A 57,671-nucleotide genomic window follows, 5' to 3' on the forward strand; every position below is an offset into this window, starting at 1 on the left:
GATCAGCTCCGGCAGGCCGTGTCGGGCGGATTCCTTCGCCGCGGGTGCTACCGCGTCCTCCAGATCGATGATGACGACGTCGGCGTCACCGGCTAGTGCCTTTCGCACCCGGTCCGGACGGTCCGCTGGTACGTACAGCTGCGTCAACACGATGCTCATGGTCCAAGTGTCCTGCACCGGTGACGTTCCATGGACGGCACCCCGACCTCTCGCGCTTGAGTCATGTATCTAGTGATTGACTTGGTTAGAGCGCATTATCTTGTTTTACGGCTCATTTACTGTCAGTATCTTCCGGTACGTTGGCCACCATGTCGACCCAACCCAGTCCCCACGACGCAGTGTTTCGCCGGGTTCTTGGCGACCCCGCCAACGCCGCGTCGCAGCTGCGCGCGGTCTTGCCGGCTCCCCTGCTCAGCAGGCTCGATCTCACCCGGCTGACTCCGGTTTCCGGCAGCTTCGTCGACACCACGCTGCGGTGGCGGCACTCGGACTTGCTCTTCACCGCGCCCCTAGAGGACCACCAGGCGTTCATCTACGTTCTTGTCGAACATCAAAGCGGCGGCGATCCCCTCATGCCGTTTCGGATGTTGCACTATGTGGTCCGGATCTGGGACCGCTATCTCAGCGAACGCCCCAAGACAACCCGCCTCCCCGCGGTCATTCCACTGGTGATGCATCACAACCGCGCGCCGTGGGCCGACCCGACTGACGTCATTGACCTCATCGACCTCGACCGTGACGTGCTCGATGCAGTTGAGAGTTACCTGCCTCGGTTCCGATTCCTGCTCGACGATCTGACCCGACTCGACGAACGGGCTCTGCGAACCCGGCCGCTCACCCCGCCCACCCGAATGACGCTCCTCCTCCTCAAGATCGCCGCAGGCAACCCCAGGCTGGCGGATGACCTACGGCAATGGACCGACGAGTTGGGCGCCGTCTTGCGGCAGCCCGGCGGCATCGACCACTTCATCACACTGTTGACGTACATTGGAGCTGTGGGCGAGGCGCCCGCCAGCGAGCTACACCGGCTGTTCGCCCAACTGGGGTCGGATGCAGAGGAGGCGTATGTGACCACCGCAGACATGCTCCGCGCCGAAGGCGAAGCCCGCGGCGAAGCCCGTGGAGAGGCTCGCGGCCACGCCCGAGCGCTGCTACAGCTTCTCACCCTGAAGTTCGGCCCACCGCCCGCCGCCGTTCACGCCGCCGTGCAGTCCGCGTCCACCGACCAACTCGAGACCTGGACCGCACGTGTCCTCACCGCCCACACGCTGGACGACGTCCTGCGCGCGTGACACGAGTGTGCCGCGCTATACGGCCGACATGAACGCTCCGGCGGCCCTTGTCGTCGATACGTCGGCCGCGGCACAAGGTCAGACGGTGCCGGCCTCGCGGAGTGAAAGTACGTCCTCGGCGTGGTAGCCGAGTTCACGCAGCACGTCATCGGTGTCCGCGCCGTGGGCCCGGCCGGTGAACCGCACCCGGCCGGGTGTCTCCGACAGCCGGAACAACACATTCTGCATGGCGATCTCGCCGAGGTCCGGATCATCCATCCGCACCACCGTGCCGAGCGCGGCGAATTGCGGGTCTTCGACGACGTCCGACGCGTCGTAGATGGGGGCGACGGCGGCCTCCGCCTTCTCGAACTCGTCGATCACCTCGCCCCGAGGGCGTTGCCCCACCCACGCCGCCACCGCGATGTCGAGTTCGTCGGCGTGCTCCACCCGCCCCGCACCGGTGGCGAACCAGGGCTGGTCTATGACGTCGGGGCGCCCGACCAGGCGCATCACCCGTTCGGCGATGTTCTGGGAACTCGTGGAGATCGCCACCCAGCGGCCGTCGGCGCACTCATATGTGTTGCGCGGTGCGTTGTTCACCGACCGGTTGCCCGTGCGCGGTTGCACCGTGCCGAGCTGATCCCACTGGCTGATCTGTGGACCGAGCATCGCCAGCATCGGTTCGACGATGGCCAGATCGACCACCTGTCCACGGCCCGTCGCCTGCCGGGTGTGCAGCGCCGTCATGATGGCGTACGCGGCGGCCAGGGAGGCGATCCCGTCGGCCAGCCCGAACGGCGGCAGCGTCGGCGGGCCATCTGGTTCGCCGGTCATCGCGGCGAACCCACTCATCGCCTCGGCCAGTGTTCCGAACCCGGGCCGGCGCCGGTACGGACCGATCTGGCCGAACCCGGTCAGCCGGGCCAGCACCAGGCCGGAGTTGTGCGCGGACAGCCGGTCGTATCCCAGATTCCACCGCTCCAGCGTGTCCGGCCGAAAGTTCTCGACGACGACGTCGGCCCCTGCCGCAAGCCGGGTGAACACCTCTTGCCCGGCCGGCCGCGAAAGATCCACCGTGACCGCTCGCTTGTTCCGGCCCAGTGTTTTGGACCAGAGATTGTGCCCGGCCTTGGCGGCGCCGTGGCCCCGGGCGGGATCGGGTCGCCGTGGGTGCTCGACCTTGATGACCTCGGCCCCCATGTCACCCAGGTGCATCGCCGTCAGCGGCCCCGCGAACAGCGTCGACGCATCGACCACCCGCAGCCCGGCCAGTGGCCCGTCGTTCATCGTCATCCTTTCGTCGGTCAGGTATCCCGGTCGGCGAGGAAACGATCGATTTCCCGGCGGCTGGGCATCGAGGTGGACGCCCCGAAACGCTGCACGGCCAGTGCGGCGGCAGCCGAGGCGCGGCGCAGCGCGGCCGCCGTCTCCAGCCCGTCGACCAGGCCGGCGGCCAGCACTCCCACGAAGGTGTCCCCAGCCGCGGTGGTGTCGACGGCGTCGACGGTGAAGGCGGGTACCCGTAGCGGGTCGGCGCCGGTGGCCGCATGCACCGCACCCTGCTCCCCCAGCGTCACCACCACCTCGCGGACCCGCTTCGCCACGACGGCCGCGACCTCGCTGGCCTGGTCCGCCGATGTGACGCCTCCGGTCCGGCCGGCCACCACCCCGGCCTCGTGCTCATTGGCGACCAGCACGTCGACGTTGTCCAGCAGCCCGTCGGGCAACGGCACGACCGGCGCCGGGGTCAGCACCGTGCGCACCCCGGCCCACCGGGCGAACGCCGCGGCCTGAGCCACGAGCTTCAACGGTAGTTCCAGTTGCAGTAGCAGCATCGTGGCGCCGGAGATGATCCCGCGGTGCTCGTCGGTGAGGGTTGTCACCGTGCCGTTGGCTCCCGGCACCACGATGATCGAGTTGCTACCGGCGCCGTCGACGGTGATGTGCGCGGTTCCGGTCGGCTCGGGGGCGTCGACGAGGCCACTGATCTCGACGCCCTCGGCGGCCAGCAGTTGGCGGATCCGGTGGCCGTATTCGTCAGCGCCGACGGCACCGAGGAATTGGACGTTGGCGCCCGCGCGGGCGGCGGCGAGGGCCTGGTTGGCGCCCTTACCACCGGGCACGGTGCGGAAGGTGCGTCCGGTAACGGTTTCTCCCAGCTGTGGTGCCCGGTCGGCGCTCACCACCAGGTCCATGTTCGCGCTACCTAAGACGACGATGGATGTCTCGCTCATGTCACTCCTATCCGCCCGGACACGGCGAGGGTGCGCCGGGCGAGCCTGTCGAAACCGATGCCGTCGTAACCGGGCAACGACGAGGCCACCCGGTTGCGCATCGGCGCGACCCAGTATTCCGGCAAGGAGGACAACCCCGACAGTCCACCAAGGAGTGAACCTACGGTCGCGCCGTTGGAGTCGGTGTCCCACCCGCCACTGACGGCTAACGTCACCGACCGCCCGAAGTCTCCTTCCCCGAACACGAGGGCGGTAACCATCAGCGCGGTGTTATTCAGCACGTGAACCCAATGCAGGTGCCCGTAGCGCTGCTCGATCAGGTCCACCGCCGCCTCGAAGTCGGCGCATATCGCGGGCAGCGAGCGGGCGAAGCGGACCGCGGCGGCGTACCGCGACGCCGGCGGCACCACCGACAAGCCAGCATCGAGGATGTCATCGACAGTGCTCCCGACCAGCGACGCCGCGCACGCAGCGGCGACGAACATCTCGCCGTACACGCCGTTGCGGGTGTGGCTGAGCACCGCGTCGCGCCACGCCAGCTCAGCCGCCCGGGCCGGCTCCCCCGGAAAGACCCAGCCGAACACGTCACCCCGGATCTGCGCGCCGATCCAATCCTGGAACGGGTTACGCACCCGCGCCGTGGCAGGTGGATCGATCCCCAGGAGCAGGTTGCGGTACGCCACCCGCTCGGCGGTGAACACTCGGCCGGCCGGCAGTTCAGCCAACCATCCCTGTGCGACGTCAGAGGTGTCCAGCGCCGCACCATGGCGTTCCAAGAGGGAAAGGTTGAGCATGGGGAAGTTGAGGTCGTCGTCCTCGGGCATCCCGTCGATGTTCTCGGCCAGGCTGGTCGGGGCGCTGCGCCGGTTCCACGGCCACCGGGCGGCGACCTCCGGCGACAACCCCTCGGCGGTAAACCACCCGGTGAGCGGCCAGCGCCCGGTGGACTCCAGGATCTCCCGAATCCCCCGGCGCGGGATCTTCTCCACTGGTTTGCCGAGCAGACAACCGGCCGCTCGGCCGGTCCATGCGCCATGGATCCGGTCGAGCAGGCCTGCCGAGCCGAGCTGGTTGACCGAGCCGAGCTGGTTGACCGAGCCGAGTTGGCTGGCCGAGCCGAGCTGGTTGGCCGGGCCGGCGGGCCGCACACCGAACGCGGGTGCCACGGCCCGAATGGCGTCCAGGTCGGTCGGCTCGGTGGTCTCGATCGGTGCCGGCCGCTGATCGATCTCGTCGAGTATCTCTACCGCCACCTCCCGTTGCTCCGCCGTGCCTGGTGTACTGGACGCACCGGAGTGCAGGGGTTCCGGATGACCGCCGACCGCCAGCCACCGGTCACGCAGGTCGGCGACGTCGACACCGTCGTCAACAGCCCGGTGCAGCGCATGCCCCACCAGGTCCTCCGGTTGTACCCAGGTCAGTCGCATCGGCTACGTCAACCGTCCGAACGCTTCGTCCGCGGCGGCCCGGCGGGTCGTATCGCCGGCTCGGATCTCCAGTGTGATCTCCGCGAGCTGCCGGCCGGGCGTCTCGAGGTCGATCCGGCTGGCCGTGGCCACCTGTTCGGCCCACTCGGTGGGAACCACGGCCAGCCCACCCAACGTTCCCGCGATCGCGCCGGCCATCGAGGCGATCGAGTCGGAGTCGCGACCGTAGTTCACGCCACCGAGCACCGAGTCTCGCCAGTCGCCACCGCTGATTACCAGCATCGCCAGCGCCACCGGTAGTTCCTCGATGCTGTGCAGCCGGCTGGGGCGGCGTGCGCCGAGGCCTTGGTCGCGATAGTCCTCACCGACGGTGTCGTACCCCCGCACGGCCTTGCGCAGCTGGCCGGACTCGACCGCCTCCGTCCAGTGCCGCGCGCCTGATGCCGCATCGATGACCGCCTCGATCGCCGCCCGAGTCCCGTCTTTGGCCAATCGCAACGCCGTCGCCACCACGTCGTCGACGGTTGCCCCCGGGCGCGCCGCCGCCGCGATACAGGCCGCCATGACCCCGGCCGCCTCCCGGCCGAACGACGTTTGGTGCGCTCCGGCCAGATCGATCGCCTCCGCATAAGCCGCATCCGGGTCCGCGGCGTTGACGATCCCCACGGGAGCGATGTACATCGCAGCGCCGCAGTTCACCGCGTTGCCGACACCGCCCTCCCGCGGGTCGGCATGGGCCCAGTGCAATCGCAGTGCCATATGTTTCTCGGCCAGGAACACCCGCTGCAGGGGTAACGCCTCGGCCTCCAACTCCGGAATCCAGCGTTTCTCGCCGATCATCAACGGCACCAGGTGATCAGCCACGTCGTACGCCGTGAGATGCCGCCGGACGCGTCCGTAGACCTCGACCAGCAAGTGAGTCATCAGGGTGTCGTCGGTGATATGCCCGTCACCCTTGTGGTACGGCGCGATCGGCCGTGCGTTGCGCCAGTCCTCGTAGTACGGGCCGACAACACCTTCGACCCAGCCGCCCCACCGCTGGCGGATCTGCTCGGGCGACCACCCTTCGGTCGGGCCGCCGAGGGCGTCCCCGACCGCCGCGCCGAGCAGGCAACCAACCGCCCGGTCGGCCAGCGGCGTCGGAGTAGAAAGCGGGCTCTCAGGGCCTGTCACAGATGTTTCCCTTCCTTCACGACTGGACCCGTCGCACGATCGAGCAGGTCCATGATGTCCACGCCGGCCAGATCCGGTGCACAGCACCCAGCCAGCACCCGGCAGCGCCCGACCCAGCTCACCGGAAACTCCCCGGCTCCCCGCGCGGCCCCGACGAGCGCCCCGGTAAGGGCGGGCGCGCTGTCCGCCAGCGACGGCAGACACGCCGCCGCCGTGATCGCGTCGATGGGTGGGGTGCCGTGCCGCAGCGTTATGTCGGTGAGGGCGACCGCGATCGCCGCGGTCTGCGCCGCCGCGGTGCCATAGGAGTAGACCCGGTCGACCACCTCGTCGAGCAGCGGGATCGCCTCCGCGGGCGACGCTGCCTCCGCGGTCGCCTCGACGGCGCGCCGCACGGTGCGCCCCAGCAAGGTGCCCTCCGGCACCGCGCTATCGGCGTCTTCCTGGCCTGACATCGCGGATCCGAGCCGATCCAGCCCGCCATCCGTCATCTGGTGCCAGGAAGTACCACCCGCCACCGCGGCGGCGACGAAGCGGGCCACGAACCGAGCCGCGTCGACGCCGTCGCCGGCGTTGGTGACCTCGGCGTCCCATCCGGCGACCTCGGCGGCTCGGTCGGGGTCGCCGACGGCCGCACCGACGGCCACCGCCCGTACCGCCGCGGCGTCGTCGAAATGATGGGGGTTGTGCCGTCCGGTGTGCGGTGGCTCGACGCCACCCTGTAACCCGTCGACGGCGGTTGCGACGCTGATCCGGCCGCGCGGCACGGTTCCCGACGTAGCGGCCACCCGCCATACCTCGTGGACGGCCTCCCGAGTGACGTCCCCCATGGTGCTGAGCCAGGTCAGCGTCCAGGCTGCCCACTCGGCATCGTCGCTGGGTCCCAGCCGCAACGGTGTGGGGTCTTGGTTCAGCGCGAACGGCACTGGCAACGACGTGACGTCCTGCGTCTCGGCGAAGGTGTCCAGCTCACGCCGGAGCCGGCGGGTCCACGGCGGAAGCAGCCGAGAACGGTGCTGCCGGGCCGGCCAGCCCGCCGCGTCCCCGATCGCCAGTCCGATCAGCGCGCCGTGCCGCACATCGCGTCCTGCCGCGCGAGCGCTGGAAGCCTCGGGAGGCAGGACGTTGGGCGAGGGATCGGTCACGACGTCGCTCCTACAAGGTGGTCGGCCAGATCCGCCAAGTGCAGACCGGCCACCACGTCGCCGAGGCAGCGGCCGGTCACCGGGCCGATGTCTACCCACGCAGGGGGGATCGCGGAGTAGCCACCCATGGCGCCGGCCAACGCGCCGGCGATGGCGGCGGTGGTATCCGCATCGCGGCCCATCGACACTGCCCGTGGCACGGCCACACTGAACTCACCCCCGGCAGCGATGAACGCACCGAACGCGAGCCCGACAGCCTCCGGCCCGAGGTCGGTCCAGGGGTATCGCGGCGTCACCAGGGTGTCCAGCAGCTTCTCGGCGATTACGGACCAGGCTTGGGATTCACCGGTGTTGCCATGGGCGTGTTCACGGGCTGTCGCCAAGGCCATCCCGGTCCAGCTGTCGCCCGGCACCGACGCGATCGCGGCGGCGACGACGTCGTCGAGCACGCCACCGGACATCGCCACCGCGACCCCGGCGGCCACCGCCTGACCGGCGTAGATGCCCTCACCAGCGTGGCTGACGGCACCGTCGACGGCGGCCAGGCGGGCCGCCTCGACTGGGTCACCGGCGGCGAACACCCCGTGGACGGCCGCCCGCATGGCCAACCCGTCGCTCCACGAGTGCAGGTGGTCACCGCTTGCGGGCGGCCGCAGCCCGGCGCGCAGGTTCTCGATAGTGCCAAGTTCGCTGAATCCGGCACCGGGGAATCCCCCGGTGCGCCCGGCGAGATGCTCGATCCACGCGTCGGCCACCGCGGCACTGGTCAGCTGGGAGCCGTGGTCGATGAGCAACAATGCGCTGAACGCGGCGTACTCGGTGTCGTCGGTGCCCGCCGGGGTGTCGGTGAGAAAACCGGTCACCTCTCCCCAGCGCTCGGCGATGGCCCCGGCGGTCATGTTCTCCGCCGGGGCGCCCATCGCGTCGCCGACCGCCAAGCCGACCAGGCAGCCCCGCGCCCGTTCCGGAAGGTTCACCGGTGGTACCGCTCCAGAATGTTGTTGCCCTCGTCGGTCAGCTTACGGCCCAGCTCTTCGAGCGAGATCTGATCGGCGAAGAACTCCTGCAGTGCCGGGTTGGCCACCTTGTCCTTCCACTCCTCGAACCCCTTGACGAGCTGGAACGGTGCGATTTCCAGATCGGTCGCCGTCGCGACGGCGACGTCCCAACCGGTTTCGGGGTCGTTGAGCTCCGGCGCGGTGGCCGCCTCCTGACTGGTCGGCAGCAGCCAGTCGCCGGCGGCCAGCTCAACCTGGTTCTCCGGGTTGAGGAAGTACTCGATGAACGCCACCGCCTGCTCCGGGTGCTCGGCGTCGGCGGAGACCGAGATGGTTTGCGCAACCGCACCTTGAGCCGAGCTGTCGCCCACCAACGCGGGCAGCGTCACCCACTCGAAATCGTCCGGCCCCTGCTCGATCAGCTGCTGGCGCAGCCAGATCGCCCCGGCCAGCATCGCGTACTGCCCGTCGAAGAACGCCGGCAACGAGTCCGACGCGGACATGCCGAGCCCGTCGGGTGCGGCCGACTCGTCGACGTAAAACATGTCGTGGATCCGCTGCAGAACCTCCCCCTCGGCCGGACCGAAGACGGCGGTGGCAGCGCCGTCGGGGTCGGTGAAGAAGTCACCACCGAAGTTGCGGGACAGGTTGAGGATCCGGTTGGCCGGCGAACGCAGCGGGTAGACCACGCCGTACCGGTCGTCGGTAGTCAGGTCCTGAGCCACGGCAGCGAATTCGTCCCACGTCCACGGGTTGTCGACGGTGGGCAACTCGACCCCCTCGGCGTCGAGGATCTCGGCGTTGGCGAAGATCACCTGCGACTCTTGGAGGAACGGAACACCATAGACGCCGTCGCCGTAGGTCACGGTGTCCCATGCGCCATCGCGGATATCGGCGACGATGTCGTCGGACAGGTACGGCGCGAGGTCGAGAACGTTTCCGCGGTCGGCGAACTCTTGCAGCGTGGTCGACTCGTAGTGGAACACGTCCGGCGCGGTGCCGCCCTCGAACGCGGTGAGCAACTGGTCGTTGACGTTGTTCCAATCGCCCTGGAGCAGTTCGACCTGGACATTCGGGTTCGCTTCGTTCCACGCGTCGACGATCGCCTCGTTCGCCTCGACCGACGCGGTCTGCCAGGCGAGGGTCTGGAATGTGAGGGTGATCGGCTCCGCCGGCTCCTCCACGTCGCCGGCGTCGTCGCCGTCATCGCCATTGGCCTGAGCAGCGTCCGGCTCGTCGGAACTCCCGGCGTCGTCGCTGCCGCAGCCGGCCAGCAGCAATGCCGTGGCGGCGGTGCCGGTCGCGGCGAGTCTCCACCAGCTCCTGATGGTCATGCTCGTCCTCCTTCGTTGTGGGTTTACGACTTGACGGCTCCGCCCAGCAGACCGCCGGTGAGCCGGCGCTGCATGAAGGCGAAGAAGATCAGGCTGGGAATCGTCGCGACGAGTGATGCGGCGGCGAGTGGCCCGAGCCGGGCCACCCCTTCCGCACCGATGAACTTCACCAGCGTCAGCGACAACGTCTGCAAGTCCGGGTCGCGGATCAGGACGAGAGCGAACAGGAACTCGTTCCAGGCGGACACGAACGCGAACAGGCCGGCGGCCACCACACCGGGCGCCAGCAGGGGCGCCACGATCTCCCGCAACGTCCGCGCCTTGCTGGCGCCGTCCATCGCGGCCGCCTCCTCCAGCTCGAACGGGATACTGGCGACGTAGCTACGGAGCATCCACAACGCGAACGGCATACTCCACACCACGTAGACGATGATCAGTCCGAGGTGGCTGTCGTAGAGGCCGAAGTCCCGGAGCAGCAGGAACAGTGGGATGATCACCAGCACCCAGGGGAAGATCTGGCTCAGCAGTACCCAGACGATGGTCGCCCGGCTGACCACGGACCGGTAGCGGGCCATGACATACCCGGCCGGGATGGAGAGCAGAACGGTCAGCAACGCCGAGACGCTGGACACGAACGCGGTGTTGAGGATCGACCGGGCGATCGGCTGTTCCCGGAAGGCCGCCCGAAAATTGTCGAACGTCGGGTTCTCCGGGATGATCGTCGGCTCGATGTACGCGAGTTCCTGGGGGGTCTTCAGCGACGTCGAAATCAGCCAGAACAGCGGGAAGGCCAGGAATATCAGGTAGGCCAGCAAAGCCACGTACCTGAGGGTGCTGGCCACGGGGCGGGACCGGTCCATCTACGTCGCCTCCCGCATCCGCCGGATCAGGTACACGGCGACGAACACCGAGATGACCAGCACCATCGCGTTGCCGAGCGCCGCCGCGTACCCGTAGTTGCCGTAGCGGAAGGCTTCCTCGTACGCGAACAGCAGCGGCAGCCGGGTCGCACCGCCGGGGCCACCTTCGGTCAACACGTACACCAGGCCGAACGAGTTGAAGTTCCAGATGAAATCCAGCGTCGTCATGGCCGTGACCACGGGCGCGATGGCCGGCCAGGTGACGTTGCGGAACCGCTGCCACGTGCCGGCACCGTCCATCGACGCGGCTTCGTGCAGCTCTCTGGACACACTCTGCAGGCCGGCCAGCAGCACCACGGTGGTCTGCGGCATCCCGGCCCACACCCCGACGAGGATCACGGCGGGCAGAGCGTACGAGAACGACGAGAGCCAGTCGATGTTCTGGTCGATGATGCCGGCGTCCTTGAGCACACTGTTGGCCAGCCCCGCGTTGGGGTGATACACGAGACGCCACATGATGCCGATGACCACCGGCGGCATCGCCCAGGGCACCAGGGCCAGCGTGCGGGCCAACCAGCGCAGCCGCATCTTCTGGTTGAGCAACAGCGCGAGGCCGAGGCTGGCGAAGAACTGCAGGATGGTGACCGAGAACGCCCAGATGAGTCCGACCCGGAAGGAGTCCCAGAAGTAGGTGTCACCCAGCAGTTGCCGATAGTTGTCGAACCCGGTGAACGTGGTTTCGGTGTTGCGGCCGGCCTGGGCGTCGGTGAAGCCGAGGTAGATACCCCGCAGCAGCGGATAGACACTGAACAGGACGACGGGGATCAGCGCCGGCACGGCCAACAGGAGACCGTCGCGGTCCAGGCCGAGGTAGGTGCGGCGCGGACGCGGCTGTTGTTGGACCCGTGGCCCCCGGGGTGGTGCGAGCAGCTTCATGCGGCCACTCCCCGAGTGCTCTCCCGCACGGTGAGCGCTGGTGGCACGGTTTCGCGGCGGGCCGCACCGGGTTCGCCTCGTAGTCGCGCCAGCAACATGTCCGCTGCCAACCCGCCCCGCTCGCGCGAGCCCAAGGACACACTCGTCAGCGGCGGGAAGCTGGTGGCCGCGAGGATGGTGTCGTCCATCCCCACCACCTGGACGTCGTCCGGGACCGAACGCCCGGCCGAGCGCAACGCATGCATCGCGCCGATGGCGATGAGGTCGTTCGCGCCGAAGATCGCGTCGACATCGGCCCGGTCCAGCAGCCGGGCGGCGGCTTCCCGGCCGGCGTCGACCTGGAAGTCGGCGAACTCGACCAGCGTCTCGTCTACGGGGAGGTCACACGCGGCCAGCCCCTCCAGATATCCGGCGTGCCGGGCCTGACCGGGCACGGTGTCCGCCGGGCCGTTGACAAGCGCGATGCGCCGCGCACCAGCGGCATACAGGTGTTCCACGGCCAGCCGGGCGCCGAGCCGAGAGTCCGTGCGGACGTTGTCGACGTCGACCCCTGCCGGCAACTGTCCGATAACCACGACGGGGACGGCTGGTGCACGCAGCGCGGCGATATGTCGCTCGGTGATCCGGATCGGGCACAAGACGAGACCGTCGACGTATTTCTGCGCCAGGCTTTCGAGCACCTCGATCTCGTCCTGGACGTCGGCCCCGGTGGCGTGCAGGAGCAGGCGGTATCCGTCCTCACGCAGCCGTGGCTGGATCTCGCGGACCATGGCGAGGTAGGCGGCGTTGCCGATGTCTTCCATGGCGAAGGCGATCTGACCCGTCTGCTGGGTTTTCAACGACTGCGCCACCGCACTCGGTACGTAGCCGACCTCGTCGACCGCAGCCTTGACGCGGGCGACCATCTCTGGATTCGACGTCTGACCGTTCAGCGCCCTCGACACCGATGAGATCGACACCCCGGCCGCACGGGCGACCTCGTGAATCGTCGGTCTGGGTGCCGCCATGGGTCAACTCCTCGGAATCGTTTCCGACACGGGCCTGAAGAGTCCGGAAGGAAACGTTTCCGGATGCGCACCATTCAAGGATGCGCGACATACAACTGTCAACCCACCGTCATCGAACCGTCATCTGGCCGAGCCGCACCGGCCAGCCCCCTCGGCCACCCGTCAGGAGCTGGCCGCCCCGCCCCGACCAGCAAAAAGACCCGCGAACCCAGCCACGTATTGGTCCGCCGAGACGTCACCGACGATGTGCCGTTCCTGGACGTAACCGGCCAGCAAGCCGTACATGACCCGGGCGACGTCGTCGGGCGCCACCTGTGCCGGGATATACCCCGCGGCCCGCCACCGCGTGGCCACCGCCGTCCAACGCTGCCGCAACCGCCCGGCCAACTCCCGGACGGCCGAGCCGATGGTGGGGTCGCGCAGCGCCTCCGACCAGATGTGAATGGCGATCCGGCTATGGTCAGCCGCACCGATCACCGTGGAGTTCATGATGCCGTCCACAACCATCCGGAACGCGACGTCGGGCGGCGGCACGGGTTCGGCGGCGTCAACCGCGTCGAACGTCTGGCTGACACCACCCAGGACCGTCTCCGCGGTGGCCTTCACGAGGTCGATCTTGCCCGGAAAGTATCGGTAGACCGCGCCGGCCGACAGCCCCGACTCCTCGAAGATGTCCTGCATGGTGGTGCCATGGAAGCCGTCGCGGGCGAAGCACCGCCACGACGCCTCCAAGATCTGCTGGCGGCGGGCAGCGAGGTGTGCTTCAGACACGCGCGGCATGGAAGCCACCATAGCGACGATGCCGGCTCCTGGCGCGCCGGACAGCCACGCCGGGAGACACCTCCGCCCGGCTCACACGTAACCACGCAGGCGCACCGCCCGGGCGACACGCTCGAGTGCGATCGCATAGGACGCCCGCCGGTAGGTGCACAGGTGCCGCTCCACGTAGTCGGTCACCTCGTCGAACACCCGCGTCAGCCGCTCTCGTAGTTCGGCGTTGAACCGCGTCTCCGCCCAGGTGAACTGCTGGATGTTCTGCGCCCACTCGAAGTACGAGCCGGTTACACCACCACCGTTAGCGAGAATGTCCGGGATCACGGGGATGCCGCGCTCGGCTAGGACCGCGTCGGCCTGTGGGGTCACGGGATGGTTCGCACCTTCGAGGATCAGCGCGGCGCGCACGCGGTCGACGTTGGCCTTCGTGATGCACTGACCCAGCGCCGCCGGGATCAAGACGTCACACTCCAAGGTCAGCAACTCATCCTGCGCCAGGGAGACGTAAGAGACGTCGGCGTCGACCACCGATCCGCCAGCCTCCACGGTCCGCACCAACTCGGCGACGTCGAGGCCGCCGTCGTTGAACATCGCACCCTTGACATCACTTACCCCGACCACTCGGGCCCCCAAGGCGTCGAGTTCACGGGCCACCCACGAGCCGACGTTGCCGAAGCCCTGAACCACCACCCGAGCCTCCTCGAGGTCCCAGCCGTACCGGCGGGCGAACGCCTCCAGGATGTAGACCAGGCCCCGCCCGGTGGCCGGCTCCCGACCGGGTGCGCCACCCAGGTCGATCGGTTTACCGGTCACCGCGGCTGGCGAGTATCCGTGCCGGCTGCTGTAGGCGTCCATGAACCAGGCCATCACCTGGGCATTGGTGCCCACATCCGGCGCCGGGATATCGCGGTACACCCCGAGCACGTGGCTCAGGGACACCGCGAACCGCCGGGTGAGTGCCTGGAGCTCACGGGCGGACAGCTCGGTCGGGTCCACCTGGAGGCCACCCTTGGCCCCTCCGAACGGTAGGTCCAGAAGTGCCGTCTTCCATGTCATCAGTGCCGCCAGCGCACGAACTTCGGAGAGGTCCGCGTCCGGGTGGTAGCGCAGACCACCTTTGTAGGGGCCACGGGCGCCGTTGTGCTGAACCCGGTACCCGTGCGCGACGAGGAGGCTGCCATCGTCCCGCCGCAACGGCACCTGCACGGTGATCTCGCGGTAGCTGGAATCGAGTACCCGCGACACGTCGGGTGCCAGACCTGCCGCCTCAGCCGCTTCCTCCGCATATTGCCGCACCGCTTCGTCGGCCGTCATCTCCGCTACTCGGTCGGCTAGAACATCGACCATCGGATCCTCCTTGAAAACGAATGTCCGTTCTTTTATATTAGAAGCCGCACAGGACAGCACTGTCAATGCCAGGTGTCAATAAAAGAACGGACATCCCCTTTTGGAGGAATCGTGAACCACCAACTCACTAGCTGGCACCACGTCATCCGGGCCGGCATCGGACTGTCCTTGCTGGTCGGTCTGCTCGTGACCGCCTTCGGCTGGCCGGCCGCCAACTCGGAACCACGCGATGTACCACTCGCGGTCGCCGGCCCACCGGCCGCCGTCGAACAGGTCGCGGGGCAGCTCGAGTCCGTCCGCCCCGGCTGGTTCGATGTCGAACCAGCCGCCGACGCCGACGAGGCCCTGGCACTTATCGCCGACCGCGAGGTGTACGGGGCCGTCATCCTCGCGCCAGACGGGCCGCCTCAGGTCCTGACCGCCTCCGCCGCCAGCCGGGTGGTGGCCGATGTTCTCGAGGCACTCGCCGGACAGCTCGGTGGTGATGGCCCGCCCGCCACCGGTGTCCAGGACGTCGTCCCCCTGCCCGACGACGACCCCCGCGGTGCCGGATTTACCGCGTCAGCGCTTCCGATCGTCCTGGGCGGGCTGATCGTCGGCGTCGCCCTGTCGCTCGCCGTGACCGGCGTGGGACGGCGCACCGTCAGCGCCCTCATCGCGGCATCCGCGGCCGGCCTGGTGGTGGCGCTCGTCACCCAGCCGTGGCTAGGCGTCCTCGAGGGCAACTACCTAGCCAACGCCGGGATCATCGCCCTGACCATCGCGGCGATCTCGCTGACCATCGTCGGGCTGAACGCCACCCTTGGCCTGCCCGGCATCGCCCTCGGCGGCCTGACCATGCTGCTCCTCGGCAACCCGCTGTCCGGAGTGACCTCCGCCCCGGAGATGCTCCCGAGCGGCTGGGGTGCCCTAGGTCAGCTACTGCCGCCCGGCGCTGGCGCCAACCTGCTCCGTTCGGCGGCGTTCTTCGACGGCGCCGCGGTCGCCGGGCCGCTCCTGGTGCTGACCGGCTGGCTGGCCGTCGCGGCGATCTTGCTGGTCATTGGCGCCAAGCTGCGCCGCGTTCCGGGTGCAGGCCCAGAAGGCCCGCTGGCTCGCGGCGAAGCAACGGCCCCCGCCACACCAGCCGCTCGATAACCCACGCCGGCTCCCCTCCCCCAGTACCGAGTCGCGTGATCGTCAGCAGATTTCCGCCCTCCCCACCGGTGATCGTCGCCGGATTCGCGTCGCCATAGCGACCGGATTCCGCTGACGATCACCGGGGCTGGGGGCGGAAATCTGCTGACGATCACCGGACCCGGCAACGATCAGTAGGCGGCGATACGAGAGCATCGCAGCAGGTGAGGCGGTGCGACGTCATTCGCTGCCGCTAGCCCTCCGGTATTTCGACGTCGAACTCCACCCACCGATCACTCGTCACGACGGCTGCCATCTCGTCGGCAGAGAGCGGTGGCTCCGGCCGCGAGACCTCGGAGTCCTTCTCGGTCGGCGCGTTGACCTGCCCCAGGACAACCACCAGCCCGTTCGGCAGGCTCGCGGTCGCATTCCAGAGCAGGCGGTCCGGTTCGATCTCTGGCTTGGGGTAGTACTCACCAGCCGTCACCAACAGTTCGGTGCCGTCGTCAAGCACGTCCTTCTCACAGCTGGCGGTGTCTGCGCCACCCTCATCGCCACCCGCTTCCTCGCCGGCCGCCGGGGTATCGGTGACATCCGGATCGTCGGTGACCTCCGACTCGTCGACATCTCCAGAGGCATCGATGTCGCTGCCGCCGGCGTTCGTCGGTGGGCACTCGAGCTGGGCGTCGTCGCGGTGCGCGACGCTGCCCTGGAGGAAGCCCGCTCCGGCGCCGTCATCAAAGGTGAACTCGAACCAGATCACGGTGCCGGCCTCGACACCCGGCCCCGACTCGGTGCCGCTGCGCACATCCACCACCTCACCTTCCGGCAACAGCTCACGCACGGTCGCCACGACCGAGTCCTCGGTCAGGAGTGCGCCCGGTGGAGCCGACATGACCCCTGGAGACCGCGTCGTGTCGTCATCGCCACCGCCCAACAGCGGTGGCGCGATCAGCGCCGCACCGCCGGTCGCCGCCCCTAGTGCGGCCACGCCACCGGCCATCCTCCATCGGTGCCGGCGACGCATCCGGACACCTCGGGCGATTCCGCCGGACACAAGTTCATCGATATGCGGCGGGCTCGGCGCCGCTGCCTTGCGCATGGCCTGCGCCAGCCGTTCATCAAAGTCACTCATCGTCTTCCTCTTCCTCGTCGAGACGGTCGGTGTGGTGGACCGCTCATTGGAGCGCGGAAAGGTCACCTAGGTCGGCGCGCAGAAGCTCACGTAGCCGCTGCAATGCCCGGAAGCTGCGAGACTTCACCGCACCTGCCGAAATGCCGAGTACGGTGGCCGTGTCATCGACGCTGCGGTCTTCCCAGTAGCGCAGCACCAGAACGGCCCGGTCTCTGGGATGTAACTGATTCAGCCCGGCCATCAGCGTCATCCGGAGCGTGACGTCGCCGTCGTCGATGGGACTGTCTGGCATGTTCCCGGCCGGCGACTCCGCCGAGCTTCGCCGTCGCCGATGCGCCAAGTACGTCCGAACCAGCACGGTGTGGGCATAGGCCATAGGGTTGTCCACACTCTCCGGCCCCCGCCACCGTCGGTACATCTTTCCCAACGTTTCTTGCACCAGGTCTTCGGCCAGATGCCAGTCTCCGGTCAGCCACCAAGCCGAGCGGAACAGTGGCCCGCCACAGGCAACCGCGAAGTCTCTGAAGCCGTCCTCCACTTGTGCCACGTGTCCCCTCCGTTTAACGCTCGTACTCATCAGAGTCGGCGGGGGTGCCCTCAGGTTTCACCCGAGTTCACGCGCGGGATCACCACCGGCGATGCTGCGACTGGCCACAAGGACGCTTACTGCGACGACTGCGTTGCCACAAGGAGCCTTACTGCTGCCATAGCAACAACGAGGAGGCTTACTGCAACGCGCAGCTGGCCACAAGGAGGCTTACTGCAGACGTGGGGGTGGGGCCGGTTAACGACGGGTCCACGAATCCGGCCGCACCAGCAACTCGGTGACCTGCGGCGGCAGCTCCCCGCTGAGAATGTCGGCGACCGTGGTGGTCTCCAGAACATCGCGCAGGCTCGCGCGCAGCGCCACCCACACCTGGGTCAGCGGTGCAGCGGGCCCGGGATACAAGGTGTCTTCCGGCGGCAGCCCGCGCACCGCCGCCAACGGCCCCTCGGTGGCCCGCACGATCTCGGCGAGGGTGATGTCCTTCGGATCGCGAGCCAGCCGGTATCCGCCGGACGCACCTCTCTGGGCATCGATGAGCCGGGACCGGCGGAGGTCTCCAAGAATGGCCTCTAGAAATTTGCCGGGTATGTCCTGGGCGTCGGCAAGGCGCTGGCGGGTGGCCGAAGCCGGGCGGATCGAGGCGAGCTCGATGACGGCCCGGACGGCGTAGTCGGCGCGTGCGGTCACATGCACGCTCATCATCTTGCCATTCGTCGACGCCGTGCATGGCGGAACCAAAGCTGGCATACTTACTAGGACGTCCAACAATCGGACGTCCTAGTAAATGGTGGGCGATCCCCAACCGGAGGAAGTTGTGCAGGCACACGAGATCGAGGCCGGCCGCCGTCGTTGGCAAGAACGTATGCGCGCTGCCGAGGAGGCCGGGCGGATACGCGACGCCGACTTCACCACCCTGTCCGGGCTGGACGTGGATCCCGTCTACGGCCCCGACGAGGGTGTCGACGACCCCCGATTCGAGCGCATCGGCTGGCCGGGCGAGTTCCCGTACACCCGCGGCCTTTACCCCACCGGCTACCGCGGGCGCGCGTGGACCATCCGCCAGTTCGCCGGGTTCGGCAACGCACAGCAGACCAACGAGCGGTACAAGATGATCCTCCGGTCCGGCGGAGGCGGCCTGTCCGTCGCGTTCGACATGCCCACGCTGATGGGCCGCGACTCCGACGATGCCCGTAGCCTCGGCGAGGTCGGGCACTGTGGTGTCGCCATCGACTCCGCTTCCGACATGGAGGTGTTGTTCGACGGCATCCCGCTGGGCGAGGTCACCACGTCGATGACCATCAGCGGACCGGCCGTCCCCATCTTCTGCATGTACGTGGTGGCCGCCGAGCGCCAGGGAGTCGATCCGTCGATCCTCAACGGCACCCTGCAAACCGACATCTTCAAGGAGTACATCGCCCAGAAGGAATGGCTGTTCGGCCCCGAACCACACCTGAGGCTGATCGGCGACCTCATGGAGTACTGCGTCGACGGCATTCCGGCCTACAAGCCGTTGTCGGTGTCCGGCTACCACATCCGCGAGGCCGGAGCCACGGCCGCGCAGGAGCTCGCTTTCACCCTCGCCGACGGGTTCGGCTACGTCGAGCTGGGCAAATCTCGCGGCCTCGACGTGAACGTCTTCGCCCCCGGCCTGTCGTTCTTCTTCGACGCTCACATCGACTTCTTCGAGGAGATCGCCAAGTTCCGTGCCGCCCGCCGGATCTGGGCCCGCTGGATGCGCGACGTCTACGGCGCTACCAGTGAGAAGGCGCAGTGGCTGCGGTTCCACACGCAGACCGCGGGGGTGTCGCTCACCGGCCAGCAGCCGTACAACAACGTCGTTCGTACGGCTGTCGAGGCACTCGCCGCAGTGCTGGGTGGTACCAACTCGCTGCACACCAACGCACTCGACGAGGTCCTGGCCCTGCCCACCGAACATGCCGCCGAGATCGCCCTGCGCACCCAGCAGGTGCTCGCCGACGAAACCGGCGTGGCCAACGTCGCCGACCCGCTGGGCGGCTCGTGGTATGTCGAGGCGCTCACCGACCGGATCGAGGCCGAAGCCGAGTCGATCTTCGCCCGGATCCGCTCCATCGGCGAGAACGACACCCGCTGGCAACGCGAGTATGGCCCGATGACCGCGGGCATCCTGCGTGGCATCGAAGACGGCTGGTTCATGTCCGAGATCGCCGACTCGGCCTTCGAGTACCAGCAGAAGTTGGAGAAGGGCGAGAAGAAGGTGGTGGGCGTCAACACCTACCACGACACCGTTTCCGGTGATCTCGACATCCTGCGGGTCTCCCACGAGGTCGAGGAGGAGCAGCGCCGGGCGCTCACTCAACGGCGTGCCGACCGCGACGACGCCGCCGTGCGGGCCGCCCTCTCCACCATGGTGGAGCTGGCCAGGAGCAGCGGAAACATCATTCCCGCGATGCTGGAGGCGGCGCGCGCCGAAGCCACGCTGGGCGAGATTTGCGACGCGCTCCGCGACGAGTGGGGCTCTTACACCGAGCAGGCCCGATTCTGACTGGCGGGGCGCCGGCCACCCCTAGTGGCAACCGGCACCGCGACCAGTGGAGGATAGGGCTATGAACTCGAAGGGTTTCAGCCGTCCGGGCGCTGTCGACCTCTCCGCGTTGCAGGCACGTCGCCCGGCAGCGCCGGCCGGCGGCCAGGGCGCGGGAGCGAACTCCGGTGGAACGGGTGGCGGGTTCGTCGTGGACGTGACCGAGGCGACGTTCCAGGCCGAGGTCATCAACCGCTCCGCCACCGTCCCGGTAGTAATCGACTTCTGGGCCACCTGGTGCCAGCCGTGTAAACAACTGTCTCCGATCCTCGAGGGCCTGGCCGCCGAGTATGGCGGGCGGTTCGTCCTCGCCAAGATCGACGTCGATGCCAACCAACAGATCGCCGCGTCGGCCCAGGTGCAGAGCATTCCCACGGTATTGGCCGTGATCGGCGGCCAGGCTGTTCCGCTGTTCCAGGGTGCACTGCCGGAGGCCGACGTACGCCGGGTGCTCGAGGAGATGCTCAAGGTCGCCGCGCAGAACGGCATCAACGGAGTGGCCGAGCCTACGGGCGGCGCCCCGGCCGGGGAGGAATCCGCCGAACCTGCCTCCGATCCCCGCTTCGACGCTGCCTACGATGCCCTCGAACGTGGCGACCTCGATGCCGCGGCCGCCGCCTACCAGCAGGTCCTGGCCGAGGCGCCGGCAGACGCCGACGCCAAGGCCGGGCTGGGCCGGGTGGAGCTGATGCGTCGCACCACCGGAGTCGACGCCGGGGCGGCAACGGCCGCCGCCGACGCCGATCCCGGCAACCTCGATGCCCAGCTCGTCGCCGCCGACGTCGAGTTCGCCAGTGGCCGGATCGAGGCGGCCTTTCAGCGCCTGATCGACACCGTACGGCGCACGGCCGCGGAGGATCGCGAGCAGGTCCGCACCAGGCTGGTGGAGTTGTTCGAGCTCACCGGGGTCTCCGACCCGCGGGTGATCAAGGCACGCGCCGCGCTGGCCAGTGCCCTGTTCTGACCTCATCCACTGGCCACCACCTGTCCGTCCACCCAGGTCTGCCGGACCCGAACGTCGGGTAGGTCCTCGGGTGCGACGGACAGTGGGTCTTGGTCGAGCACGACGGCGTCGGCCCGTTTGCCCGGTTCGAGTGTGCCGAGGTCGTGGTCGCGCCGCAGGGCATAAGCGCCGCCCATCGTGTAGCCGCGCAGTGCGTCGGCGACGGTGAGCCGCAGCTCGTCGGCCCCCATCCTGGTACCACGGCCGGTACGGCGGGTCACGGCCGCAGCGACCGCCGCCAGCGGGTTGGGCACCACCACCGGCGTGTCGGAGCTGAGCACGACGGGCAGCCCGGCGTCGCGGAACCAGCCGTAGGGTGTGTAAGTATGCCCGCGCTCGCCGATGGCGGCCAGCACGCCGTCGCCGTACTCGGTGACATGTTGTGGCTGCCCTACCGGCACCACGCCCAGCTCTCCCATGCGGCGCACCTGATCCGGTGTCGGCAGCCCGCAGTGCTCGATGCGGTGCCGCGCGTCCGACCGCGGCGAACGGTTCATGGCCTGTGCGAACGCATCGAGGACGAGTTCGATGGCGACGGTGCCCTGGGCATGGATGGCTGCCTGGAGCCCCATCCGGTGCACCCGGTCGACCAGCAGCCTGAGCTCGTCCGGCTCGTGATACAGGTGGCCCTGGTGGCAGAGATCGGTGTAGCCGCCCGGGAGGTACGCGGTGCCAGCGGTGAGCGAGCCGTCGGCGTAGAGCTTGACGCCGAGTACACGTAGCCAGGCATCGCCCAGTGGGCCCGCCAGACCCAACACCTCGAGCTGGTCGAGCAGACTCGACAGCACATACGCGTGCACCCGCAGCCGGAGCCGGCCTCGGTTGTGGAGCCGGATGTAGGCCGACAGCTCTTTGCCGGTCGCCTGCGCGTCGCCCACCGTGGTGATCCCGGCTCGGAGCAGCTCTGCTTGCGCCAGTTCCGCGCCGGCCAGGATGTCGGACTCGGATTGGGGTAGGTGCAGGTTGGGGCCGTGGTTGGTCACCTTGATGCCGTCGTCTCCGGTGATCAGGTCACAGGCGGCATCCCACAGCCGGCCGTCCGGTTCACCGTCGCCGTCGCGGCCGATCTGGCCTCCTGGGGGCGACGGCCGGTGCCGGTCTACACCAAGTGTCCGCAGCCGGTGCCGATTCACCACGAATCCGTGGCCGCTGGTGTGCATCACGTCGACCGGCCGGTCCGTCGCGACACGGTCGAGGTCGGCCGCGGTGGGGTGACGACGCTCGGCGAGGTGGTCCTGGTGATAGCCGAAGGCACGGATGGGGACATCCGGCGGCAGCCGGGCGGCGTGTTCGCACAGGACGCGCACCAGCTCGTCGATCGATGCTACTCGGCCAGGTGAGACGTCGGCCCAGGCGGCTCGCATGCCGAACAGCAGCGGGTGTGCGTGAGCGTCGACGAATCCGGGCAGCATGGTGCCCCCGGAGAGGTCGATCTCGTCATACCGGAAGGGCACCAGCGCGGTCCGGCAGGCCTGTAGCGTGCCGGCCATCAGGACGGTCCCGTTCACGGCGGCGAGTGCCTCGACGCGCTCGGCACCGGCAGCCGGGCGGATGAGGCCCCCGGCGAACAGCGATCCTGTCATCATGCCGCGGCAGCCTATCAGTTGATAGGTAACCGGGCACCAGTGCTGGGATCATCCTTGACAGGTGACCTATCGATCGATAGGTTCCTCTGCACTGAGAAGGAGGGCAGACCGATGGATTCGTGTGTACCCGTCCGTTCCCGCAGCGCACAGATCTGCCGCCACACCCGTCACGCCGCCGGCGTCATCGTGATCGGCGCGATCATGGCCGGGTGCGCGGGGTCCAACACCGATGCCCCCGACGGAGCCACCGGCGGCGGATCGGCCAACGAGCTGGTGATCTACCGCGGAGAGAAACACGAGGGCTGGCATCCCGACGCGGCCACCGGCATCGCCACCAGCCACAACATCAACTCCGTGATGGAGCCCCTACTACGCGCCCATCCCGACGGCCAACAGGTCGAGCCCGGCATCGCGGCTTCCTGGGACTACGATCCGGAGGGCCCCTCCTACACCTTCGTCATCGACGACGACGCCGCCTTCTCCGACGGCACCCCGGTCACCGCCGCCGACGTCGCGTTCTCCGTCGAGCAGTGGCTCGACGGACCGAACTACGGCGAGATCTACGGCTCCATCGCCAACGTCGTGGAGGTCGACGAACGCACGGTCACCTTCGAGCTCGGCGCGCCGGACAGCACCCTCCCGGTGATGCTGACCTGGATGAGCGCGGCGATCATCCCCGACGACTTCGGCGGTCGCAGCGCAGCCGAGTTCTACGCCGACCCGATCGGAGCCGGGGCGTTCGCCGTCGAATCGTGGACGCCGGGCAGCGAGATCGTCCTCACCCGCAACGAGCACTATTACCAACCGGAGCGTCCCTACCTCGACCGGATCCGGATCGTCGAAACCGACGACGTCAGCCAACGCGCCGTGTCGTACGAGGCCGGCGACGCCGACATCGTCGACGCCGTCTCCATCGACACCTTGCAGCAGTTCCCCGAGGACGAGCTGATACCGGCTCCAGAACATTTCCTCACCTACGCCGGGCTCAACGTGACCCGAGAACCCTTCGACGACGTGCAGGTGCGCCGTGCGGTTGCCGCGGCCGTCGACTACGGGGCGGTCACCGAGCTCCTCCAGGGGTATGGCAGCGCCCCGCAGGGCGGCCTGCCGGAAAACGTCCGCAACTGGGTGCCGTCGAGCCACCCCTGGCACGAGCACGACCCCGACCTAGCGGCCGACCTGCTGGCTGAGACCGCCGCCGCGACGGACCTGGTGCTCATCTACGATTCCAGCCTCGGCAGCGAACGCCTAGTGGCGACGGTGCTGCAGGACTCACTCGCCGCGGTCGGCATCGGCGCCGAGCTACGCGGGCTCGAGACGGCGGCGTTCATCGAAGCCCTCCACGGCCTGGACTACGACATCGCGGTCTGGCAGATGTCGGCCATCTCCCCGGACGTCATCGATCCGATCGGGTTCTACCTGGTCACCGACTACCTCTTCACCGGATACGACACCACCACCCTCGGCGAGGTCTACCAGCAGTACACCCAGACCACTGACGAAGCCACCCAGCAAACACTCATCCGGTCAGTTCAGGACGAGATCCACGACCAGGTGCCGTTCCTGCCGCTGGCCAACTACCAGATCACCGGCGCGGTCAAACCACACGTCGACGGCTTCGAGATGGCACCGTGGGGGATGTACTGGCTGGACGAGCTGCGCGTGGCGCGATGAGTGGCCGGTTCCTGTTCGTCGGCAAACGCCTGATCCTCGCCGTCCCGCTCCTGCTGGGTGTGGTGCTGTTGGTGTTCCTGCTGCTACAGATCACCCCTGGAGACCCGGCCCGGCAGATCGTCGGGCTGCGCGCTAGCGAGGCCGACGTCGCGCAGGTGCGGGATCAGCTCGGTCTCGACGACTCCGTGTTCAGCCAGTACGCCCGTTACCTCGGCGGAGTTGTCCAAGGTGATCTGGGGTTCTCGTACAAGTCCCGGCAGCCGGTCGCCGACATGGTCGCCGCGCGTCTCCCGGTCAGCGGCTGGTTGGTGATCTCCGGACTGGTCGTGTCCTTGATGATCACCATCCCGCTCGGTGTCTGGGCAGCCATCCAGCGCGACCGGGCCGGCGATCACATCACCCGGGGCGTGAGCCTACTCGGCATAGCGATGCCCAGCTTCTGGGTCGGACTGATGCTGATCCTGCTGGTGGCGTTGCCTACCGGGTGGTTCCCGGTGGGTGGCTTCGGCGACACGTTCGGGCAGCGGCTCAACGCCATCGTGCTGCCCGCCGTCACACTGGGCATCGCGATGGCGCCGATCCAGATCCGCAGCCTACGGGCCAGCATCATCCGCTGCCTGGGGTCCGACTACGTCGCCGCCGGCCGAGCGCTCGGCGCGTCCGGCTTCCTGCTGGTGCGCCGGTTCGTCCTACGCAACGCGGCGTCGAGTATGGTCACGCTGGCCGCGGTCCAGACCAGCTTCCTGCTGTTCACCATGGTGGTGCTGGAGACCACCTTCGGGCTCCCAGGTCTCGGGCAAGGCATGGTGATGGCCGCCGTACAACGAGATCTGCCCGCCGTGCAGGGTTACACCCTGGTCTTCGCCCTCACCGTCGTTCTTGTCTATCTGCTGGCCGACGTCGTCAACGCCGTCCTCGACCCACGAGTGGAGATCCGCGGATGACCAGCACACCCTCTCCCCCACCTCCCTCGGCCGCGGCGCTGCCCGCGGCGGTTCTCCCCGACGCCACGCTCCCCCAACCCGCCCGGCGCCGGCCACACATGCCACGGAAGTTCTGGATCGGCGCCGTCATCGTCGGAGGTTACGCCGTAGCCGCCCTGCTGGCCCCGGTGCTCGCACCCGCCGACCCGATGGCGCAGGATGTCGCCAACCGCCTGGCCGACCCCGGGACCAACCACCTGCTCGGCACCGATGAGCTGGGCCGGGACGTGTTCAGCCGACTGGTACACGGCATCCGGGTCGACCTCATGGTGGGTTTCCTCGGAGCGTTCTTCCCGCTCGTCGTCGGCACCCTCCTGGGTGCGCTGGCCGGGTATCTCGGTGGCTGGGCGGACGTCGTGATCATGCGGATCACCGACCTCGTCCAGGGGTTCCCGGTCTATATCCTCATCATCGCGCTCGTGTTCGCCTTAGGCCCGGGTATCAGGACCATCCTCATCGCGTTCACCGCTATCGCGTGGGTCATCTACGCCCGGATCATCCGCGACGCGATCCTGCGGGTGCGGTCGCTCGACTACGTCCAGGCCGCCCGCGCCGCGGGTATCCCCCACCACCGGATCCTGCTGCGCCACGTCATCCCCAACACCATCCACCAATCGGTCATCTACTTCACCTCCGACGTGTTGTTCGCCATCCTCGCCGTCGCCGCGTTCTCCTTCCTCGGCCTCGGCGTGCCACCACCTACCCCTGAATGGGGCAGCATGATCGCCGAAGGGCAGCCCTATCTGCGGGACCAGTGGTGGCTGGCCGCCGCCCCCGGGGTGGCGATCGTCGGTATCGGCCTCGGACTGTCCCTGCTCGGCGACGGTGTCGACGATCGGTGGCGCCGATGACCACCACCGCACTGCGCGTCCACGACCTTCGAGTCACCGCCGCCTCCCCGGACGGTCCCTCCTATCCGGTGGACGGAGTGTCGCTACACGTCGGCCAGGGCGAGATCCTCGGCATCGCCGGGGAATCCGGCTCGGGGAAGAGCCTCACGCTGAAGGCGATCCTCGGGCTGCTCCCACCCGGGTTGACCGCCACCGGGACCCTCCAACTGGCCTCCGGCGATGGTGAACTCGCCCCGTACCAGTCCCACCAGGTACGCGGCGCCGGCGTCGGCATGGTCTTCCAGGAGCCGATGACGGCCCTCAACCCGACCATGCGGGCCGGCGACCTGGTCGCCCTCGCCGCCCGGCTGCATGGCCGGCTCAGCCGTCGGGCGAGCCGGCACCGGGCCGTCGAGTTGCTCCGGCAGGTGGGGGTACCAGACGCCGAACGGCGGGCCAAAGCCTGGCCACACCAGCTGTCCGGCGGACTACGGCAACGCGTGATGATCGCTGCGGCACTGGCCGCTCAGCCACGGGTACTGCTGTGCGACGAACCGACCACCGCCCTCGACGTCACCGTCCAGCACCAGATTCTGCGGCTGCTGCGCTGGCTGGCCGACGAACACGGCACCGGGATGATCTTCGTCAGCCATGACCTGCCGGTGATCGCCCAGCTATGCGACCGGATCGCGGTGATGTACGCGGGCCGGTTCGTCGAGACCGGATATACCCGCGACGTGTTGACCCACCCACGTCACCCCTACACGGCCGCCCTGCTGCGGGCCGCCCCCAGCGTCGACCAGCGCGGCGAACAGCTGGCGGGGATCAGCGGCCAACCACCCGACGCACGTGCCTTCCCCGCCGGCTGCCGCTTCCGGCCACGCTGCCCACTCGCCCGCGACGACTGCGCACACGCCCCGTACGAGATTCAGCCCGTGGCCGCCGAGCACGGTTCAGCCTGCATCCACCACGCCGACCTGGAGGTGAGAACCGCATGACCAGCGAACTCGCCGTCGACGACCTGGTCGTCCGATTCCCGCTACGCTCGGCCATGGTGGCTCGTCTGCTCGGCCGCACCAGCGAGGTCCTCACCGCCGTCGACGGGTTGAGCTTCACCGTGCCACCCGGCGAGTCGGTGGCCGTCGTCGGGGAGTCGGGCTGCGGGAAATCCACCCTGGCCCGATGCCTCGTCGGCCTGCAGGCTCCCACTGCGGGGCGGATCCGGCTCGGTGGCCAGGTCCTACCACGGCGGCGCACGCGTGGCGACCGGCGGCGGATCCAAATGGTGTTCCAGGATCCCAGCTCGTCGCTGAACCCCACGATGACCGTGGCGACCATGCTGGCCGAGTTGCTCCATGTACACGACCTCGCCCGCGGCGACCAGGTCCGGGCCAGGGTCGCGGAACTCCTGGAGTTGGTCCAGCTCCCAGGGCGGATCGCGGCGGCGTACCCACGCGACCTTTCCGGGGGGCAACGCCAGCGGATCGGCATCGCCCGGGCCCTGGCCCTGGAACCGGAGGTCCTGGTGGCCGACGAAGCCGTGGCCGCCCTCGACGCGTCCGTTCAGGCGTCGGTGCTCAACCTGTTCGCCGAACTGCGCGCCCGGCTCGGGCTCACCTTGATCTTCATCTCACACGATCTCGCCGCCGTCCGGCATGTCGCCGACCGGGTCATGGTGATGTACCTAGGCGCCGTGGTCGAAGACCGTCCGGCCGAGTCGCTGTTCACCGACCCGCAGCACCCGTACACACAGGCGCTGCTGGACGCGGCGCCACGCCTAGATCGTCGCCTGGGCGACGAGCCCTCCCTGCCCGGGGAACCGCCCAGCCCAGTCGCTCTGCCGTCCGGTTGCCGGTTCCATCCCCGCTGCATACACGCCATCGACCACTGCCGCGAGACCGAGCCCGTTCTCACTGGGCCGTCCGCCACCGACCGCACCGCATGCCACCTGGCCTGGAGGGATACCCATGAACGACGCTGACCTGGTGTTGCGGCACGGCGTGGTCTACACCGCCGAGCCTGGCCGCCCGTGGGCTCGCGGCATCGCCGTGCGTGATGGCGTGATCACCGACGTCGTCGACGATGACGCGGCCGACCACGTCGGACCACGGACCCGGGTGTTCGACCTCGACGGCGCCATGGCCTTGCCCGGGTTCATCGACACTCACTCCCACTACGTCGATGGGCCGCAGATCGCCGGCGGCATCGCCGTGAACACCGCCGAGACGGTCGACGAGCTGGTGGCTATGCTGCACGCGGACGCGGCGACCACCGATGCCCCCATCGTCCGCGGCTTCGGGTGGCGCAGCCACCTGTTCCCCAACGGACCTCACCACCGGCTACTCGACGACGTCTACGGGCACCGCCCGGCTGTCCTGATGGAGATCAACGCCCACTCCGTCTGGGCGAACTCGGCGGCGTTGCACCACGCCGGCATCACCCGCGACACCCCCGACCCGCAGCCCGGATACGCCGAGTACATCCGCGATCCCGACGGCGAACTCACCGGATGGGTCACCGAGGACGCCGCCCACGACCTCCTCCACCGGCTCGTCCCGGCCACCGTCGACCAGGCTCGCCGGGACGTCGCCGCTTTCACCGCGCGCTACTCCGCCGCCGGGCTGACCACCGTCTTCGACGCCGGTGTCTTCGAGCTGGACGAAACCGCCGGCTACACGATGCTCACCGAGTTGGACAAAGCCGGCGCGTTGCCGCAACGGATCTTCGGCTCACACGTCGCCAACCGGGACGCCGGCGACCCGGTCGCCGCGTTGGGCACGCTTGCGCGGCGGTTCAACTCCGGCCACGTACAGGTGCGGACCATGAAGATCTTCGTCGACGGTGTCACCGAAGGACACACATCGGCCTACCTGGAGCCTTATACCGACCGACCCGACGACACAGGGCCTCTAGCTCTGGACGAGCGGCACGTCGTCGAGCTCGCCGTCGCCACCGACCGCGCCGGCTTCCAGTGCCATTTCCACGCGCTAGGCGACCGGGCGGTCCGGGTGGCGCTCGACGCGATCGCGGCCGCCCGTGCCAGCAACGGACCGTCCGGCATCCGGCACGTGATCTGCCACGCCCACGTCGTCGCCCCGGAGGACCTACCCCGGTTCCGGCGCTTGAATACCGTGTACCAGACGTCCGGGCAGTGGATCGAGTCCGACCCATTCCACGAGGTGATGGTCCGCCGCCTGGGTGAGCGCGCGGACCGGCAATTTCCATTGCGTACAGCCACCGAGATGGGCGTGACGGTGACGCTCGGAGCCGATTTCCCGGCCACCTCGTACGTCTCGACCTACGAGCCGCTCGTCCAGATCGAGAGCGCTGTCACCCGCCGCCCCGTGGGCCGCCCGGAGGCGCCGCCGCTTCCGCCAGAGTCCGAGTGCCTACCGCTGGGCACCGCGATCAACGCGATGACCATCGCGGCCGCACATCAGCTCGGCGAGGAGGAGCGCCTCGGCTCTTTGCGGCCCGGCAAACTGGCCGACCTGGTGGTCCTGGACCGCGACCTGTTCGCCCTACCGCCGCACCTGATCCACCAGACGGGTGTCCTGCTGACGGTCCGCGGCGGCGACATCATCCACGACGCCGGATCGATCACGGAGGAATGACGACATGCGCACTGTTCAGAACCTGATCGACGGCGAACTGCGTGGCGCCGCCAACGCCAGCACGATGGAGCTGCTCAATCCGTCGAACGGCGCCGTCTTCGGTACCGCTCCTCGGTCCGGCCCAGCCGACGTGGATGCCGCCTGCCGGGCGGCCGAGGCGGCGTTCCCACCGTGGCGGGACCGTACCCCCGCCGAACGTAGCCGCGCCTTGCTGCGGATAGCCGACGCCGTCGAGGCTCACGGCGCCGAGCTGGTCCGGCTGGAAAGTGAGAACACCGGCAAGCCGGTCCAGGTAACCACGGAGACCGAACTGCCAATGATCGTCGACCAGATCCGGTTCTTCGCCGGCGCTGCCCGCATGCTCGACGGCCGCGCCGCTGGTGAATACGTAGCCGGCCACACCTCGTTCGTCCGACGAGAGCCCATTGGTGTCTGCGCACAAGTCACCCCGTGGAACTATCCGATGATGATGGCCGTCTGGAAGTGGGCCCCCGCGCTGGCGGCCGGCAACACCGTCGTCCTGAAACCGTCCGACACCACACCGGTGAGCACCGTACGGATGGCTGAGCTGATGAACGAGTTCCTGCCACCCGGCGTGATCAACGTGGTGTGCGGCGACCGCGACACCGGCCGGGCGCTGGTGACCCACGCGGTGCCCGCGATGGTGTCGGTGACCGGCTCGGTGCGAGCCGGTCGTGAGGTCGCCGCGGCGGTCGCGGCAGACCTGAAGATCACCCATCTCGAGCTCGGTGGCAAGGCACCGCTGCTCGTCTTCGACGATGTCGACGTCGACGAAACCGCGGCTGCCATCGTCGACGCCGCGTTCTTCAACGCCGGCCAGGACTGTACGGCCGCGTGCCGGGTGCTCGCTCAGCCGGCGATCTACGACGACCTCGTCGCGGCCCTGGCTACTCGGGCCAAAGCCGTACGCGTCGGTGCTCCGGACGAGGCAGCCGACGTCGGTCCGTTGAACAACGCCGCGCAGCTCGAGCGGGTTGGTGGTTTCCTCGACCGTGCCCCTCGGCACGCCGAGGTGGTGGCCGGCGGGCGGCCCGTAGACCGGGCCGGCTACTTCTTCGAGCCAACCGTCGTCGCCGGACTACACCAGGACGACGAGATGAGCCAGACCGAGATCTTCGGGCCGGTGGTCACCGTGCAACGGGTGGATGGCGAGGAGGATGCCGTCCGGTGCGCCAACGGGGTCCCCTACGGCCTGGCCGCCAGCGTCTGGACCCGCGACCATCAGCGGGCACTGCGCCTCACGAACAGTCTCGACTTCGGCATCGTGTGGATCAACACCCATCTCACGAGCGCCGCCGAGATGCCCCACGGTGGCTTCAAACATTCCGGGCACGGTAAAGATCTGTCGATCTATGCGTTGGAGGGATACACCCGCGTCAAACACGTCATGTCCGCCACCAACGCTTAGGAAGAAGGACCATTCATGAAGACGAGTGTCACCGACGGCCACCTGTGGCTGCATTTCACCAAAACCGCCGACTGGCTGGGTGACGACCCGAGCGTGCTCACCATCGACCGCGCGGAGGGGTGCTACGTCTGGGATCAGTCCGGCAAACGCTACATCGACGGTCTCTCCGCCCTGTTCTGTGCCCAGCTCGGCTACGGGCACAAGGAGTTCGGCGAGGCGGCGCGCGCCCAGATGGACAAGCTGCCGTTCGCCACCAACTGGACCTACGCCCACCAGCCGGCGCTGGATCTCGCCGCCGCGCTGGCCGAACGGTTCCCCGGGGACGTCGACCACTTCTTCTTCGTCAACTCCGGCTCCGAGGCCGTCGAGTCGGCCGTGAAGCTCGCTCAGCAGTATCACGCCCTCAACGGCGAACCGGACCGGAAGGTGGTGATCAGCCGGAACTTCGCCTACCACGGCACCACCCTGGGTGCGCTCGGGGTGACCGGCATCCCGGCGCTGCGGGCCCCGTTCGAGCCGCTGCGGCCGGTGCACCGGTACGCGCCGAATACCAACGGCTACCGCCCGCAACATGACGACCCCGCGCAGGCCGTCGAAGACATCATTCTCGAGGCCGGTCCACGCAACGTCAGCGCGGTCATCGTGGAACCCGTGCAGAATGCCGGTGGGTGTTTCGTGCCCGAACCCGACTACCTCACCCGGCTCCGCGACATCTGCGACCGGCACGGGGTACTGCTCGTCTGCGACGAGGTGATCACCGGGTTCGGCCGGCTCGGCCACTGGACCGGCTCGGAACGTTACGGGGTAGTGCCCGACATCATCACCTTCGCCAAGGGGGTGGCCTCGGCCTACCTCCCGCTGGGTGGTGTCGGCTTCAACGACCGGATCGCCGCCGCGTTCCGTTCGGCGACGACGAGTATGTTCACCCACGGGTCGACCTGGGGTGGACATCCCGTGGCCTGCGCCGTGGCGCTCACCAGCCTGCACCTGTTCGACGAACTCGACGTGCTGGCCAACGTCCGTGCCAACGAGGAGTGGTTCGGGCAGCGGTTGCGCGACCTGATGAACCGCCATCCCATCGTCGGCGACGTGCGCGGTGCCGGCTACTTCTGGGCGTTGGAACTCGTCAAGGACCGCACCAACAAGGTGATGTTCGACGACGCCGAGGCCGAGCGCCTACTCCGTGGTTTCCTCAACCGCCGACTGCTGGAACTGGGCCTCATCTGCCGGGCCGACGACCGCGACGAACCGGTCATCCAGCTGTCGCCACCGCTGACCGCCGACCGGGTGGTGCTGGCTGAGATCGTCGACATCATCGACCGGGTTCTCGGGGAAGCTCCCCAGCATGTCCCGGTGACCACACGAGATACCCTTCAGACGTGAACGCGCAGCCAGCCTCGACGCGCGAGCGCATCCTGGCCGAGGCGTCCCGGCTGTTCGCGGCCAAGGGGTACCACGGCACTTCCACCAGGGACATCGCGGCGGCGGTCGGCATCCGTCAACCGTCGCTGTTCCATCATTTCCGCTCCAAGCAGGCGATCGCCGAAACGGTGATCGCCGCCGATCTCGAGCCGTCGCTGGCGCAGGCCCGCCGCCTGCTGTCCAGCGCCGGGTCACCGGCGGCGCGGTTGTACAACTACGTCTTGCACGAGGTGGAACGGGGCGCCGCCAGCTCGCTGGACCTGCGCGGGTTGTATCTCACCGGGTTGCTCGACGAACCAGGGTTCGAGCAGTGGGCGGCTAAAACCACCGAGTTGCTCGGGGCCATCCGCAGCATCGTCGAGGCCGGTGTGGAAGCCGGCGAGTTCGTGCCGTTCAACGCCGAGTTCGTCACCCAGGCCATCGACGCGTTGGTCTTGCAGGGGTTGCGGTTGACCGCACTCGGGCTACCGGGCCTGGGTGAGCCGGCGGTAGTGGCGCAGTTCGTGCTGAGGGCGCTGCTGACCGACCAGGCCCAGCTACCGCGGATCATCGAGGATCACGAGAGACTCGTCCGCGACGCCACCACCGCCGTCCCACTCCGGTGATCGTCGCCGGTGATGGGGGTGACGAGGGTGGCGACGGTGTAGGTGTGCCGGGCGGGAAACCGACGGACTGAGCGCCTGTTGCTGAACCGGCTCTCAGTGATCGTCCGGGCGGAAGTCGCCGGCGCCGACCCGAACCTTGCGCAGCAGGTGGAAGACGGCCTCCCGCTCGGGCTCGTCGAGCGCACGTAACCCGAAGTCGGCCTCCATGAGCTCCGAGGTCACCTTCTTCACGGCATCACGGCCGGAGTCGGTGATGCGGGCCAGCGTGCCCCGGCCGTCGCGGGGGTTCGGCTCCCGGGTGACGAAACCCGCGGTCTCCAACCGTTGAATGGTGTTGGTGACGCTCGTGGGGTGCACCATCAACCGCTCGCCGATCTTGGCCATCGGCAACGCGCCGGTCCGGCTGAAGCCGAGTAGGACCAGCGCTTCGTACCGGGCGAAGGTCAACCCGTACGGCCGGCAGATCCGGTCGAACTCACCGAGCAGGAGCTGCTGGACTCGCATGATCGACGTGGCCGCGGCCATCGCCGCGGACGGACCGAAACGTTCCTGCCAGATCGAACCGGCGCGCTCGATGGGGTCGAAGTTCAGGTCCAGGGGCTCGGGCACGGTTCCCTCCTCACCTCCGGCGTGCCGTCACCGGTCGGTTGGTGGCCGGGTGGTCGGGTCGGCGGGGGTTGGGCTTCTTCTTCTCGGGTGGTTTCGGCCCGGCTCCAGCCATCTCGCGTCGCCGTTTGTGAATCACCCGCGCCAGGCCGTGTGGGTGAGGCACATAACTGATGTCGCGGAGCCCCTGTTGCTGTGCGGCATTTTCCAGCACCAAGTGGCCGGAGCCGAACAATCGCAGATACCACGGCCGGTTGACGGTGATGTCCAACAACCGGACGATCTCCATCTCGGCCTCGTGCAGCGAGAACAGGCCCCACACTCGGAAAACTCGCGAATCGGTGACGACGAACCGGTCGCGGGCAATATACAACGACCGCCCGAATCCGTATCCGACGAGCCCCAGGCACACGACGATGCCGAACCACGCCACGCTGGTGGACACGAACGGCACCCACACGATGGCCAACACCACACCTAAGACACCCACCAGAATGGGCACGACGTACAGGATGGCGCTGTGGCACACCTCGACGATGATCCGCTCGCCGGACACCAGCTTGCGGGCCACCATACGATGCCCGAACCACGATTTGACCCGCCACCAGAGCATCCGGATCAGCCCGTCTTCGGCCACCCGGTCCAGCCAGCGCACGAACCGGTCGGTGAGGCCGTCGAGCATGTCCTTCGGCGTACGCACGGTACGCCTCAGAACAGCTCGGTGAAGAAGGTGATGATGGCGTTGAAGAGGTCACCGAACCACGAGCCGATGCTGCTGATGACACCGGCCATTCCTTCGGGCGCGGACAGGAGGAAGTACACGACGAACGCGATCAACAGGATGATCAGCGCCTTCTTCACTGCCGCCCTCCTTTCTGCCGGGCCTCGATCATTGCCTTGAGATCTTTGCCTTGGAGATCTTCACTTTGGAGATCACTGCCTTGGACCACACGGCCTCATGGTCATAAGACCGCCATCTTGGTGTTTTACCGCACGACACCCAGCTGTGTCCGAATGCCACGCCGTAGAACGACACACCATCGATCATGACACAGTCGCCACGATCTCCTCCGCAGCAGAGTACGGGTTGAGCTCACCGAGTAGAACCCGGTCGGCCAGCGTGTCGAGCCGGTCGTCGCCGTGCAGATCGGAGAATCGCTGCCGCAGGGTCGTCAGCGCCAGCGCCTCGATCTCATCCCGGACCCGCCGACGGCGCCGCCGCCCCAACTCGCCGCTATCGGTCAGCCATTCCCGGTGTTTGGTGATGGCTTCCATCATCTCGTCGATCCCCCGGCCCGCGGATGCGACGGTGGAGACGATCGGTTGGCGCCAGTCGCCGGCGGCTCGCTCGACCATCCGGGTCATCGCCTTGAGGTCACGTACGACGTGCTCGGCGCCGTCGTGGTCGGCCTTGTTGACGCCGAATACGTCGCCCACCTCGAGGATGCCGGCCTTCGCCGCTTGGATGCCGTCGCCCATCCCCGGAGCCAACAGCACGATGGTGGTGTCGGCGAGTGCGGCGATCTCGATCTCCGACTGTCCGACACCCACCGTCTCGATCAAGATCACCTCGCAGCCGGCGGCGTCCAGCACCCGGACCGCCTGCGGGGTGGCCGCGGCCAGTCCACCCAGGTGGCCCCGGGTCGCCATGGACCGGATATACACCTCGCGATCCATGGCGTGTTCTTGCATCCGAACGCGATCACCCAGCAGGGCCCCACCGGTGAATGGCGACGACGGGTCGACCGCGAGCACCCCAACACGCTTCCGCTCGGCCCGGTACGCCGACACCAGTGCGGAGGTCATGGTGGACTTTCCGACCCCGGGCGAGCCGGTGATACCCACCACCGCCGCGGTGCCGGCATGCGCAACCAGCGCGGCCATCACGTCCGGCAACTCTGGAGAATCGTTCTCGACGAGCGAGATGAGCCGGGCCACGGCTCGCGGGTCACCGCCGCGGGACCGCTTGACCAGCAGATCGATGTCGCTCACGCGCGCAACACCAGCGCGTCGCCCTGGCCGCCGCCACCACACAACGCCGCCACGCCGGTACCGCCACCACGTCGGCGCAGTTCATAGACCAGATGCAGCACCAGCCGAGCACCGGACATGCCGATCGGGTGGCCCAGCGCGATGGCGCCGCCGTTGACGTTGACGATGTCTGGGTCGATGCCCAGCTCCCGGGTGGAAGCGATACCAACAACGGAGAACGCTTCGTTGATCTCCACCAGATCGAGTGCCGTGGGGTCGATGCCTTCCCGGGCGCAGGCGGCCCGGATCGCCGCGGCCGGCTGGCTCTGCAACGTGGAGTCGGGCCCGGCGACAACACCGTGAGCGCCGATGGTGGCCAGCGGTTCCAGTCCGAGCTCGGCGGCCTTGGCCTCGCTCATGACCACCACCGCACAGGCACCGTCGGAGATCTGCGACGCCGAACCGGCGGTGATGGTGCCGTCGCCCACGAACGACGGCCGCAGCCGGGCCAGTGCCTCGGCCGTGGTGTCGCCCCGGACGCCTTCATCGTGGCCGAACACCACCGGGTCACCCTTGCGCTGCGGAATCTCGACCGGTACGACCTCGTCGTCGAATCGGCCGTCCTTCCAGGCCTGGGCGGCGCGCTGGTGCGAACGGGCGGCGAACTCGTCCTGCTCCTCCCGGCTCAGGCGGAGGCCGTCGTTGTTGCACGCCTCGGTCAGCGCGCCCATGGCCTGGTCGGTGAAAGCATCATGTAGTCCGTCGAAAGCCAGGTGGTCGAGAAGTGTGGCCGATCCGTACTTGACGCCACGACGCCCATCCGGCAACAGATGCGGGGCGTTGCTCATCGACTCCATGCCCCCGGCGACGACGACATCGAACTCGCCGGCCCGGATCAGCTGGCTGGCCAGCGCAATGGCGTCGACGCCAGACAAACAGACCTTGTTGATGTTCAGAGCCGGCACCGACATCGGCACACCCGCTTTGACCGCCGCCTGCCGCGCCGGCATCTGGCCGCATCCAGCGGTGAGCACCTGCCCCATGATCACGTACTGCACGTCGCCGGGCCGCACACCGGATCTTTCGAGTGCCGCCTTGATGGCTATCCCGCCAAGATCAGTCGCCGTCAGACCAGACAGCGAACCCAGGAACTTCCCGATCGGCGTCCGCGCGCCGCCAACTATGACCGCCATGCGATCAGGGTAACGCCCAAAACGCCGGGTCTGAGATGTCTGTTACACATGACACTGTCCGAGGTGCCGGCACCTGCGCCGCGCGCCACCTGGCCCGGGCCGGCGGCCCGCCTGCGCTACTGCTCCACTACCGGCTGCACCGGCTGCACCAGCTCCACCAGGACACCCCCGGCGTCCTTCGGGTGGACGAAGTTGACCAGGGACCCACCGGTGCCCCGCTTCGGCTCGTCATAGAGCAGCCGGAGGCCGCGCTCGCGCAACTGTCGTGCGGCGATGACGATGTCGTCCACCCGGTAGGCGAGCTGCTGGATGCCGGGCCCGGACCGGTCGAGGAACTTCGCGATCGGCGAATCCGGCCGAAGGGGCGCCAGCAGCTGGATCTGGGGTCCGGCGTCGTCACCGGAGACCCGCAGCATGGCCTCCCGTACCCCCTGCTCCTCGTTCACTTCGGTATGCACCAGTTCCATGCCGAATGTGTCCCGGTACCACTCAACCGAGTGATCGAGGTCGGCGACGGCGATACCTACATGATCGATCGACGAGAAAACGGACATGGACACCATCTTCACCATCCTCACCAGCACACCCCACGGCAGGGGTAGATATTTACACTTCTGCCCCTTCAGGGGTGGTGAGCACCGCCCTGGACCACTACCGTAGGCGAGTACTGTTGTCTGGGCGGCGAGGCGACTAGCGACGGGGGTTCCCGGAGGCAGCTCGAGTGAGATCATGACACGTCGATCACACTTCATTCGATCAACGGGATACTGATCTACTTTTAGGACCGAGACAAGTGCGGCCCCGTCCGGGTCGCACCCCCGACGAGGGAGACCATGAGCGAGGTACAAGAAGCATCCATCACCGAGACGGGTTCGGACGGCTTGTCCATCTTCGACAGCTCACCCACCGGTGGATTCACCATCCAGATGCGCGGTTACGACAAAATCCAGGTCGAGCAGCACGTGCGGCAGCTCGAGGCGACCTTGGCACAAGTGCGCGGCCGGACATCCGACCTCGACAAGCAGGTCGTCCGGTTGCGCCAGGAGCTTGCCGAGGCCAGCACCGAGCTCCGCGAGGTCGAGCGACCGTCGTACTCCGGGCTGGGTGCACGCATCGAGCAGTTGCTCCGCCTGGCCGAGGAGCAGGCGAGCGAACTCGTCGCTCAAGCCGACACCGAGGCATCCGAGATGCGTGCCGAAGCGCAGGCCGAGGCCAGCGAGATGCGCGCGACAGCCGAGAGCGAAGCCTCTGAGCTGCGGGTCAACGCCCGTCGCACGGCCGAAGAACTCGTCGACGACGCCCGGGTGGAGGCCGAGGAGCAGCGTTCGGCGGCGAACCGCGAGGCCGAGGAGCTCGTCGAGAGCGCCAAGCGGGAAGCCGCCAAGATCCGTTCCTCGGTGGAACACGAGGTCAGCGAACGCAAGGCCAACGCCGAGCGCGAGCTCAACCGGCTCCGGGCCGCTGGCGAACGTGAGGTCGCCGAGCTGCGGGCCACCGCCAAACGCGAGGCCGAGGAGCTGCGGAGCAACACCAAGCGTGACGTCGAGGAGCTGCGCCGCACCACGCAGCAAGAGGTCGACGAGATGAAGGCCGAGGCGCAGGCGCGGCTGGACGACGCGCGGGCCCGGGCCGACAAAGAGCTCACCGACCTCGAGCTCACGCTGGTCGCCAAACGCGAGCAGTTGGAGCGTGAGATCAGCGAGCGGCACGAGAACGCCGTGGCCGAGACCCAGAAGATGGTGGCCGACGCCGAGTCCCGCGCCGGAGACGCCGAGTCCCGCGCCAAGTCCGCGCAGGAGCGGGCCGAGAAGGTGCGCCGCGACGCCGATGAGCAGGCCAAGGCCCTGCTGGCCAGCGCCCGCCGCAACGCCGACAACCTCATCGCCGACGCCAAGCAGGCGGCGGAGAAGCAGCTGTCCGAGGCCAAGTCCGAGGCGCACCAGAGCATCACGGCAGCCAAGCGTGAGGTCGCCGAGTTGACCCGCCAGCGTGACGGCATCAGCTCGCACCTGAACCAGCTGCGTAGCCTGCTGGGTGGGGTCGGTTCGGCACCCGGCCTGGAGGCGTCGGCAGTCGGCGGCGAGAACGTCGTCGATGCCGAGGTCGTCGACGACGACAAGTAGCTCACCGCCCCCTTACCGTCCCCATGATCATGAACACTTTGCCGGGCTATCGCCCGGCAAAGTGTTCATGATCATGGGAGGGTGAGGGGGTCAGCGTCGACGGTCCCGGGACCGCCAGCAGCCGGTGTGCCAATGGCGCCGCTCGTCGACGCCGGTACCGGTGAACGACCGACTCTCGGTCGGCCACGCCACGACGTGTGGGGTGGCCGGCCGGATGAGTTGGTCACATCCCGGGCAGCGGTACGGCTTGGTGGATGAACTACCGGTGATCCGCCGGACCACCCAGTCGCCGTCAGGCCACGATTCGATCGCCTCGTGCACCCCGCTATCGTCTCTCATATGTTCGCGCGGTGGGGATCTTTGGTCGCCCGCCGTCGACGAGCCGCCTTAGCGATCATGGTTCTGCTAGCCGTGGTTGGCGGTACGTACGGCGTCGGGGTGTTCGATTCCGTGAGTCAAGGCGGCTATGAGGACCCCGGCAGCGAAGCTGTCTTGGCGCTGCGCACCCTCCAGTCCGACCCGGCTACCGCCGCGGCGGACATCGTCGCCGTCTACACCGCCCCCGACGGCGAGCGCGCCGACACCGACGCCATGGCCGCCGCGGTCGGCTCGGCGCTGGAGGAACTACCCCGCCACGCCGTCGCCGGCGTCACCACCTACTGGGAGACCGAAGCGCCGTTCCTGATCAGCGCCGACGGCGGCAGCGCGCTGGCGCTGATCACCCTGGCCGGGGAGGACAGCGCCGCGAAACAGGCGCTGCTCGGCGACGTCCAAGACGCCCTGTACGTCGACGGCGTGCAGACCACCCTGACCGGCACCGCTCCGGTCGAGGCCGCCATATCCGACCAGGCCAAACACGACCTGTTCCGGGCGGAGGGCATCGCGTTACCCATCGTGATGGTGCTGCTGGTGGTGATCTTCGGCGGTGTCGCCGCCGCGTCGTTGCCGGTGTTGATCGGTGTCCTGACGGTCTCCATGGCCCTCGGCGTGCTGCGCCTGATCGCCACAGTGACGGACGTCAACGAGTTCGCCGTGAACGTGGCCGGGCTGCTCGGCCTGGGAATGGCCATCGACTACGGCCTATTCATCGTCAGCCGGTTCCGGGAGGAACGCCACGGCGGCGCCGCCGTGGCCGACGCCGTACGAACCACGGTGGCTACCGCTGGCCGTACCGTCGCGTTCTCCGCCCTGCTGTTGGTCGTCGCGCTCTCCACGTTGCTGTTGTTCCCACAGACGTTCCTGAACTCCCTCGCCTACGGCGGCATGACGGCGGTGACCCTAGCCGCTTTAGTAGCCCTCATCGCACTTCCGGCCGCGTTGGCGGTGATGGGCCACCGGATCGACGCCTGGCAGGTCCCGTTCCTGCGGCGGCGGCGTCGAGACCGCAGCCGGTTCTGGAACCGGCTGGCCACCGGGGTGATGCGGCGCCCGGTGCTGGTATCGGTGCCCATCCTCGCGGTACTCGTCCTGCTCATCTCTCCCTTCCTGAACACGACGTTCGGCTCACCCGACGAACGTGTGCTGCCGGAAGGCGATCCGGCCCGGGTGGCCATCGAGAACCTGACCACGGACTTCCCGGCGGTCGGTGGCGACAACATCCAAGTAGTACTGCATGCCGATGACCACCACCCACTCGACGACGCCGTGGTCGCGGCCGCCGTCGCCGACGTCCAAGCCGTACCCGACGTCCAGGCGGTCGATGTCACGAGCCCGCCCCAGGCGTCGGTCACCGTTCTCGAGGCGAGGTACGACGGAGACGCGGCCGGGGCCGCCGCCCGGCAGGCCGTCCGCACCATCCGCGACCTGGATCCACCCGACGGTGTCGAGCTGCTCGTGGGCGGCGCCACCGCCATCGACATGGACAGCCTCGACGCGATCACCGACCAGTTGCCGCTGATGGGCGCCATCCTGGTGGGCGCCACCTTAGTGCTGCTGTTCCTGGCCTTCGGATCGGTGGTCCTCCCCATCAAGGCGGCGGTGATGGCCGCGGTGAGTCTGACCGCCACGTTCGGGGTGCTCACCTGGATATTCGTCGACGGCCACGGCACCGGCCTGCTTCAGGTGACACCCCAGCCGATGGAGATCGGGGTGGTCGTCCTGATGGGCGCGGTGATCTTCGGCCTGTCTACCGACTACGAGGTCTTCCTGCTCTCCCGGATCGTCGAGGCCCGGGCGAACGGAGCCGATACCGAGACGGCCATCCGGGCCGGCTTGGTCCGTTCCGGCCGGGTGATCACCGCGGCCGCCCTCCTGCTCATCGTCGTCACCGGGGCGTTCGCGCTGTCCGGGATCCAGATGATGCGGTTCATCGGCATCGGGATGATCTTCGCATTGGCCCTGGATGCCACGGTTATCCGGATGCTGCTGGTGCCGTCGCTGTTGAAGCTCATGGGAACGGCGAACTGGTGGGCCCCCGGCCCCCTGCGGCGCGTGCAGGAACGTCTGGCGCTACGACACTAATCGTCCTCGTCCCCCGTCGCCCCTCATCTCCCTGATCGCCGCATCCCGACGTGGCGGCAGCGGTGGACGCCCGCGGCTATGCGGAGCGCCGACCTGACGCCGTCGCCACCTGGGGGGTTGACGGGAGTGCTGGCCCACGGTTCACTAGCGTTTCATTCCACGTTTGTTAAATCGATGTAGTCGTCGTGGAAAGTGAACGCGACCTGCCGCGCAAACCGGCACAAACGAACAGGGGAGCGATGTCGTCGAGTGTGCAACTTCGCGGGATCGACAAGTTCTACCCATCCGGGCGGGGAGCGTCGTCTCAGGTGCTCTTCGACGTGTCCTTCGAGGCACCCTCCGGTGAGTTCGTCGTCCTGCTCGGGCCGAGCGGCTGCGGGAAGTCGACGAGCCTGCGGCTGATCGCCGGTCTCGAAGCGGCACAGACCGGTCAGATCTTGATCGATGGCCAGGTCGTCAACGACGTCCCGGCGGCGCAGCGCAAACTCGCCATGGTCTTCCAGAACTATGCGTTGTTCCCGCACCTGTCGATCGCCGAGAACATCATGTTCGGTCTCAAGGTCCGGCGCGTCGACAAACACGAACGCCGCCAGCGGCTAGCCCACACCGCAGAGCTGCTGGAACTCACGCCCTACCTGGACCGCAAACCGGCGCAGCTGTCTGGTGGGCAACGCCAGCGGGTCGCACTCGGCCGGGCCCTCGTCTCGGGCGCGTCGCTGATCCTGATGGACGAGCCGTTGTCCAACCTGGACGCCAAGTTGCGCCAGCAGATGCGGGTCGATCTGCGCCAGCTACAGCGGGATCTCGGGCTGACCGTCATCTACGTCACCCATGACCAGGTCGAGGCGATGACCATGGCCGACCGGGTGGTGGTGATGCGGGAGGGCCGCGTCGATCAGATCGATCACCCCCGCACTCTGTTCCAGCGCCCGGCGCGAGCCTCCGTCGCCAGGTTCATCGGCTCGCCACCCATGAACCTCCTCCCCGCCCGCGTCGCCGACGGCGCCGTCGTCAGCACCTCCGGCGAGATCCGGGTGACGGTTCCGCCCGGGGTGGACACCCTGCCGTCGGACGTCCTACTCGGAGTCCGCCCAGAAGACCTCACCCTCGACACCGGCGACCAGCTCGTCGAAACGACCCTCACCAACGTCGAGTTGCTCGGCGCCGACCAGCTCGCCCGGTTCGATATCGGCGGCTCGAACCCGCTCATCGCGCGGCTGCACGCCAACCTGCCCGTCGAAGACGGCGCTCGATACCGGGTCGGGTTCCGACTCAAGGATCTACACCTGTTCGACGCGGACACCGGCGAGCGGATCTCCGCCTGGGATGTCGCCACCGGCGCCGTCACACCCGCGAATCACCAGCTCTCGAAGGGATGAGCTCCATGCGTATACGCCCGACATCGACGGTCGCCGCGGTCGCCGCGCTGGCCTTGTTGACGGCTGCCTGCGGATCGGACGACGGGGAGTCGGCACTCGAAGAAGCCACCGCCGACAACCCGATCGAGATCACCATGTACTACCCGATCGCGGTGGGTGGTCCGCTCCAGGAGGTCGTCGACGGCTTGATCGACGACTTCATGGCCGAGAACCCCGAGATCGCTGTCCAGGCCGTCTACAGCGGCAACTACGACGAGACGATGGTGTCCGTCCAGACCGCCGTAGACGGTGGCGACGCGCCCGTCACCTCCGTGCTGTTGTCCACCGAGATGTTCCAGCTGATCGACGACGACATGATCGTCCCGTTCGACGACGTCGTGACCAACGACGACGAACGCGAGTGGCTGGACTCCTTCTACGACGCGTTCATGGCCAACAGCCGTGACCACGAGGGCCGCACCTGGGGTATCCCGTTCCAGCGGTCCACGATCGTGCAGTACTGGAACAAGGACCTGTTCGAGGAAGCCGGGCTCGACCCCGACCATGCCCCGCAGACGTGGGACGAACTCGTCGAGATCGCTCAGCAGGTCCAGCAGGAGACCGGTGCCCGCTGGGGTGTCCAGATCCCGTCGTCGGGCTTCCCGTACTGGCTGTTCCAGGCGCTCACGACGCAGAACGACGTCGAGATCGTCAGCGCGGACGGCACCGAGGTGTACTTCGACCAGCCCGCGGTCGTGGAGGCCCTCGAGTTCTGGCTGTCGCTCTCCGCCGACCACGGCGTCCACCCGTCGGGCATCGTCGACTGGGGCACCACCCCGGAGGACTTCCTTCAGGGGCAGACCGCGATGATCTGGACGACCACCGGCAACCTGACCAACGTGCGAGACAACGCCACCTTCGACTTCGGCGTGGACATGCTGCCGGAGGGGGTCCGGCGCGGATCGCCCACCGGAGGCGGCAACTTCTTCCTGTTCGCCGACGCGTCCGAGGCCGAGCAGGTGGCCGCGATGCGGCTGATCCGCTACCTCACCCAGCCGGAGCAGGCCGCCGAGTGGGGTATCGCCACCGGGTATGTCGCCCCGCTGCCGGAGGCGTGGGAGACCGCGGCGATGGAGGAGTACGTCAGTGGGTTCCCAGAGGCCGCCGTCGCCCGGGACCAGCTCGACTACGCGGTGCGTGAGCTGTCCACCTACGCCCGCGGGCAGATCTACGAAATCCTCAACGACGCTCTGCAGGGTGCCATCGTCGGCGATATGACACCGGAGGAGGCCATGCGGCACGCACAGGAACAGGCCGACAACGTCCTCGGCGTCTACCAGAACTAGAGGCCCGTCACCAGTGGAAAGAGAACACGACAGTCCGACGGCGACGGCCGGGCGACGGCATCCTGACGAGGTCGCGCAGCACGACCAGCCCGCCTTCGCCGGGCCGCGGCAAGGTCCGCTGCATCATCTGCGGAGGATCCCCAACCCGGTGTTCGCCTGGTTGCTGATGGTGCCGGCGCTGGTGTTCCTCGGCGGATTCACCGTCTTCCCCGCCGGCAGCGCCTTGTGGAACAGCCTGCAGGAACCCGGCCTCGACGGCGGCGTCGGCACCGCGTACTACGAGCAGATGCTCGGCGACGCTGTGTTCCGGCGCAGCCTGATCAACAACTTGCTGTTCTCCTTCATCACCGTCCCGGTCAGCATCGCGGTGGCGATGCTGATGGCGGTGCTGGTGAACCGGAAGATCCGCGGCCGCGGGCTGCTTCGCCTGGCGTATTTCACCCCGGCGATGCTGCCCGTGGTCGCGGCCGCGGCGATCTGGTTGTTCTTCTACCAACCCAACTTCGGCGTCCTCAACACCATCGCGCGCTGGCTCGGTTTCGAGGGCCAGAACTGGCTGGGTAGTCCGAGCACGGTGCTGCCTGCGCTGATGGTGATGATGATCTGGCACCAGGCCGGTTTCTTCATGCTCTTCTACCTGGCCGGCCTGCAGCTCATCCCACCGGAGCTCGACGAGGCCAGCCAGCTCGAAGGCGCCGGGCGTTGGTATCACTTCCGGCGGGTCACGTTCCCCCTGTTGATGCCGACCACGCTGTTCGCGTCGATCGTCGGGCTGGCCAACAGCTTCAAGCAGGTCGACTTCATCTTCGTGATGACGCAGGGCGGGCCCAACAACGCGAGCAACATGCTGCTGTATTACATCTGGCAGACGACGTTCCCGCAGCGCAGACCCGAGTACGCGGCGGCGATCACGATCGTGCTCGTGCTCATCCTCATCGTCCTCGCGCTCATCCAGATCCGCTTGTTCGAGCGCAGAATCCACTACCGGTAGGCGAGAAGATGATCCGGACCTCGCGGTTGCCCCGTATCTCCGACAAGATCGAAGTCGGCATGGCCTGGCTGCTCGGCTTCTTGTGGATCGCCCCGCTCGTCTACGTCTTCTGGGCGGCGTTCCGGGAGCCCGCGGTGGCGCTCACCCTCAACCCGTTCCAAGGATGGACACTCGACAACATCGAGTCGGTGTGGAACTCCGCGCCCTTCGACCGGTACTTCCAGAACACGGTCTTGCTGGTCACCGGACTGGCCACCACACAGTTGGTGCTGGGGATCCTGGCCGCCTACGCGCTGGCGCGGTACAACTTCCCGGGCCGCGACATCCTGTTCGCGTTCGTTCTCCTCCAGCTGATGATCTTCCCGGAGATCCTGCTGACGGAGAACTTCCGCCTGGTGTCGAACCTGGGGTTGCAGGACACCATCCCCGGCATCGCCATCCCCTACGCGGCCAGCGCGTTCTGCATCTTCCTCATGCGCCAGCAGTTCAAGGCCGTACCGAAGGAACTGGTGGAAGCGGCCGAGATCGAAGGCGCATCTCGGCTGGAGACGTTGTGGAAGGTCTACCTGCCACTAGCCCGGCCGACGATCGTGGCGTTCGGCCTGGTGTCGGTCAGCTTCCACTGGAACAACTTCCTATGGCCGCTGGTCATCACCCGCTCCCCTGAATCACGTCCGGTCACCGTCGGAATCGTCCGGTTCCTCTCCCCCGAGACCGGCATCGACTTCACGTCGCTCACCGCCGGCACGGTCATCGTCGTCACCCCGCTACTAGCGCTGTTCCTGCTGACGCAGCGTCAGTTCATCCAGAGCTTCATGCGCTCTGGGATCAAGTAACCCGACCGCCACCACTTGGGAGGCAACTCACGATGGGTTCGTTGACAGCATCGAGGACGCTGGGGCGCGGCCTGGCGGTCGCCCTCGCGGTGATCGTCACCAGTGCGTCCGCGTATTTCGCGGCGGGAGCCAGCCCGGATCGAGCGACGGAGAAACCGAGCAAACGTGGAGATACGTCGTCGGGCGAGATCCTCATCGCCGCGCACCGCGGCTCGTCGGCGATGGCGCCACCCAACACCCTCCCCGCGTTCTCGCTCGGGATAGTGCAGGACGCCGACCTGATCGAGTTCGACCTACACCTCACCGCCGACGACGAGATCGTGCTCGTCCACGACACCGTCCTGGACACCACCACCAATGTCCGCGAGGTCTACCCCGACCGCGCACCTTGGCGGATCCGCGACTTCACGCTGGAGGAGATCAAGCAGCTCGACGCCGGGGCCAGCTTCAACCCGCGGTTCGCCGGAGAGCAGGTTCCGACGCTGCGCGAGGCCATCGAGTTGATCAAACACCGGGCCGGAGTCCAGCTGGACGTCAAGTCTCCGCATCTGTACCCGGGGATATCCGAGCGCATCATGGAAGAGCTCGAGGCGGTGCCCGGCTACCTTCCGGCGGCGCTTCAGCGGGGCTCGATCCAGGTCCTGGCGTTCGACCGGGAGTGGCTGTTCGACGACTTCGGTCAGGTGGCGCCGGACGGCATCACCCTGGTTCCGATGTGGGGCGCCGGGAGTGTCCCGAGCCGGGACGCCCTGGAAGCGGCGCGCGAGTACACCGACTGGATGATCACCGCCTTCGACAACGTAGCCAACCACCCCCGGCTCCGCGACGACCTCCACGACCTCGGCTTCAGCTTCGGCCTGTACACCCTCAACGATGCCGAGCGGATGTACGACGCCTACGACTACGGCGCGGCGGCGATCGCCACCGACTACCCGACCACACTGCGCGAGCTCATCGACCACGGGTTGCTCGGCATGGAGTTCGAGCCCCCGGTGGACGACCGCGAAGACATCGTGTTCGAGTCCGGCCACTACCGCGTCGTCATCACCACGTCGCCCGACACCAGAATCGAACAGCTCGGCTTCGACCCGGCCGGGCAGGGGCAGTACCGCGAGGTCCTGAACCACACCACCCGTGGCACCGTCCCGTTCGTCGGCATCGGCCAATTCAGCCCGGTGCTACCGGTCGGTGAACCCGAGGAGATCGTCCTTTCCGACGACGGCCGGGATCTCGCCCTGCGTGGTATCCCGATGCTCGGCGAGCCGATCGCGGTGGACTGGACGTTCCGGTTCGAGGACGAATGGTTCGACCACGAGATGACGTGGACCGTCGACGGCGCGACGTCGGAGCCGGTGTACCAGGTCGGATGGGGTATCGACGCCGGACTGACGCGGCTCGGTGACAACGACGTCCTCGACCGCGAACGCGGCCATGCGCGGCCATTCTCCGACTGGTCGGTCAACTGGGACGACAACCTCACCGTCGTGGCCGCCTACGAGAACGGCTCGGCCTGGGCCGAGGACAACGTCTTCTTCTCCACCGCACACAACTTCGTTGCCTGGACACCACTCTGGGAGAGCGGTGGCCGCGACTGGGCGGTCGGAGAGTACGACGGCGGCCGGTGGCGGATCGGCGCTAGCGGCACCGGCGGCGACGAGGCGTACGCCAACCAGCTGCATGCCGACCTCAACAACTAACCCGCCCTCTCCCACCCCCACCTCCCACCTCCCACCTCCCGGTGATCATTGGCTTTTAGCTACCGAATTCGGTAGCTAAAAGCCAATGATCACCGGGAGGTGGGAGGTGGTGGGCCGGTCGAGCCACGAACCGCGAGCCCAACCGGCTCGGCGTGGTCGGACTCGTCGGCCTGCCGGAGCCGTGCGACGATGGCCCGGCCGAGCGCCCGACCGTCCATGGCGATCGTCGTCAGAGGCGGATCGAGCAGTTCAGCCGTGGGAAGGTCGTCGTGGCCGACGATGCTGACGTCGCGGCCGACGACGAGGCCACATGCACGTGCGGCAAGGTAGACACCGTGGGCGGTGTAGTCCGAGTTGGTGATCACCGCGGTGGGTGCGTCGGGCGCCGACAGGAGAGCCGTCGTCCGTTCGATCACCGCGGCCAGGTTCAGCTGAGTGGCCACCGGGCGCGGCGGGATACCCAGCTCCGCGCAGATCACCATCAACTCGGCGAGGCGGTCGTGGTCGGCCATCAACTCCGGCGGTGCGGTCAGGAAGGCGATGTCTCGATGTCCGAGCCCCACCAGATGCTCGACGGCCAGGCGCACCGCGCGGCGGGCATCCGGGCCGACCCGGATCACGTTGTCGACGCCTTCGGCGGTGGCGTACAGCACGACGGTCGGGGCGCCGGGGCGCAGCTGATGCCACAACTCCACCGACTCCCCCGGGCCGACGGGGGCGATGGCCAGCCCGTCGACCCGATGCGCCGCGAAGCGTTCGACGTGCTGGCGTTCCCGGTCGAACGAGTAGTCGGCATCGGCGACCAGCACCGTCGTCTCCGACTCGATAGCCGCTTCCTGCGCCCCGGCGATGACGTCCAGGAAGATCGGGTTACCCAGGTTGCGGACCAACAGGCCGAACGAGTTGCTGAGCCCGGTGCGCAGCGCCCGCGCGTACGGGTTGCCGCGGTAGCCCAGCTCGGCGGCCACGGCGAGGATCCGCCGGCGGGTCTCCTCCCCGACTCCGCTCCGGCCGTTGAGCGCGAAGCTGGCCAAGGTCGGCGAGACACCCGCCGCCTGGGCGACGTCCTTGATGCTCGGCGGACGTGTCATCGGTCCCCCCACGTCGGAAGCATCTCACCCTTCCCCTGCCACGGCCCAGTTGGCAAGAGCCTGTCCTTCCACCGGGTACCCGGTCTTACGAAACTCGTCCGCCGGCCGGGTCTCCGGGTGTGGGCGGAACAGGCTCTTACATCGATTTAGTATTGCACGGAATCAGCGTCTCCGAGGCGTTGAGCGGAGGCGTCACCAGCCTTGCCTCGAGGGTCTGGCAGGACCAACTCGACGTTGCGGTCCACAGCCGCTCCCCCCGCGTCGGCACCACCCACGCTGATCGGGCTGTTGGCCGCGAGTTCCCGGTGCCACGACGCGAGGTCGTCCGGCGTGGTGATGGCCCCGGGTGCGAGCGGCGCCGAATGGTCGACGACGGTGCACACCAGCGACAACGTCTCGTCGCCGTTCTCGACGATCTCCAGCAGCCGGAGCTGCACCGGCCACTCCATGACCGACGCCGTCGTGATCTCCCAGAAGCCGCCACCAGCACCCGGCCAGGCCCGGACGTGGTGGCGGTGAGTATGTCCGCTGATCCAGGCCAGCACGTTCGGATAGGTACCCAGCACAGCCGCCAGCTCGTCGCCGAGCACCCGCCGGCCGCTGTCCGGCTGCCCCGCCGGCACCGGTACGTCGTTGGTCATGCTGGTGCGCGGATGATGCGACGCGACCAGCACCAGCCGTTCGTCGTCGCCGCCGTGCACCTCGCCGAGCCGCGCCTTCAGCCAGCTGAGCTGACGCTCGTCGATGCTGCCCTCGAAATGCCCACCGGGGTTGGTGGTGTCGAGGACGATGATCCGCACGCCCGGGATGTCGTCGTAGGCGTAATAGGCCGTGCCGTCGGCGAGGTTCTGCTCGGTGAATCCGTGGCCACGCGGGAAGCCGCCGTCGGCGAAATGTGCCCGCACGAACTCCATCCGCTCGATGGGGCGTCGCTCGTCGCTTGGCTGAACCAGGCGGGTCTGGCCGGCGAAGACGTCCAGCGGGTCGGTGACGAAGTCGGCCACCGGGCCGGGCGGCAGTGCGAACATCTTGCGATCGCCGGTCATGATCTTCGCCAGCTCCGGTGTCGCGCGGGTCCGGCCCTGGAGCAGCCCGTCGTGATTGCCGTGGCAGGTCAGCCAGGGGATCTCCAGGCCGGCCGCCGTGAACGGCCGCAACCCCGCCTCGATCAGCCCGGCGACCTCGGGGAATCCATACGCCGCCGCCCACGCCGACTCGGGGTGCGCTGGATCCCACGCCCACTCCACGCTGCCATCCTGTACACCCTCATACGTCGGGCCACCGGAATCCATCGACACCGGGCCACCGGACAGCAGCCGCAGGAACGCCTGTGCCTCGTTCCACTGCATGTTGTCGATGTTGTCGCCCGTGGTCAGCGCGGCGTCGAGCCGGGCGCCGGTCAGTGGGCTCACCTGGACCCTGTTGAGCGTACGCACCAAAGCGTCGGTGGCGTGCGCGGCCAGCAGCTCCTGCGGCCGCCAGGCCGGAACGAGCCTGCTACTACCCGGCCGGTCCGGATACCCATGCGCCACCTCAAGCCGCGCGGGGGCCTGAATGTCGGCGAGCTGCACGTCAGTCAGGTGCGCGATGTAGGCGAGGCTGCGTCCCGGTGTGGTGGACCGACGACGGGCCAGGTCCTCCCGGGTCACGTGGGCCTCGCCCGAGGCGTAACTCAAGGACCGATAGTCCTGAACCGTGCCGGCCCGCTGGACGGCGCCTCGCTGGATGGTGCGATCGACGGTGGAGGGGACAGAGTCGGAATGCGGCACGCGCTACTCTCCTTCTTGCCGGCGGAGGTGATGGTCGAGGCACCCCTGCCGCCCGGCGCCGGGGGTACGCGAACCGCACCTTACCGGCGAAAGACCCGCCGCCACCAGGGTTGGCGCTGGTCACCCTGCTCCACGTGCGGTTCCTCGACGGCCTTCTGAGTGGCAGCCTCGGCGGCAGCACGGTCGGCCCGCCACCGCTGCACCACCGGGTCCGCGTCGACCATGGCGATGGCGAGCTGCGGCCCCGACGGATTGCGCCAGTAATCCTTGACCTGCTCGTTGAGTTCGGCGACGGCTTGCCGGACCTGCTCTTCGGTGCGCATCTTCCGCACCGTGTCGGGCAGCCCGTCGATCTGCTTACGCAGCCGCACCCCCGGTGGCAGCACCGCCTCGGTGGACAGCCCTTCACGCTCCAGCTTCTGCCGGATCCACCACATCTCATCATGCGACTTGCCCAGATCAGGCAGCGGCTTGCCCGTACCCGGGAGGTCGTCGAACTCGCCGCGTTCTTCGGCTTCGCGGATCTGGCGATCGATCCACGACTCGAAGCTGAGACCGGCCGGTTTGCGTTCCGTCATGGGCCACCTCGTGCGTCAACCGTCTTTCCAGGGTAACGACGGGCCCCACGCCCCTGCGATCCGGGTTGGCCCGCTCCGAGCCCCCCGGCCAGCACGCCTCGGCGACGCTCGTCCCCACATTCCGATTGCCCAGAGGTACTTCCTGGCTTCTGATGACGCATGGGTCCGATCTTCCGGACGGCATCCGGCATAGAAAACCAGCAAGACGCGCGCACACAACGGACACGCAGACCTACAACCGTCCCAGACACCTTGGGCTCGGGTGATCCGTCAGCATTCGGCCAGTTGTGGCATCTCCGCGAGCCAGCCGAGCATCGCGACCTCCCCCAGCGGCGTGTCGGCCTCGACGGGGTAACGGGTCACGACACCGTCGATCTCGGCAGCACCAAGCGTCGTGTCGGACAACAACGTCTTGGCGTCGTCTGGGACCGAAGCCGTGCCACCACCGAGTACCCGCAGCTCGGCCTCGCCGCCGACCCGCACCAGGGCCTGACCGGCACCACACGTTCCCGGGTCCTCGTCCGGCTGAGCGACGGCGCTCAACCCCCACGCGTCGTCGACGTCGTCGAGAAGTGCCTGCAACGCGGCCGAGGCGCCGTCTCCGGAGCCGGGCAGGTCAAGCGCCTCGACCGAACGGCCGAGCACAAGCTGCCCGTCGTCGACGGCTACCGCGGGAAAACCCCCGGCCCCAGCTCTGGGGTCGGTCCCTTCGGGAAGGAACCAACGGCTGTCTCCCTGCGGCTCGAACCCGGCGTCGGCATACACAGCGGTGAGCTGTTCGGGGTCCTGGTTGGTCGTGATCATCACCACGCCGTCGACCGGCAGGCCCACGACGGTGTCGATCGGGCCGATCTCGACGGCTTCCAGATGAACGTTGTCGAACGCCACGTTCATCGGCGGGATCGCCGACGCCAACTCCGCGGCCAGCACGAGCCGCGGGTCGGAGGTGCCGTCGGCGCCGGCGCGGACCTCGCGGAGCAGCCCGAGTTCGTCGGCGTCGATGTCGTAGCTCTCCCGCATCACCGCGGCATCCACCACCATCAGATAGGTGACCTCCCGCGGGAGCCCGTCGAGGACATCGTCGACGCCGCCGGATCCTCCCCCACCACACGCCGCAAGCAACGCCAGGACGCCAACAAGACCGAGTCCACCTGGCACAACACGTCTTGGCACGCGGCCATCGTATGGGCGGTCCCCGCGGCGCAAGGTGCGCTAGCCACCCAGGTCAGCCAACGTTCACCCGATCTTCGCCGGCGTTCACCGCGACGTCGGGCGGGGCGCTGGCTACTTGCTGGCTTCTAATGACGGATGCGGGCCGATTTCGGGGTGTTATCCGTCATTAGAAGCCAGGAAGCGGCCCGCGTCGGCGAGCCAGACCCTTCACGATGAGGTCACCCGCCCTCGATGGTGGGGTAGGTGGCCGTTGCCGTCCACGTCCCCGGTTCAACGGCGGGCACCGTGACCGGAAAGCCGAGCTGGGGCCGCCCCAGGAAGGTGACTCCGCCGTGATTGGCCTGGAGCGTGTCGCCAATCTTGGACAGAGCGAGCATGAGGGCTTGCACCGAGTCCACGCCGACGGCGAACGACGTCACGCTGGCGGCGTCGTCCGGTTCCTCGATCCGGTACGGGCACACATGATCACCACTTGTGCCGTCCATCGGGCGTGGCTCGCCGATCAGTACCCGCACTTCGCGCCCGTGCCGCTCGAGTACTCGCTGCGCGATGACGCGCTCAAGACCAACCTCCATCGGCGGACTCCTTCCGAGACACCGTCAGTATGACTCGCCGACGGTTGTCTGGGTGGAGTCGTGCGCGGGGGCGTGTGCGTAGTTGTAGGCGCGGACCCAGACGGTGTGCTCGCCGGGGTCGACGCGACCAGTTGCGGTGAGCCGGCCGGTGTCGGGGTCGTAGTTGTGGTCGATGCGCTGATCCCCGACCTCAACCGTGATCCGCGCCGGATCGATACCGGAGACGTCGTCGGCCAGGGTCGCCTCCACGGTGACCTCGCCGTCGGAGGTGGTAGCGGTGAGGTCGTCGATGAGCGGAGCGAGCGGGATCGGCTCGCCTGGCTGGTCGGCGGCGAGCTGGATACGTGAGACCGACGGGGTGGTGGGCTGGTCGTCACCGATGGCAGCGTCGAAGACGAGGGGGTAGTCGACACCGGGAGTGACGTCCGGCCCGGCAGTTACGGTGAACGGAAGCTCGACGTGTCCGTGCGCCGGAACGGTGACGCTCTGTACACCGCCGTCCACCGTCCAGCCCGCGAACGCCTGCGCGGCGACCGTTACCTCGTGGTCGGCGTCGTCGAAGTTGTAGACGTCCAGCGTCATCTCGGTGGTCTCGTCGGCCAGCCGGTATCCGAACGGTGGCGGTTCCGGGGCGGCGTCGGCGAATCGCTGGTTGAGGACGATCCGATCGGCGGCGCTCAGCGGCTCGCGACCAGCATCCTCGCCGGTCTCCCCTGGCTCGGCCACGGATGCGTCGGCGTCGGAGACGACGTAGCGCACGTCCGGCGTAGCGGTTACCGTCACCGAGCCGTCGTCCACCGCAACCGTGTCGGTGTGTTCACCCATGATGGTGTAGATGTCGACGGCGTCGCCGGCCACCGGCACGTCCGCTTCCGTCTCCGACTCGGCCCACAACACGGTGACCTGCTGGCCGGCGGTGGTGAACACGTGCCCGGTGACACCCTCGGGCAGGCCGTTGACCGCGTGCACGTATCGGGCCTCCCCCAGGAGGGACGCCATCGCCGCGTGGGCGCTGTACGCCGGCCACGGCTGGAAGTCGCGGCTCACCAGGCCGAAGCAGGCGTAGTCGCCGGCACAGTACGGCGCTCCGGAGAACCAGAAGTGTTTGTCGGTCCCGGCGGCCAGTGAGTCGACGGTGGACCGCACCAGCATGCGGGCCTGATCGCGCTGCTGGGCGGGTGTCAGTTCCTCCGGCTGCGGCACGTCCGACGGCTCCACCATCATGAAGGCTCCGGCTTCGGTCATCCACATCTCGGTCTCTGCGCCGTAGAGGCGTCGTAGGTCCTGATTGACCCATGGTTCGGTAGGTAGCGGCGACTCGCTCGGGCCGGCGACGTGATCCCAGCCGTGATCCGCGTAGCCGTGGTAGGCCCAGATATCGGCATACCGGACGACGCCGTTCTGGAGCATGACGTCCTGGAAAACACCGGGAAAGGCGATCCCGGTGAGCGAGACGAGGGGCGGGTCGTCGACGTCGGCAGCGCCCAGAGCGGCCGCCTTGAGATACGCGGCGTGCTGGTCACCGGTGGTCCGGCTGAACGTCGCCTGGAGAACGTCGACATCGGGTTCGTTCCACAACTCCAGGGCGTCGCCGCCGATCCCGTCGGTCTGGCCGGCTAGGTAGTTGCCGAGACGATACGCGTCGCGCAGGTCGGCCGGGAGCGGATACGAGTCTGACGTCATCGCCCAGCTCGGCGATTCGGCATTGCCGCCCATGTACCACAACGCGCCCAGGGTGCGCAGGCCGTGCTCGCGGAAGGTCGCCGCCACCCGGTCGAGGTAGCGGGTATCGTACTCGCCGCGCTCCGGCTCGGTGAGCGGCCAGGAGATCTCCTCGCGGGTGTAGCCGACACCGGCGTCGCGCAAGGCCTCGGCGAAGATGTCGAGCTTCGACGACGGCACTAGCCACGGCGTGTTGGTGGTGACCGCGAACTTCCCGTCCGCGCCGACGGGTTCCTGGTCGGGCAGCCGCGCGAAATGCCCCACGACAACGTCGTCGGGAGAATCTGCCAGGTGAGCGACGACGCGGTAGCTGCCCGGTGGCAACTCGGGTACGTCGACACTGGCCGTGTCCTCACCCGTCGGCACGGTCACCGCACCGGTGTCGACCTGTGCGTCGAAGAAGTCAGTGATGCTGTACTCGACCCGCACGTCCGTCGTGGCTCGGCCATTAAGGCGCAGATTTAGCGGATCCGCGTCAACGCCGCGGTAGACGCCGATGGTGGTGTCGGGTGCCCCCAGGTGGACGGCAGCTAGGGCGACGTCGGTTGGTGTCAGGGTGAACTCGTCGAGGAAGAACCGGTACCGGGGTGGCGATGGGTCACCTGGAGGGTCGTCCTGTTGGGGCGACGCGTTGACGCGTAGTTCGTCGACCATGAACGTGACGGTGTTGGCCCCTGCGTCCAGTTCGACGTCGCCGACATGGACGTGTGCCAGCGAGCCCCACGCCGCCGGGGTGTAGAGAGGGCTACTCCAGTAGGGCTCCGACTTGGCCACCTGGGTGAACTGATCACCGTTGACGGAGAGGTTGACGTAGGAACCGCCGAAGGGCGTTCCACCGTCCATCGCCGGCGGTGTCACCACGGCGTCGAGCCGGTACAACCCGTCCGCGGGTACCTCCACGTCGTAGGTGGCGAACCAGCCACCGGCGGGCAGGTCGTCGGTGGTATCCAGCGCCAGATACTCCCCCTGAGCCGCGTCCTCGCCGGAAGCAGTTGGGATGTTCGTCTCGGCGGCATGTTCCCCTTGGACCGTCACGGCGCCGGCGTCTTCTCCGGGTGCAGCGTCGTCATCGGTGCCCGTGCAGGCGACGACGGCCGCCGGAATGAGAGCGAGGGCCAGGTATCCGAGCCTGCGTGAGGTCGTCGACATGGGCCGGTTGATCTTGATTGCGGAATGGTGGGCGTCGAGGGTCACGAGCATCTCCTGGAACCTGGAAGAGCCACCGACACATCGGTGCGGTAGGCGTGGTTGCACGCTATGCGGCCGGCCGCGTGCCGCACGTCGACCAGATGGCTAGGCGTTCACTAACCGACGACCATTTCCGGCTGGCCACGGGGCCATGTGCCGGCTGCCTCAGGGGCAGGCGTGTCCGACGAAGGGGCCTGGAGGCTCACCGGGAGGTAAGAACCGGAGCGGGGGTTTCCGCGGGCACACGTCGAGCGAGCCAGGACAGCTGGTGCCCCCGGATGTCCAGCCGGAATAGGTGGACCCCGAGCGCGCTCACCCAGATGCTGGCGACGATGGCGATGGTCCGCTGGATGACGCCGACCCACTCGGGTAGCAGGTCCGAGGTCATCAGCGTGAACAGCACGAGCGTGAGGACTCCGCTGATGCTCGACGGAAGCCGCAGGTACCGCCAGGCGTCATGGCGACGGACACCACGCGAGATCAACAGCTGCGCGATGCCGGCCAGAACGAACGTCAACCCGGCAGCGACGTCGTGAACGGCGTGGTATCCCGATACCTCACCCATACTCACCCGCACCGAGCAGGATGGCAGCTGGACGCCGCAGTCGTGGCGCATCATGCCGACGACGACTACCCCGAGGCCGCTGAGCAGCACGGCGAACGATGCGATCCGGCCCATGCGGTCTTCGAGCACGGCGAACAGCCCGGCGCCCAGCGACATGACACCCACCCCGAACGCCACCATGGCGGTAATCATGATCCACGGGTTGGCGGCGTCGACGGCGGCGAGTGAGCTGATGTAGTCGCTGCGGGGGTCGTAGCGGTCCTGGATAGCTCCGGCGACGAGCCAGCCGGTGGTGAAGACCAGTGCCCCGACGATGGACGGCGCGGCCAGCCACGCGAACAGCTTCCGCCGACGGGACCACTCGGCCAGCCATGCGACCATGAAGACGCGCTCACCCCGCTCGTTGGGACCTCGCCGGCTCCGGGCGATGGGTGACCGGCGCGGCGCTGAATGGACGACAATTACCCCGCAGCCTAATGTCACAAACCAATAACGGCTAGATCACATCTCGTTATTTTCGGCCGACGCTGAGTCAACGCCAAGGTGAACCCTCAGGACGCGCCCTAGACCACTGGTCACCAGGGTGGGGCGGACCACCCGGGCACTAGACGTGACGTCCCTCACAGCGAACCGGCGGAGGTCGGGTTCACATGTGACACACGAGGGGGCGACGTTGGGACGAGGGCATACCGCCACCCTTCGCCGCGGAGTGTGGAGCCCCCGTCCGGCGCTTCGCGGTTAGTGGTCGACCGCCTGGTAAACAGCGGCCCAGAGGTCGGCCCACATCGGCAGCCGCTGATCGCCCGCATGCGACCGCTGCATCATAAAGATCGTCGTCATCTGCTCGGCGGGATCGTTATACCAGGCGGTACCGTACTTTCCCGGCCACCCGTAGCTCCCGGCCGAGGGGCCGACGTCCGTGCGGCGGCCGAGGACCGACATTCCAAAACCCCACCCCATGGTGTCGAAGTATCCAGGCCAGAATCCGGACACCGCCTTCTGCGCCGGGGTCAGGTGATCACTGGTCATCAACGCCACCGACTGCCGCGAGAGCACCCGCTCACCGTCCTAAGAACCACCCGCGAGCAAGGCCAACGCGAAGGCGAGGTAATCGTTGGCGGTCGACACGAGTCCACTGCCGCCTGCCTCGAACACCGGTGGTCGGCTCCATTGCCCGTCGGGACCATCTTCGACGACGGGTTCACCGGTGGGCGCGTTGTCACGCTGGTACGCCGTCGACATCCGGCCGATGCTCTCGCTATCCACGCTGAATGCGGTGTCCTTCATCCCGAGTGGACCGCAGATTCGCTCCCGCAAGGCATCTCCGAGGGACCTACCCGTGGCCCGGGCGATCAGAACACCCGTCACGTCGGCGGCGGTGTCATACATCCAGCGCTCACCAGGCTGGTGGAC

Annotated in this window: 53 protein-coding genes (2 of these 53 cut by a window edge); 20 read left to right on the plus strand and 33 right to left on the minus strand. The window is 67.9% G+C overall.

The genetic code is table 11. The annotated features are described in order from the left end of the window. Positions 1–159, minus strand: partial view of an HpcH/HpaI aldolase/citrate lyase family protein gene (locus G8760_RS23030; RefSeq protein ID WP_166355185.1) — the 5' portion only. Its footprint begins 678 nt before the window's first position; only the first 159 of its 837 coding nucleotides appear in the window; it begins with the start codon at positions 157–159; its stop codon lies off the left edge, out of view. 149 nt (positions 160–308) lie between these two features. Between G8760_RS23030 and G8760_RS23035 the strand changes: the two genes are divergently transcribed. Then, positions 309–1,292, plus strand: a complete 984-nt coding sequence (locus G8760_RS23035; RefSeq protein WP_166355186.1) for an Rpn family recombination-promoting nuclease/putative transposase — start codon at positions 309–311, stop codon at positions 1,290–1,292. A gap of 78 nt (positions 1,293–1,370) precedes the next feature. Here the strand turns inward: G8760_RS23035 and G8760_RS23040 are convergent, their stop codons facing one another. The 12 genes from G8760_RS23040 to G8760_RS23095 form a co-directional block, all read right to left on the minus strand. After that, positions 1,371–2,561, minus strand: coding sequence for a CaiB/BaiF CoA transferase family protein (locus G8760_RS23040; RefSeq protein WP_246222661.1), 1,191 nt, complete (start codon positions 2,559–2,561; stop codon positions 1,371–1,373). 17 nt (positions 2,562–2,578) lie between these two features. Further along, complete coding sequence (locus G8760_RS23045) at positions 2,579–3,508, minus strand: ribokinase (RefSeq protein ID WP_166355188.1); 930 nt, start codon at positions 3,506–3,508, stop codon at positions 2,579–2,581. Beyond that, the gene (locus tag G8760_RS23050; protein WP_166355189.1) at positions 3,505–4,935 is read right to left on the minus strand and encodes an ADP-ribosylglycohydrolase family protein; all 1,431 of its coding nucleotides are present in this window, start codon (positions 4,933–4,935) and stop codon (positions 3,505–3,507) included. The genes G8760_RS23045 and G8760_RS23050 overlap by 4 nt, the downstream gene beginning before the upstream one ends. A gap of 3 nt (positions 4,936–4,938) precedes the next feature. Next, entirely contained in the window at positions 4,939–6,108 is a 1,170-nt protein-coding gene (locus G8760_RS23055) for an ADP-ribosylglycohydrolase family protein (protein ID WP_166355190.1), read from the minus strand. Then, positions 6,105–7,253 (minus strand): ADP-ribosylglycohydrolase family protein, encoded by a 1,149-nt coding sequence (locus G8760_RS23060; RefSeq protein WP_207782637.1) that lies wholly within the window; start codon positions 7,251–7,253, stop codon positions 6,105–6,107. Before G8760_RS23060 ends, G8760_RS23055 begins: the two co-directional genes overlap by 4 nt. Next, the gene (locus tag G8760_RS23065) at positions 7,250–8,230 is read right to left on the minus strand and encodes an ADP-ribosylglycohydrolase family protein (RefSeq protein ID WP_207782638.1); all 981 of its coding nucleotides are present in this window, start codon (positions 8,228–8,230) and stop codon (positions 7,250–7,252) included. The genes G8760_RS23060 and G8760_RS23065 overlap by 4 nt, the downstream gene beginning before the upstream one ends. Continuing rightward, complete coding sequence (locus tag G8760_RS23070) at positions 8,227–9,585, minus strand: ABC transporter substrate-binding protein (protein ID WP_166355191.1); 1,359 nt, start codon at positions 9,583–9,585, stop codon at positions 8,227–8,229. The genes G8760_RS23065 and G8760_RS23070 overlap by 4 nt, the downstream gene beginning before the upstream one ends. A 23-nt stretch (positions 9,586–9,608) precedes the next feature. Then, complete coding sequence (locus G8760_RS23075; RefSeq protein ID WP_166355192.1) at positions 9,609–10,445, minus strand: carbohydrate ABC transporter permease; 837 nt, start codon at positions 10,443–10,445, stop codon at positions 9,609–9,611. Continuing rightward, positions 10,446–11,381, minus strand: a complete 936-nt coding sequence (locus G8760_RS23080; protein WP_166355193.1) for a carbohydrate ABC transporter permease — start codon at positions 11,379–11,381, stop codon at positions 10,446–10,448. Next, positions 11,378–12,388, minus strand: a complete 1,011-nt coding sequence (locus G8760_RS23085) for a LacI family DNA-binding transcriptional regulator (RefSeq protein ID WP_166355194.1) — start codon at positions 12,386–12,388, stop codon at positions 11,378–11,380. The genes G8760_RS23080 and G8760_RS23085 overlap by 4 nt, the downstream gene beginning before the upstream one ends. A 162-nt stretch (positions 12,389–12,550) precedes the next feature. Continuing rightward, a complete protein-coding gene (locus G8760_RS23090) occupies positions 12,551–13,168 on the minus strand; it encodes a TetR/AcrR family transcriptional regulator (RefSeq protein WP_166355195.1) in 618 nt (205 codons plus the stop codon). A 72-nt stretch (positions 13,169–13,240) separates the two neighbouring features. Beyond that, positions 13,241–14,509 (minus strand): Glu/Leu/Phe/Val family dehydrogenase, encoded by a 1,269-nt coding sequence (locus G8760_RS23095; protein WP_207782639.1) that lies wholly within the window; start codon positions 14,507–14,509, stop codon positions 13,241–13,243. Positions 14,510–14,620: 111 nt separating this feature from the next. Here G8760_RS23095 and G8760_RS23100 point away from each other — a divergent pair, with 111 nt between their 5' ends. Continuing rightward, positions 14,621–15,646: a hypothetical protein gene (locus G8760_RS23100; protein WP_207782640.1), complete on the plus strand. Its 1,026-nt coding sequence runs from the start codon at positions 14,621–14,623 to the stop codon at positions 15,644–15,646. Between the two features lie 232 nt (positions 15,647–15,878). Here the strand turns inward: G8760_RS23100 and G8760_RS23105 are convergent, their stop codons facing one another. From G8760_RS23105 to G8760_RS23115, 3 genes are all read right to left on the minus strand, one after another. Continuing rightward, entirely contained in the window at positions 15,879–16,760 is an 882-nt protein-coding gene (locus G8760_RS23105; protein ID WP_166355196.1) for a hypothetical protein, read from the minus strand. A gap of 43 nt (positions 16,761–16,803) precedes the next feature. After that, positions 16,804–17,307, minus strand: coding sequence for a SigE family RNA polymerase sigma factor (locus G8760_RS23110; RefSeq protein ID WP_207782641.1), 504 nt, complete (start codon positions 17,305–17,307; stop codon positions 16,804–16,806). A 237-nt stretch (positions 17,308–17,544) separates the two neighbouring features. Then, entirely contained in the window at positions 17,545–18,000 is a 456-nt protein-coding gene (locus G8760_RS23115) for an RrF2 family transcriptional regulator (RefSeq protein ID WP_166355198.1), read from the minus strand. A 121-nt stretch (positions 18,001–18,121) separates the two neighbouring features. Here G8760_RS23115 and icmA point away from each other — a divergent pair, with 121 nt between their 5' ends. Beyond that, on the plus strand, positions 18,122–19,831 hold the full coding sequence (gene icmA, locus G8760_RS23120) for a coenzyme B12-dependent isobutyryl-CoA mutase large subunit (RefSeq protein ID WP_166355199.1): 1,710 nt from the start codon (positions 18,122–18,124) through the stop codon (positions 19,829–19,831). 61 nt (positions 19,832–19,892) lie between these two features. Next, entirely contained in the window at positions 19,893–20,834 is a 942-nt protein-coding gene (locus tag G8760_RS23125; RefSeq protein WP_166355200.1) for a tetratricopeptide repeat protein, read from the plus strand. Between the two features lie 2 nt (positions 20,835–20,836). Here G8760_RS23125 and G8760_RS23130 read toward each other — a convergent pair whose 3' ends face one another. Beyond that, on the minus strand, positions 20,837–22,459 hold the full coding sequence (locus tag G8760_RS23130; RefSeq protein WP_166355201.1) for an amidohydrolase: 1,623 nt from the start codon (positions 22,457–22,459) through the stop codon (positions 20,837–20,839). A 111-nt stretch (positions 22,460–22,570) separates the two neighbouring features. On the opposite strand from G8760_RS23130, the gene G8760_RS23135 reads away from it, so the two are divergent. The 9 genes from G8760_RS23135 to G8760_RS30640 are packed head-to-tail and all read left to right on the plus strand — an operon-like array spanning position 22,571 to position 33,016. Next, positions 22,571–24,133 (plus strand): ABC transporter substrate-binding protein, encoded by a 1,563-nt coding sequence (locus G8760_RS23135; protein WP_166355202.1) that lies wholly within the window; start codon positions 22,571–22,573, stop codon positions 24,131–24,133. Beyond that, positions 24,130–25,077 carry an ABC transporter permease gene (locus G8760_RS23140; protein WP_166355203.1) on the plus strand — a complete coding sequence of 316 codons (948 nt, stop codon included), beginning with the start codon at positions 24,130–24,132 and terminating at the stop codon, positions 25,075–25,077. The genes G8760_RS23135 and G8760_RS23140 overlap by 4 nt, the downstream gene beginning before the upstream one ends. Continuing rightward, a complete protein-coding gene (locus tag G8760_RS23145) occupies positions 25,074–25,967 on the plus strand; it encodes an ABC transporter permease (RefSeq protein ID WP_166355204.1) in 894 nt (297 codons plus the stop codon). The genes G8760_RS23140 and G8760_RS23145 overlap by 4 nt, the downstream gene beginning before the upstream one ends. Beyond that, positions 25,964–26,944: an ABC transporter ATP-binding protein gene (locus tag G8760_RS23150; RefSeq protein WP_166355205.1), complete on the plus strand. Its 981-nt coding sequence runs from the start codon at positions 25,964–25,966 to the stop codon at positions 26,942–26,944. Before G8760_RS23145 ends, G8760_RS23150 begins: the two co-directional genes overlap by 4 nt. Further along, positions 26,941–27,927: an ABC transporter ATP-binding protein gene (locus G8760_RS23155; RefSeq protein WP_166355206.1), complete on the plus strand. Its 987-nt coding sequence runs from the start codon at positions 26,941–26,943 to the stop codon at positions 27,925–27,927. The genes G8760_RS23150 and G8760_RS23155 overlap by 4 nt, the downstream gene beginning before the upstream one ends. Beyond that, entirely contained in the window at positions 27,914–29,560 is a 1,647-nt protein-coding gene (locus G8760_RS23160) for an amidohydrolase (RefSeq protein ID WP_166355207.1), read from the plus strand. Before G8760_RS23155 ends, G8760_RS23160 begins: the two co-directional genes overlap by 14 nt. Before the next feature lie 4 nt (positions 29,561–29,564). After that, entirely contained in the window at positions 29,565–30,989 is a 1,425-nt protein-coding gene (locus G8760_RS23165) for an aminobutyraldehyde dehydrogenase (RefSeq protein ID WP_166355208.1), read from the plus strand. 15 nt (positions 30,990–31,004) lie between these two features. After that, complete coding sequence (locus tag G8760_RS23170; protein ID WP_166355209.1) at positions 31,005–32,372, plus strand: aspartate aminotransferase family protein; 1,368 nt, start codon at positions 31,005–31,007, stop codon at positions 32,370–32,372. Then, positions 32,369–33,016: a TetR/AcrR family transcriptional regulator gene (locus tag G8760_RS30640; protein ID WP_166355210.1), complete on the plus strand. Its 648-nt coding sequence runs from the start codon at positions 32,369–32,371 to the stop codon at positions 33,014–33,016. The genes G8760_RS23170 and G8760_RS30640 overlap by 4 nt, the downstream gene beginning before the upstream one ends. A 93-nt stretch (positions 33,017–33,109) precedes the next feature. Here G8760_RS30640 and G8760_RS23180 read toward each other — a convergent pair whose 3' ends face one another. From G8760_RS23180 to mce, 6 genes are all read right to left on the minus strand, one after another. Then, on the minus strand, positions 33,110–33,625 hold the full coding sequence (locus G8760_RS23180) for a MarR family winged helix-turn-helix transcriptional regulator (protein ID WP_166355211.1): 516 nt from the start codon (positions 33,623–33,625) through the stop codon (positions 33,110–33,112). 10 nt (positions 33,626–33,635) lie between these two features. Continuing rightward, positions 33,636–34,322: a PH domain-containing protein gene (locus tag G8760_RS23185; protein WP_166355212.1), complete on the minus strand. Its 687-nt coding sequence runs from the start codon at positions 34,320–34,322 to the stop codon at positions 33,636–33,638. An 8-nt stretch (positions 34,323–34,330) separates the two neighbouring features. Next, positions 34,331–34,483: a hypothetical protein gene (locus G8760_RS23190; protein WP_166355213.1), complete on the minus strand. Its 153-nt coding sequence runs from the start codon at positions 34,481–34,483 to the stop codon at positions 34,331–34,333. Positions 34,484–34,666: 183 nt separating this feature from the next. Further along, complete coding sequence (meaB, locus tag G8760_RS23195) at positions 34,667–35,614, minus strand: methylmalonyl Co-A mutase-associated GTPase MeaB (protein ID WP_166355214.1); 948 nt, start codon at positions 35,612–35,614, stop codon at positions 34,667–34,669. After that, a complete protein-coding gene (locus G8760_RS23200) occupies positions 35,611–36,786 on the minus strand; it encodes an acetyl-CoA C-acetyltransferase (RefSeq protein ID WP_166355215.1) in 1,176 nt (391 codons plus the stop codon). Before G8760_RS23200 ends, meaB begins: the two co-directional genes overlap by 4 nt. 116 nt (positions 36,787–36,902) lie before the next feature. Continuing rightward, positions 36,903–37,349: a methylmalonyl-CoA epimerase gene (gene mce / locus G8760_RS23205; protein WP_166355216.1), complete on the minus strand. Its 447-nt coding sequence runs from the start codon at positions 37,347–37,349 to the stop codon at positions 36,903–36,905. Positions 37,350–37,619: 270 nt separating this feature from the next. Between mce and G8760_RS23210 the strand changes: the two genes are divergently transcribed. Further along, positions 37,620–38,909: a coiled-coil domain-containing protein gene (locus G8760_RS23210; protein WP_166355217.1), complete on the plus strand. Its 1,290-nt coding sequence runs from the start codon at positions 37,620–37,622 to the stop codon at positions 38,907–38,909. 90 nt (positions 38,910–38,999) lie between these two features. Here G8760_RS23210 and G8760_RS23215 read toward each other — a convergent pair whose 3' ends face one another. Then, the gene (locus tag G8760_RS23215) at positions 39,000–39,230 is read right to left on the minus strand and encodes a hypothetical protein (protein WP_207782642.1); all 231 of its coding nucleotides are present in this window, start codon (positions 39,228–39,230) and stop codon (positions 39,000–39,002) included. 18 nt (positions 39,231–39,248) lie between these two features. Here G8760_RS23215 and G8760_RS23220 point away from each other — a divergent pair, with 18 nt between their 5' ends. The 6 genes from G8760_RS23220 (at position 39,249) to G8760_RS23245 (ending at position 47,597) form a co-directional block, all read left to right on the plus strand. Further along, positions 39,249–41,369, plus strand: coding sequence for an MMPL family transporter (locus tag G8760_RS23220; RefSeq protein WP_166355219.1), 2,121 nt, complete (start codon positions 39,249–39,251; stop codon positions 41,367–41,369). A 239-nt stretch (positions 41,370–41,608) separates the two neighbouring features. After that, positions 41,609–42,748, plus strand: a complete 1,140-nt coding sequence (locus G8760_RS23225; protein ID WP_166355220.1) for an ABC transporter ATP-binding protein — start codon at positions 41,609–41,611, stop codon at positions 42,746–42,748. A 5-nt stretch (positions 42,749–42,753) separates the two neighbouring features. Further along, entirely contained in the window at positions 42,754–44,073 is a 1,320-nt protein-coding gene (locus G8760_RS23230) for an ABC transporter substrate-binding protein (RefSeq protein ID WP_166355221.1), read from the plus strand. A 13-nt stretch (positions 44,074–44,086) separates the two neighbouring features. Beyond that, positions 44,087–45,064 (plus strand): carbohydrate ABC transporter permease, encoded by a 978-nt coding sequence (locus tag G8760_RS23235; RefSeq protein ID WP_207782643.1) that lies wholly within the window; start codon positions 44,087–44,089, stop codon positions 45,062–45,064. Positions 45,065–45,072: 8 nt separating this feature from the next. Next, the gene (locus tag G8760_RS23240; RefSeq protein WP_207782644.1) at positions 45,073–45,900 is read left to right on the plus strand and encodes a carbohydrate ABC transporter permease; all 828 of its coding nucleotides are present in this window, start codon (positions 45,073–45,075) and stop codon (positions 45,898–45,900) included. Between the two features lie 41 nt (positions 45,901–45,941). After that, a complete protein-coding gene (locus G8760_RS23245) occupies positions 45,942–47,597 on the plus strand; it encodes a glycerophosphodiester phosphodiesterase (protein ID WP_166355222.1) in 1,656 nt (551 codons plus the stop codon). Between the two features lie 89 nt (positions 47,598–47,686). On the opposite strand, the gene G8760_RS23250 is transcribed toward G8760_RS23245, so the two are convergent. From G8760_RS23250 to G8760_RS23285, 9 genes are all read right to left on the minus strand, one after another. After that, positions 47,687–48,688 (minus strand): LacI family DNA-binding transcriptional regulator, encoded by a 1,002-nt coding sequence (locus G8760_RS23250; RefSeq protein ID WP_166355223.1) that lies wholly within the window; start codon positions 48,686–48,688, stop codon positions 47,687–47,689. A gap of 146 nt (positions 48,689–48,834) precedes the next feature. Further along, a complete protein-coding gene (locus G8760_RS23255) occupies positions 48,835–50,457 on the minus strand; it encodes a TIGR03767 family metallophosphoesterase (RefSeq protein WP_166355224.1) in 1,623 nt (540 codons plus the stop codon). Positions 50,458–50,537: 80 nt separating this feature from the next. Then, positions 50,538–51,035 (minus strand): DnaJ family domain-containing protein, encoded by a 498-nt coding sequence (locus G8760_RS23260; RefSeq protein ID WP_166355225.1) that lies wholly within the window; start codon positions 51,033–51,035, stop codon positions 50,538–50,540. Between the two features lie 270 nt (positions 51,036–51,305). Next, positions 51,306–52,208, minus strand: coding sequence for a hypothetical protein (locus G8760_RS23265; RefSeq protein ID WP_166355226.1), 903 nt, complete (start codon positions 52,206–52,208; stop codon positions 51,306–51,308). Between the two features lie 218 nt (positions 52,209–52,426). After that, positions 52,427–52,783 carry a DUF6968 family protein gene (locus G8760_RS23270; protein ID WP_166355227.1) on the minus strand — a complete coding sequence of 119 codons (357 nt, stop codon included), beginning with the start codon at positions 52,781–52,783 and terminating at the stop codon, positions 52,427–52,429. 24 nt (positions 52,784–52,807) lie between these two features. Continuing rightward, positions 52,808–55,699 carry a carbohydrate-binding protein gene (locus G8760_RS23275; protein ID WP_166355228.1) on the minus strand — a complete coding sequence of 964 codons (2,892 nt, stop codon included), beginning with the start codon at positions 55,697–55,699 and terminating at the stop codon, positions 52,808–52,810. A gap of 196 nt (positions 55,700–55,895) precedes the next feature. Next, entirely contained in the window at positions 55,896–56,639 is a 744-nt protein-coding gene (locus tag G8760_RS23280) for a DUF998 domain-containing protein (protein ID WP_166355229.1), read from the minus strand. Positions 56,640–56,996: 357 nt separating this feature from the next. Beyond that, positions 56,997–57,314, minus strand: a complete 318-nt coding sequence (locus G8760_RS30975) for a serine hydrolase family protein (RefSeq protein ID WP_207782645.1) — start codon at positions 57,312–57,314, stop codon at positions 56,997–56,999. 12 nt (positions 57,315–57,326) lie between these two features. Then, a protein-coding gene (locus tag G8760_RS23285) for a serine hydrolase (protein ID WP_207782646.1) crosses the window boundary here: on the minus strand, positions 57,327–57,671 show its end. 516 nt of this gene lie beyond the right edge of the window; only the last 345 of its 861 coding nucleotides appear in the window; the start codon falls outside the window, past its right edge; its stop codon occupies positions 57,327–57,329.

This window comes from Phytoactinopolyspora limicola, from assembly GCF_011320225.1.
Taxonomy (GTDB): Bacteria; Actinomycetota; Actinomycetes; order Jiangellales; family Jiangellaceae; genus Phytoactinopolyspora; species Phytoactinopolyspora limicola.

What these genes read in the sequence shown, in the direction of transcription:
- G8760_RS23035 (WP_166355186.1), top strand. Translation starts at nt 309, where the DNA reads ATGTCGACCCAACCCAGTCCCCACGACGCAGTGTTTCGCCGGGTTCTT.
- G8760_RS23040 (WP_246222661.1), bottom strand. Translation starts at nt 2,561, where the DNA reads ATGAACGACGGGCCACTGGCCGGGCTGCGGGTGGTCGATGCGTCGACG.
- G8760_RS23045 (WP_166355188.1), bottom strand. Translation starts at nt 3,508, where the DNA reads ATGAGCGAGACATCCATCGTCGTCTTAGGTAGCGCGAACATGGACCTG.
- G8760_RS23050 (WP_166355189.1), bottom strand. Translation starts at nt 4,935, where the DNA reads ATGCGACTGACCTGGGTACAACCGGAGGACCTGGTGGGGCATGCGCTG.
- G8760_RS23070 (WP_166355191.1), bottom strand. Translation starts at nt 9,585, where the DNA reads ATGACCATCAGGAGCTGGTGGAGACTCGCCGCGACCGGCACCGCCGCC.
- G8760_RS23075 (WP_166355192.1), bottom strand. Translation starts at nt 10,445, where the DNA reads ATGGACCGGTCCCGCCCCGTGGCCAGCACCCTCAGGTACGTGGCTTTG.
- G8760_RS23080 (WP_166355193.1), bottom strand. Translation starts at nt 11,381, where the DNA reads ATGAAGCTGCTCGCACCACCCCGGGGGCCACGGGTCCAACAACAGCCG.
- G8760_RS23085 (WP_166355194.1), bottom strand. Translation starts at nt 12,388, where the DNA reads ATGGCGGCACCCAGACCGACGATTCACGAGGTCGCCCGTGCGGCCGGG.
- G8760_RS23090 (WP_166355195.1), bottom strand. Translation starts at nt 13,168, where the DNA reads ATGCCGCGCGTGTCTGAAGCACACCTCGCTGCCCGCCGCCAGCAGATC.
- G8760_RS23095 (WP_207782639.1), bottom strand. Translation starts at nt 14,509, where the DNA reads ATGGTCGATGTTCTAGCCGACCGAGTAGCGGAGATGACGGCCGACGAA.
- G8760_RS23105 (WP_166355196.1), bottom strand. Translation starts at nt 16,760, where the DNA reads ATGAGTGACTTTGATGAACGGCTGGCGCAGGCCATGCGCAAGGCAGCG.
- G8760_RS23125 (WP_166355200.1), top strand. Translation starts at nt 19,893, where the DNA reads ATGAACTCGAAGGGTTTCAGCCGTCCGGGCGCTGTCGACCTCTCCGCG.
- G8760_RS23130 (WP_166355201.1), bottom strand. Translation starts at nt 22,459, where the DNA reads ATGATGACAGGATCGCTGTTCGCCGGGGGCCTCATCCGCCCGGCTGCC.
- G8760_RS23135 (WP_166355202.1), top strand. Translation starts at nt 22,571, where the DNA reads ATGGATTCGTGTGTACCCGTCCGTTCCCGCAGCGCACAGATCTGCCGC.
- G8760_RS23140 (WP_166355203.1), top strand. Translation starts at nt 24,130, where the DNA reads ATGAGTGGCCGGTTCCTGTTCGTCGGCAAACGCCTGATCCTCGCCGTC.
- G8760_RS23145 (WP_166355204.1), top strand. Translation starts at nt 25,074, where the DNA reads ATGACCAGCACACCCTCTCCCCCACCTCCCTCGGCCGCGGCGCTGCCC.
- G8760_RS23150 (WP_166355205.1), top strand. Translation starts at nt 25,964, where the DNA reads ATGACCACCACCGCACTGCGCGTCCACGACCTTCGAGTCACCGCCGCC.
- G8760_RS23155 (WP_166355206.1), top strand. Translation starts at nt 26,941, where the DNA reads ATGACCAGCGAACTCGCCGTCGACGACCTGGTCGTCCGATTCCCGCTA.
- G8760_RS23160 (WP_166355207.1), top strand. Translation starts at nt 27,914, where the DNA reads ATGAACGACGCTGACCTGGTGTTGCGGCACGGCGTGGTCTACACCGCC.
- G8760_RS23165 (WP_166355208.1), top strand. Translation starts at nt 29,565, where the DNA reads ATGCGCACTGTTCAGAACCTGATCGACGGCGAACTGCGTGGCGCCGCC.
- G8760_RS23170 (WP_166355209.1), top strand. Translation starts at nt 31,005, where the DNA reads ATGAAGACGAGTGTCACCGACGGCCACCTGTGGCTGCATTTCACCAAA.
- G8760_RS23200 (WP_166355215.1), bottom strand. Translation starts at nt 36,786, where the DNA reads ATGGCGGTCATAGTTGGCGGCGCGCGGACGCCGATCGGGAAGTTCCTG.
- mce (WP_166355216.1), bottom strand. Translation starts at nt 37,349, where the DNA reads ATGGTGTCCATGTCCGTTTTCTCGTCGATCGATCATGTAGGTATCGCC.
- G8760_RS23210 (WP_166355217.1), top strand. Translation starts at nt 37,620, where the DNA reads ATGAGCGAGGTACAAGAAGCATCCATCACCGAGACGGGTTCGGACGGC.
- G8760_RS23220 (WP_166355219.1), top strand. Translation starts at nt 39,249, where the DNA reads ATGTTCGCGCGGTGGGGATCTTTGGTCGCCCGCCGTCGACGAGCCGCC.
- G8760_RS23225 (WP_166355220.1), top strand. Translation starts at nt 41,609, where the DNA reads ATGTCGTCGAGTGTGCAACTTCGCGGGATCGACAAGTTCTACCCATCC.
- G8760_RS23230 (WP_166355221.1), top strand. Translation starts at nt 42,754, where the DNA reads ATGCGTATACGCCCGACATCGACGGTCGCCGCGGTCGCCGCGCTGGCC.
- G8760_RS23240 (WP_207782644.1), top strand. Translation starts at nt 45,073, where the DNA reads ATGATCCGGACCTCGCGGTTGCCCCGTATCTCCGACAAGATCGAAGTC.
- G8760_RS23250 (WP_166355223.1), bottom strand. Translation starts at nt 48,688, where the DNA reads ATGACACGTCCGCCGAGCATCAAGGACGTCGCCCAGGCGGCGGGTGTC.
- G8760_RS23260 (WP_166355225.1), bottom strand. Translation starts at nt 51,035, where the DNA reads ATGACGGAACGCAAACCGGCCGGTCTCAGCTTCGAGTCGTGGATCGAT.
- G8760_RS23270 (WP_166355227.1), bottom strand. Translation starts at nt 52,783, where the DNA reads ATGGAGGTTGGTCTTGAGCGCGTCATCGCGCAGCGAGTACTCGAGCGG.
- G8760_RS23280 (WP_166355229.1), bottom strand. Translation starts at nt 56,639, where the DNA reads ATGGTCGCATGGCTGGCCGAGTGGTCCCGTCGGCGGAAGCTGTTCGCG.